General features: G+C 64.7%; 49 protein-coding genes, 6 tRNA genes and 1 pseudogene (1 of these 56 only partly in view). 19 read left to right on the top strand and 37 right to left on the bottom strand.

Going from position 1 to position 56,601, the window contains the following annotated elements:
- The 7 genes from AC1DSJ_RS24815 to AC1DSJ_RS24785 form a co-directional block, all read right to left on the bottom strand.
- Positions 1–100, bottom strand: partial view of a methyltransferase gene (locus AC1DSJ_RS24815; protein WP_054422588.1) — the 5' portion only. 1,034 nt of this gene lie to the left of the window's left edge; 100 of the gene's 1,134 nt are visible here — the first part of the coding sequence; it begins with the start codon at positions 98–100; its stop codon lies beyond the left edge, outside the window.
- Positions 101–240: 140 nt separating this feature from the next.
- Positions 241–1,908, bottom strand: coding sequence for an OFA family MFS transporter (locus AC1DSJ_RS24810; protein WP_054422587.1), 1,668 nt, complete (start codon positions 1,906–1,908; stop codon positions 241–243).
- A 126-nt stretch (positions 1,909–2,034) separates the two neighbouring features.
- Entirely contained in the window at positions 2,035–2,292 is a 258-nt protein-coding gene (locus AC1DSJ_RS24805; protein ID WP_054422586.1) for a formate dehydrogenase subunit delta, read from the bottom strand.
- Between the two features lie 18 nt (positions 2,293–2,310).
- On the bottom strand, positions 2,311–3,144 hold the full coding sequence (fdhD, locus tag AC1DSJ_RS24800) for a formate dehydrogenase accessory sulfurtransferase FdhD (protein WP_441372372.1): 834 nt from the start codon (positions 3,142–3,144) through the stop codon (positions 2,311–2,313).
- Between the two features lie 36 nt (positions 3,145–3,180).
- Entirely contained in the window at positions 3,181–6,057 is a 2,877-nt protein-coding gene (gene fdhF, locus AC1DSJ_RS24795; protein ID WP_476760406.1) for a formate dehydrogenase subunit alpha, read from the bottom strand.
- Positions 6,058–6,072: 15 nt separating this feature from the next.
- The gene (locus tag AC1DSJ_RS24790; RefSeq protein WP_441372339.1) at positions 6,073–7,653 is read right to left on the bottom strand and encodes a formate dehydrogenase beta subunit; all 1,581 of its coding nucleotides are present in this window, start codon (positions 7,651–7,653) and stop codon (positions 6,073–6,075) included.
- Positions 7,650–8,207, bottom strand: coding sequence for a formate dehydrogenase subunit gamma (locus tag AC1DSJ_RS24785; RefSeq protein WP_175170040.1), 558 nt, complete (start codon positions 8,205–8,207; stop codon positions 7,650–7,652). Before AC1DSJ_RS24785 ends, AC1DSJ_RS24790 begins: the two co-directional genes overlap by 4 nt.
- Positions 8,208–8,351: 144 nt before the next feature.
- Here AC1DSJ_RS24785 and AC1DSJ_RS24780 point away from each other — a divergent pair, with 144 nt between their 5' ends.
- The 3 genes from AC1DSJ_RS24780 to mobA all read left to right on the top strand — a co-directional run bounded on the left by AC1DSJ_RS24780 (position 8,352) and on the right by mobA (position 11,294).
- Complete coding sequence (locus AC1DSJ_RS24780) at positions 8,352–9,431, top strand: substrate-binding domain-containing protein (protein ID WP_054422581.1); 1,080 nt, start codon at positions 8,352–8,354, stop codon at positions 9,429–9,431.
- Positions 9,432–9,499: 68 nt separating this feature from the next.
- On the top strand, positions 9,500–10,615 hold the full coding sequence (gene moaA / locus AC1DSJ_RS24775) for a GTP 3',8-cyclase MoaA (RefSeq protein WP_346551065.1): 1,116 nt from the start codon (positions 9,500–9,502) through the stop codon (positions 10,613–10,615).
- On the top strand, positions 10,608–11,294 hold the full coding sequence (gene mobA, locus AC1DSJ_RS24770; protein WP_346551063.1) for a molybdenum cofactor guanylyltransferase MobA: 687 nt from the start codon (positions 10,608–10,610) through the stop codon (positions 11,292–11,294). Before moaA ends, mobA begins: the two co-directional genes overlap by 8 nt.
- Here mobA and AC1DSJ_RS24765 read toward each other — a convergent pair.
- Genes AC1DSJ_RS24765 through moaC form a run of 5 tightly spaced genes read right to left on the bottom strand, consistent with a single transcriptional unit; the run spans position 11,242 to position 14,177 of the window.
- Positions 11,242–12,447, bottom strand: coding sequence for a molybdopterin molybdotransferase MoeA (locus AC1DSJ_RS24765; protein WP_427952088.1), 1,206 nt, complete (start codon positions 12,445–12,447; stop codon positions 11,242–11,244). The genes mobA and AC1DSJ_RS24765 overlap by 53 nt on opposite strands.
- A 3-nt stretch (positions 12,448–12,450) precedes the next feature.
- Positions 12,451–12,972, bottom strand: a complete 522-nt coding sequence (moaB, locus tag AC1DSJ_RS24760) for a molybdenum cofactor biosynthesis protein B (protein ID WP_441372338.1) — start codon at positions 12,970–12,972, stop codon at positions 12,451–12,453.
- The gene (locus AC1DSJ_RS24755; protein ID WP_054423294.1) at positions 12,969–13,451 is read right to left on the bottom strand and encodes a molybdenum cofactor biosynthesis protein MoaE; all 483 of its coding nucleotides are present in this window, start codon (positions 13,449–13,451) and stop codon (positions 12,969–12,971) included. Before AC1DSJ_RS24755 ends, moaB begins: the two co-directional genes overlap by 4 nt.
- 5 nt (positions 13,452–13,456) lie before the next feature.
- Entirely contained in the window at positions 13,457–13,708 is a 252-nt protein-coding gene (locus AC1DSJ_RS24750; RefSeq protein ID WP_054422576.1) for a MoaD/ThiS family protein, read from the bottom strand.
- Positions 13,689–14,177 (bottom strand): cyclic pyranopterin monophosphate synthase MoaC, encoded by a 489-nt coding sequence (gene moaC, locus AC1DSJ_RS24745; protein ID WP_175170036.1) that lies wholly within the window; start codon positions 14,175–14,177, stop codon positions 13,689–13,691. Before moaC ends, AC1DSJ_RS24750 begins: the two co-directional genes overlap by 20 nt.
- Positions 14,178–14,313: 136 nt before the next feature.
- Here moaC and AC1DSJ_RS24740 point away from each other — a divergent pair, with 136 nt between their 5' ends.
- The gene (locus AC1DSJ_RS24740; protein WP_441372337.1) at positions 14,314–18,033 is read left to right on the top strand and encodes a DUF748 domain-containing protein; all 3,720 of its coding nucleotides are present in this window, start codon (positions 14,314–14,316) and stop codon (positions 18,031–18,033) included.
- 64 nt (positions 18,034–18,097) lie between these two features.
- On the top strand, positions 18,098–18,982 hold the full coding sequence (locus AC1DSJ_RS24735) for a dienelactone hydrolase family protein (protein WP_054422573.1): 885 nt from the start codon (positions 18,098–18,100) through the stop codon (positions 18,980–18,982).
- Positions 18,983–20,234: 1,252 nt separating this feature from the next.
- Here AC1DSJ_RS24735 and AC1DSJ_RS24730 read toward each other — a convergent pair.
- Positions 20,235–20,660 (bottom strand): hypothetical protein, encoded by a 426-nt coding sequence (locus AC1DSJ_RS24730; RefSeq protein ID WP_175171512.1) that lies wholly within the window; start codon positions 20,658–20,660, stop codon positions 20,235–20,237.
- Positions 20,661–20,925: 265 nt separating this feature from the next.
- Here AC1DSJ_RS24730 and AC1DSJ_RS24725 point away from each other — a divergent pair, with 265 nt between their 5' ends.
- Entirely contained in the window at positions 20,926–21,429 is a 504-nt protein-coding gene (locus tag AC1DSJ_RS24725) for a peroxiredoxin (RefSeq protein WP_054422572.1), read from the top strand.
- An 86-nt stretch (positions 21,430–21,515) separates the two neighbouring features.
- Complete coding sequence (locus tag AC1DSJ_RS24720) at positions 21,516–23,030, top strand: MFS transporter (protein ID WP_441372336.1); 1,515 nt, start codon at positions 21,516–21,518, stop codon at positions 23,028–23,030.
- A 10-nt stretch (positions 23,031–23,040) separates the two neighbouring features.
- Here AC1DSJ_RS24720 and AC1DSJ_RS24715 read toward each other — a convergent pair whose 3' ends face one another.
- The 9 genes from AC1DSJ_RS24715 to AC1DSJ_RS24675 form a co-directional block, all read right to left on the bottom strand.
- Entirely contained in the window at positions 23,041–24,021 is a 981-nt protein-coding gene (locus AC1DSJ_RS24715) for an EamA family transporter (RefSeq protein WP_441372371.1), read from the bottom strand.
- On the bottom strand, positions 24,018–25,127 hold the full coding sequence (gene bioB, locus AC1DSJ_RS24710) for a biotin synthase BioB (RefSeq protein ID WP_441372335.1): 1,110 nt from the start codon (positions 25,125–25,127) through the stop codon (positions 24,018–24,020). Before bioB ends, AC1DSJ_RS24715 begins: the two co-directional genes overlap by 4 nt.
- Positions 25,128–25,381: 254 nt before the next feature.
- Positions 25,382–26,875 (bottom strand): helix-turn-helix transcriptional regulator, encoded by a 1,494-nt coding sequence (locus AC1DSJ_RS24705; protein WP_441372334.1) that lies wholly within the window; start codon positions 26,873–26,875, stop codon positions 25,382–25,384.
- 301 nt (positions 26,876–27,176) lie between these two features.
- A tRNA-Asp gene (locus AC1DSJ_RS24700) sits at positions 27,177–27,253 on the bottom strand.
- 81 nt (positions 27,254–27,334) lie between these two features.
- A tRNA-Glu gene (locus AC1DSJ_RS24695) sits at positions 27,335–27,410 on the bottom strand.
- Positions 27,411–27,455: 45 nt separating this feature from the next.
- Positions 27,456–27,531 (bottom strand) — tRNA-Ala (locus AC1DSJ_RS24690).
- Between the two features lie 103 nt (positions 27,532–27,634).
- A tRNA-Asp gene (locus tag AC1DSJ_RS24685) sits at positions 27,635–27,711 on the bottom strand.
- 69 nt (positions 27,712–27,780) lie between these two features.
- Positions 27,781–27,856: transfer RNA gene (locus AC1DSJ_RS24680), tRNA-Glu, on the bottom strand.
- A 34-nt stretch (positions 27,857–27,890) separates the two neighbouring features.
- Positions 27,891–27,966: transfer RNA gene (locus tag AC1DSJ_RS24675), tRNA-Ala, on the bottom strand.
- A 361-nt stretch (positions 27,967–28,327) separates the two neighbouring features.
- On the opposite strand from AC1DSJ_RS24675, the gene AC1DSJ_RS24670 reads away from it, so the two are divergent.
- Positions 28,328–29,383, top strand: coding sequence for an aldo/keto reductase (locus AC1DSJ_RS24670; RefSeq protein WP_346551052.1), 1,056 nt, complete (start codon positions 28,328–28,330; stop codon positions 29,381–29,383).
- A gap of 71 nt (positions 29,384–29,454) precedes the next feature.
- Here AC1DSJ_RS24670 and lnt read toward each other — a convergent pair whose 3' ends face one another.
- The 5 genes from lnt to miaB all read right to left on the bottom strand — a co-directional run bounded on the left by lnt (position 29,455) and on the right by miaB (position 35,074).
- Positions 29,455–31,083, bottom strand: a complete 1,629-nt coding sequence (gene lnt, locus AC1DSJ_RS24665; protein ID WP_441372333.1) for an apolipoprotein N-acyltransferase — start codon at positions 31,081–31,083, stop codon at positions 29,455–29,457.
- Positions 31,080–31,970 carry an HlyC/CorC family transporter gene (locus tag AC1DSJ_RS24660; RefSeq protein ID WP_441372332.1) on the bottom strand — a complete coding sequence of 297 codons (891 nt, stop codon included), beginning with the start codon at positions 31,968–31,970 and terminating at the stop codon, positions 31,080–31,082. The genes lnt and AC1DSJ_RS24660 overlap by 4 nt, the downstream gene beginning before the upstream one ends.
- Before the next feature lie 149 nt (positions 31,971–32,119).
- Positions 32,120–32,596, bottom strand: a complete 477-nt coding sequence (ybeY, locus tag AC1DSJ_RS24655) for an rRNA maturation RNase YbeY (RefSeq protein WP_156336562.1) — start codon at positions 32,594–32,596, stop codon at positions 32,120–32,122.
- Entirely contained in the window at positions 32,586–33,611 is a 1,026-nt protein-coding gene (locus AC1DSJ_RS24650) for a PhoH family protein (protein WP_054422566.1), read from the bottom strand. The genes ybeY and AC1DSJ_RS24650 overlap by 11 nt, the downstream gene beginning before the upstream one ends.
- Positions 33,608–35,074 carry a tRNA (N6-isopentenyl adenosine(37)-C2)-methylthiotransferase MiaB gene (miaB, locus tag AC1DSJ_RS24645; RefSeq protein WP_441372331.1) on the bottom strand — a complete coding sequence of 489 codons (1,467 nt, stop codon included), beginning with the start codon at positions 35,072–35,074 and terminating at the stop codon, positions 33,608–33,610. The genes AC1DSJ_RS24650 and miaB overlap by 4 nt, the downstream gene beginning before the upstream one ends.
- 171 nt (positions 35,075–35,245) lie before the next feature.
- Here miaB and AC1DSJ_RS24640 point away from each other — a divergent pair, with 171 nt between their 5' ends.
- Positions 35,246–36,013 carry a phosphatase PAP2 family protein gene (locus AC1DSJ_RS24640; protein ID WP_082387013.1) on the top strand — a complete coding sequence of 256 codons (768 nt, stop codon included), beginning with the start codon at positions 35,246–35,248 and terminating at the stop codon, positions 36,011–36,013.
- 172 nt (positions 36,014–36,185) lie between these two features.
- Here AC1DSJ_RS24640 and AC1DSJ_RS24635 read toward each other — a convergent pair whose 3' ends face one another.
- The 7 genes from AC1DSJ_RS24635 to queA form a co-directional block, all read right to left on the bottom strand.
- Positions 36,186–36,905, bottom strand: a complete 720-nt coding sequence (locus AC1DSJ_RS24635) for an alanyl-tRNA editing protein (RefSeq protein WP_054422564.1) — start codon at positions 36,903–36,905, stop codon at positions 36,186–36,188.
- Positions 36,906–36,943: 38 nt separating this feature from the next.
- Positions 36,944–37,621: a VOC family protein gene (locus AC1DSJ_RS24630; RefSeq protein ID WP_346551044.1), complete on the bottom strand. Its 678-nt coding sequence runs from the start codon at positions 37,619–37,621 to the stop codon at positions 36,944–36,946.
- A 281-nt stretch (positions 37,622–37,902) separates the two neighbouring features.
- On the bottom strand, positions 37,903–38,838 hold the full coding sequence (gene secF, locus AC1DSJ_RS24625) for a protein translocase subunit SecF (protein WP_476760405.1): 936 nt from the start codon (positions 38,836–38,838) through the stop codon (positions 37,903–37,905).
- A gap of 54 nt (positions 38,839–38,892) precedes the next feature.
- Positions 38,893–40,773: a protein translocase subunit SecD gene (gene secD / locus AC1DSJ_RS24620; RefSeq protein WP_054422561.1), complete on the bottom strand. Its 1,881-nt coding sequence runs from the start codon at positions 40,771–40,773 to the stop codon at positions 38,893–38,895.
- 113 nt (positions 40,774–40,886) lie between these two features.
- Positions 40,887–41,231, bottom strand: a complete 345-nt coding sequence (yajC, locus tag AC1DSJ_RS24615) for a preprotein translocase subunit YajC (RefSeq protein ID WP_006221220.1) — start codon at positions 41,229–41,231, stop codon at positions 40,887–40,889.
- 249 nt (positions 41,232–41,480) lie between these two features.
- Positions 41,481–42,617, bottom strand: a complete 1,137-nt coding sequence (tgt, locus tag AC1DSJ_RS24610) for a tRNA guanosine(34) transglycosylase Tgt (protein WP_476760404.1) — start codon at positions 42,615–42,617, stop codon at positions 41,481–41,483.
- Positions 42,614–43,672: a tRNA preQ1(34) S-adenosylmethionine ribosyltransferase-isomerase QueA gene (gene queA / locus AC1DSJ_RS24605; RefSeq protein WP_441372329.1), complete on the bottom strand. Its 1,059-nt coding sequence runs from the start codon at positions 43,670–43,672 to the stop codon at positions 42,614–42,616. Before queA ends, tgt begins: the two co-directional genes overlap by 4 nt.
- Positions 43,673–43,898: 226 nt before the next feature.
- On the opposite strand from queA, the gene AC1DSJ_RS24600 reads away from it, so the two are divergent.
- The 3 genes from AC1DSJ_RS24600 to upp all read left to right on the top strand — a co-directional run bounded on the left by AC1DSJ_RS24600 (position 43,899) and on the right by upp (position 47,408).
- On the top strand, positions 43,899–45,053 hold the full coding sequence (locus AC1DSJ_RS24600) for an ABC transporter substrate-binding protein (RefSeq protein ID WP_054422558.1): 1,155 nt from the start codon (positions 43,899–43,901) through the stop codon (positions 45,051–45,053).
- A 111-nt stretch (positions 45,054–45,164) separates the two neighbouring features.
- Entirely contained in the window at positions 45,165–46,613 is a 1,449-nt protein-coding gene (gene dacB / locus AC1DSJ_RS24595) for a D-alanyl-D-alanine carboxypeptidase/D-alanyl-D-alanine endopeptidase (RefSeq protein ID WP_054422557.1), read from the top strand.
- A 156-nt stretch (positions 46,614–46,769) separates the two neighbouring features.
- Positions 46,770–47,408 carry a uracil phosphoribosyltransferase gene (gene upp, locus AC1DSJ_RS24590; protein WP_476760403.1) on the top strand — a complete coding sequence of 213 codons (639 nt, stop codon included), beginning with the start codon at positions 46,770–46,772 and terminating at the stop codon, positions 47,406–47,408.
- 60 nt (positions 47,409–47,468) lie between these two features.
- On the opposite strand, the gene cysG is transcribed toward upp, so the two are convergent.
- Positions 47,469–48,866, bottom strand: coding sequence for a siroheme synthase CysG (gene cysG, locus AC1DSJ_RS24585; RefSeq protein ID WP_441372328.1), 1,398 nt, complete (start codon positions 48,864–48,866; stop codon positions 47,469–47,471).
- Positions 48,867–49,105: 239 nt separating this feature from the next.
- On the opposite strand from cysG, the gene AC1DSJ_RS24580 reads away from it, so the two are divergent.
- From AC1DSJ_RS24580 to AC1DSJ_RS24565, 4 genes are all read left to right on the top strand, one after another.
- The gene (locus AC1DSJ_RS24580; protein WP_082387012.1) at positions 49,106–49,831 is read left to right on the top strand and encodes a hypothetical protein; all 726 of its coding nucleotides are present in this window, start codon (positions 49,106–49,108) and stop codon (positions 49,829–49,831) included.
- A gap of 83 nt (positions 49,832–49,914) precedes the next feature.
- Positions 49,915–50,232 carry an ElaB/YgaM/YqjD family protein gene (locus AC1DSJ_RS24575; RefSeq protein ID WP_006221213.1) on the top strand — a complete coding sequence of 106 codons (318 nt, stop codon included), beginning with the start codon at positions 49,915–49,917 and terminating at the stop codon, positions 50,230–50,232.
- Between the two features lie 69 nt (positions 50,233–50,301).
- Complete coding sequence (locus tag AC1DSJ_RS24570; protein ID WP_441372327.1) at positions 50,302–50,718, top strand: phage holin family protein; 417 nt, start codon at positions 50,302–50,304, stop codon at positions 50,716–50,718.
- Between the two features lie 3 nt (positions 50,719–50,721).
- Positions 50,722–51,072 (top strand): hypothetical protein, encoded by a 351-nt coding sequence (locus AC1DSJ_RS24565; protein WP_054422553.1) that lies wholly within the window; start codon positions 50,722–50,724, stop codon positions 51,070–51,072.
- Positions 51,073–51,155: 83 nt separating this feature from the next.
- Here the strand turns inward: AC1DSJ_RS24565 and ubiD are convergent, their stop codons facing one another.
- On the bottom strand, positions 51,156–52,700 hold the full coding sequence (gene ubiD, locus AC1DSJ_RS24560; RefSeq protein ID WP_054422552.1) for a 4-hydroxy-3-polyprenylbenzoate decarboxylase: 1,545 nt from the start codon (positions 52,698–52,700) through the stop codon (positions 51,156–51,158).
- An 82-nt stretch (positions 52,701–52,782) separates the two neighbouring features.
- Between ubiD and AC1DSJ_RS24555 the strand changes: the two genes are divergently transcribed.
- Positions 52,783–53,601: a lytic transglycosylase domain-containing protein gene (locus tag AC1DSJ_RS24555; protein WP_054422551.1), complete on the top strand. Its 819-nt coding sequence runs from the start codon at positions 52,783–52,785 to the stop codon at positions 53,599–53,601.
- 81 nt (positions 53,602–53,682) lie between these two features.
- Here AC1DSJ_RS24555 and AC1DSJ_RS24550 read toward each other — a convergent pair whose 3' ends face one another.
- Positions 53,683–54,843, bottom strand: a complete 1,161-nt coding sequence (locus AC1DSJ_RS24550) for a pyridoxal phosphate-dependent aminotransferase (protein WP_441372326.1) — start codon at positions 54,841–54,843, stop codon at positions 53,683–53,685.
- Between the two features lie 43 nt (positions 54,844–54,886).
- Between AC1DSJ_RS24550 and AC1DSJ_RS24545 the strand changes: the two genes are divergently transcribed.
- On the top strand, positions 54,887–55,777 hold the full coding sequence (locus tag AC1DSJ_RS24545; protein ID WP_441372325.1) for an FAD-binding protein: 891 nt from the start codon (positions 54,887–54,889) through the stop codon (positions 55,775–55,777).
- 136 nt (positions 55,778–55,913) lie between these two features.
- A pseudogene (locus AC1DSJ_RS24540) lies at positions 55,914–56,594 on the top strand (NADP-dependent malic enzyme); the annotation flags it as partial.
- Positions 56,595–56,601: the final 7 nt, after the last annotated feature.

Below are 56,601 nucleotides of genomic sequence, written 5' to 3'. Positions count from 1 at the left end.
CCACGACCACGCGCTTGGGCGGCGTGGCGCCGGTTTCAGAGAGCCAGCGGGCGGAGCGGGGGGCGTCTTGTTCTACCCAGTGCAGTTCAGGGGCGGTCAATGTGTCGCTCCAGCAAGGACGGGGGGACGGGGCAGGATCATGTAGGGGAGATAAAAAGAAAGGGCGCGGGCTGCCAATGTAGCAGTTTCGCGCCCCGGGGCGGTGCGCGGCGCGCCGGGCGCCGCGCGGATGTGCCGCTTTCAGTGGAACAGGACAACCGCCTTTTGCAGCGTGATCCAGATGCCCCAGGCTAGCGGAATCCCCACGCAGGCCCAGGCGAACAGCACCAGGGCGGCGGGCGTGCGGAAGGTCGAGCGCCCCACGCCGTGCGTTTCAGCGGCGGCTGCGCGTTCGTGCGCCAGGGCTTTTTCCTGCGCCAGTTCGGCGTCCGTCATGAAGTATTTGGGGTTGACCGGGCGAATTGCCAGATTGCACAGAAAGCCCAGCACCAGCATGCCGGCCAGGATGTACATGGTGATGTCGTACACCTGCGCGCGCGGCACGCCAATCGACAACTGGTATTCGCGGATGTAGTTCACCAGCACCGGGCCAAAGATGCCGGCCGCCGACCACGCCGTGAGCAGCCGGCCGTGGATGGCGCCCACCATCTGCGTGCCGAACAGGTCAGCCAGGTACGCCGGTACGGTCGCGAAGCCGCCGCCGTACATCGACAGGATCACGCAGAACGCGGCCACGAACAGGGCCAGCGCGCCCATGTGCGCCGTCCACGGAATGGCGGCGTACAGCACGAAGCCCAGCACGAAGAAAATCAGATAGGTCAGCTTGCGGCCCAGCTTGTCAGACAGGCTGGCCCAGAAGAACCGCCCGCCAATGTTGAACAGGCTGAGCAGGCCGGTAAAGCCCGCGGCAATGGCGGCAATGGCGGCCAGCTGATCCTTGTCCAATTGGGCGTAGCCCAGTTCCGGCTTGTTGATCAGGCCGCCGCCAAACACTTCCTGCAAAAGCGGGGACGCCATGCCCAGAATGCCGATGCCGGCCGTCACGTTCAGGCACAGCACCAGCCAGACGAGCCAGAATTGCGGCACGCCCCAGACGCGCTTCACGTGCACGTGACCCTTGGTGATCATCGCGTTGTTGGCATGCTTGGCAGGCGCCGTCCAGCCTTCCGGCTTCCAGCCCGTGGGGGGCACGCGGTAACCCAGCGCGCCCGACATCATGAAGATGAAGTACACGACGGCCATCGTCAGGAAGGTCTGCCAGACGCCGGGCGACGTGGGGGTGGCGAAGTGGCGCATCAGCAGGTCGGCCAGGGGCGCGCCTATCATTGCGCCGCCGCCAAAGCCCATGATGGCCATGCCGGTCGCCATGCCGCGGCGGTCGGGAAACCATTTGATCAGCGTGCTGACGGGCGAGATATACCCCAGCCCCAGCCCAATGCCGCCGATGACGCCCGACCCCAGCCACAGCATCCACATCTGATGCAGGTACACGCCGATGGCCGAAATGACTAGGCCGCCGCACCAGCACAGCGCTGACACCACGCCCGCCTTGCGCGGACCGGCGCGTTCCAGCCAGCCGCCCCAGAGCGCGGCGGAACACCCCAGCAGCACAAAGAACAGCGTGTACATCCACCCCATGGTGGAAATCTTCCAGTCGCAGCTGGTCGTGAAGAGTTCGGCGGCCAGGCTCATGTCGGCCGGGCAGGAGAGCGGCTTGGCGCCGCCCACCACCTTGGACAGGGGCAGCCAGAACACCGAGAAACCGTAGGCCATGCCGATGCAAAGATGGATGGCCAACGCGGCAGGAGGCACCAGCCAGCGTGAGAATCCAGGCCCGGCGATCGTGCGTTCTTTGTCAAAAAAACCCGGCTTTGAGCCGGGCAGGTCCAAGGTGGCGGTACTTTCCATGGGGTCTCCTCGTGGGGTGCGGCTTTATCGCTCGCGCCGACCGGAAATAGAACGGGGGCGCGGCCTCTTTTATTGAATCCGTCACTGCGTGCTGCGAACTGACTGCGGTAAAGCGGTGCCGCCTGGCTACCCCACTCGGGGCGCCGGGGTCAGGCGCTGGCGGTTCTGCGTGACCGCGTCCAGCACCAGCGGGTGCAACTGTTCATCGCCAGCGTCGCCATTGGGGCTGGCCGCCAGAAAACCCAGCAGCTCGTTGCGCATGCGGGGTTCCCAGAATTTGTGGATATGGTTGGCCACGCCTTCCAGGGCTTCGTGGCGGTCCGGCATGGCGTCAAAGAATTGGCCGATGCGGTTGGCCATGCGGATCAGATTGCCGATTTCCATTGCGTGTCAGGGTTCCGTTCAGGGGGTGAAGCGTTCGGGATGGGCGTACAGCGTGGCGTCGCCGCCGCGCAGAAAGCCCACCAGGCTGACGTTGGCGTCTTCTGCCAGGCGGATGGCCAGCGCCGTGGGGGCGGACACCGCCGCCAAGACCGCCACGCCGGCCGCCGCCGTTTTTTGCACCATTTCGAAACTGGCGCGGCTGGACACCAGCACGATGCCGCCGCCGGCATGCATGGCCTGGCGCGCCAGCGCACCGATGAGTTTGTCCAGCGCGTTGTGCCGGCCCACGTCTTCGCGCACCAGGGCGATGGCGCCGTCGGCGCCCGCCCAGCCCGCCGCGTGCGTCGCGCCCGTGATGTCGTGCAGCGCCTGACGTGCGCGCATGTCGCGCATGGCCGCCAAAACGGCCTGGATACGCAATGTCGACCCGTTGGTCACGGGCGCGACGGGGCGCAGCACTTCGGGCAGCGTTTCCACGCCGCACAGCCCGCAGCCCGTGCGGCCGGCCATGGCGCGGCGGCGGGTCTTTAACCGCACTTCGCAAGCGGTGGAGATCTCCAGCTGCACGACGATGCCGTCGCATTGCGGCAGCACGTCAATGCCGCGCACGTCGCTGACGCTGTCGATGATGCCTTCCGACAGCGAAAAGCCCACCGCAAAGTCTTCCAGGTCGGCGGGCGTGGCCAGCATGGTGGCGTGGCTGATGCCGTTGAACTCCAGCGCCACCGGCGTTTCCTCGGCCACGAAGTCGAGCTCGGGGGCGGGGGCGATGGCCCCGTCCCGCACGCGGGTGACCGGGGTCTGCGTGCAGTCGGGGCGAGTGGGCGAGGACGGGGGCGTAGACGGCGGCATAGTCATGGCATCCAGGGCGGTCGAGGCCGGCAGGGGTTATTTCCCGGTCAGCGTCGCTTCGTTTTCGCGCGATCGCTCGCGCAGCAGCTTGTGCTGGATGTCTTCAAAGCGCGACCATTGGCGCTGCCATTCCGAAGGCTGGGACACGCGCGTGACCTGCACGGCGGTGACCTTGTATTCGGGGCAGTTGGTCGCCCAGTCGGAGCTGTCCGTCGTAACGACGTTGGCGCCGGACTCGGGAAAGTGGAACGTGGTGTATACCACGCCCGGCTGCACCCGGTCGGTCAGCGTGGCGCGCAACACGGTCTCGCCTGCGCGGCTCTGGATGCCCACCCAATCGCCTTCGGCCACACCCCGATCTTCGGCGTCTTGCGGATGCAGTTCCAGCACGTCTTCGCCATGCCACATCACGTTGGGCGTGCGCCGGGTCTGCGCGCCCACGTTGTATTGCGACAGGATGCGGCCGGTGGTCAGCAGCAGCGGGAAGCGCCGCGTGCTGCGTTCGTCGGTCGGCACGTACTTGGTGATCATGAACTTGCCCTTGCCGCGCACGAAGGCGTCGATGTGCATGATGGGCGTGCCTTCCGGCGCGTCGTCATTGCACGGCCATTGCAGGCTGCCCAGCTTGTCCAGCTTCTCGTAGCTGACCCCCGCGAACGTGGGCGTCAGCCGCGCGATCTCTTCCATGATTTCGCGCGGGTGCGTGTAGGGCATGGGATAGCCCAGCGCGTTGGACAGCGCGACGGTCACTTCCCAGTCCGCCTTGCCGTTCTTGGGTTCCATCACCTTGCGCACGCGCGAGATGCGGCGTTCGGCATTGGTAAACGTGCCGTCTTTTTCCAGGAACGACGAGCCCGGCAGGAACACATGGGCGTACTTGGCGGTCTCGTTCAGGAACAAGTCCTGCACCACGATGCATTCCATTGCGGCAAGGGACGCCGCCACGTGCTGCGTGTTGGGGTCGGACTGCACGATGTCTTCGCCCTGGCAGTACAGGCCCTTGAACGTGCCGCCCAACGCCGCTTCGAACATATTGGGAATGCGCAGGCCGGGTTCGGGCTGCAAAGTCACGCCCCAATCCTGTTCGAATTGCGCGCGCACGACGTTGTCGGAAATGTGGCGGTAGCCGGGCAGTTCGTGCGGGAACGAACCCATGTCGCACGAGCCTTGCACGTTGTTCTGGCCACGCAGCGGGTTCACGCCCACGCCTTCGCGGCCGACGTTGCCGGTGGCCATGGCCAGGTTGGCAATCGCCATGACGGTGGTGGAGCCCTGGCTGTGTTCGGTGACACCCAGGCCGTAATAGATGGAGCCATTGCCGCCGGTGGCGAACAAGCGCGCCGCGCCGCGCACGGCTTGCGCCGGCACGCCGGTGATTTCCTCCATCGCTTCCGGTGAATTTTCCGGCAGCGAGACGAAGTCGCGCCATTCGTTGAAGGCCTTGGTGTCGCAGCGTTCGGCCACGTAGTCTTCGGCGATCAGGCCTTCGGTGGCGATCACATGCGCCAGCGACGACAGCAGCGCCGTGTTGGTGCCGGGCCGCACCTGCAAGTGGAAGTCAGCCTTGATGTGCGGCGAACTCACCAGTTCGATGCGGCGCGGGTCAATCACGATCAGACGCGCGCCTTGCCGCAGCCGCCGCTTCAGCCGCGATGCGAACACGGGGTGGCCGCTGCTGGGGTTGGCGCCCATCACAATGACCACGTCCGTGTGCATGACGGAATCGAACGTCTGCGTGCCGGCGGATTCGCCCAGCGTCTGCTTCAGTCCGTACCCTGTGGGCGAATGGCACACGCGGGCGCAGGTGTCGACGTTATTGGTGCCGAATGCCGCACGCACCAGCTTTTGCACCAGCCACGTTTCTTCGTTGGTGCAGCGTGACGACGTGATGCCGCCCACGGCGTCGCGGCCGTACTGGCTTTGGATGCGGCGGAACTCGGACGCCGCATAGTTGATGGCTTCGTCCCAGGACACTTCCTTCCAGGAATCGGTGATGTGCTTGCGGATCATGGGCTTCAACACGCGCTCTTTATGCGTGGTGTAGCCCCAGGCAAAGCGGCCCTTCACACAGGAATGCCCGCGGTTGGCCTGGCCGTCTTTCCACGGCACCATGCGCACGACTTCCTGGCCCTTCATCTCGGCCTTGAAGCCGCAGCCCACGCCGCAATACGCGCAGGTGGTCACGACCGAGTGTTCGGCCTGACCCATCATGATGACGGTCTTTTCTTGCAGCGTAGAGGTCGGACAGGCTTGCACGCAGGCGCCACAGGACACGCATTCGCTGTCCAGGAAAGGCTGGTCCTGCCCCGGCGATACGCGCGATTCGAAGCCTTTGCCCGAGATCGTCAGCGCGAASGTGCCTTGSGTTTCTTCGCAGGCGCGCACRCAGCGGTTGCACACGATGCACTTGGASGSGTCGTAGSTGAAGTASGGGTTGGAYTCGTCGGTCTTGGCGTCTAGGTGGTTGGCGCCATCGTAGCCGTAGCGCACGTTGCGCAGGCCCACCACGCCCGCCATGTCCTGCAATTCGCAATCGCCGTTGGCGGGGCAGGTCAGGCAGTCCAGCGGGTGGTCCGAGATGTACAGCTCCATCACGCCGCGGCGCAGTTCGTGCAGCTTGGGCGTCTCGGTAAAGACCACCATGCCGTTTTCAGCGGGCGTGGTGCATGACGCCGGATAACCGCGCCGGCCTTCGATCTGCACCAGGCACAGCCGGCACGAGCCAAAGGGTTCCAGGCTGTCTGTTGCGCACAGCTTCGGGATGTTGATGCCCGCTTCGGCGGCGGCGCGCATCAGCGAGGTGCCTTCGGCCACCTGGATTTCCTGGCCGTCGATGGTCAGGGTGATGGTTTTTTCAGAGACGCGCGCCGGCGTGCCCATGTCGCGGTCGCGCTTGATGACGGTTTCTAGCATGGTGGTCTCTCGGGTTCAGGCCGCGTGCGCGGCAGACTGCGGGGACTCGATGCCGAAGTCCTGCGGAAAATGGTTCAGCGCCGACAGCACGGGGTAGGGCGCCATGCCCCCCAATGCGCAGAGCGAACCGCCCATCATCGTGTCGCACAAGTCGCGCAGCAGATGCACCTGCTGTTCACGTTGTTTGGTGTCGGCCCCGCCTGCGGCGATCTTGTCGATGGTTTCGACGCCGCGCGTGGAGCCGATGCGGCACGGCGTGCATTTGCCACAGGATTCGATGGCGCAGAACTCCATCGCGTATCGCGCCATGCGCGCCATGTCGACGGTGTCATCAAACGCCACCAGCCCGCCGTGGCCGATCATGGCCGAGATCTGGATGTAGGCCTCGTAGTCCAGCGGCACGTCCCATTGCGATTCGGGCAGATACGCGCCCAAGGGGCCGCCTACCTGCACGGCGCGCAGGGGCCGCCCCGATGCGCTGCCGCCGCCAAACGTGTAGAGCAGATCGCGCAGGCTCAGGCCGAAGGCCTTTTCCACCAGGCCGCCTTGCTTCAGGTTGCCCGCCAGCTGAAACGGCAGCGTGCCGTGCGAGCGGCCCACGCCGTAGTCGCGGTAGTACGCCGCGCCCTTGGCCAGGATGATGGGCACCGTCGCCAGCGAGATCACGTTGTTGATCACGGTGGGCTTGCCGAACAGGCCCGATATCGCGGGCAGCGGCGGCTTGGCGCGCACCACGCCGCGCTTGCCTTCCAGGCTTTCCAGCAGGGATGTTTCTTCGCCGCAGATGTAGGCGCCCGCGCCCTTGCGCACTTCCAGGTCGAACTGGCGGCCGCTGCCGTGCACGTCGCGGCCCAGCCAGCCCACGCTGCGGGCGCGCGCGATGGCGGCTTCCAGCGTCTCGATGGCGTGCGGGTATTCGGAGCGCACATAGATGTAGCCATAGGTGGCGCCCACGGCCAGCCCGGCAATCGTCATGCCTTCGATCAGCACATAGGGGTCGCCTTCCATCAGCAGGCGGTCGGCGAAGGTGCCGGAATCGCCTTCGTCGGCGTTGCAGACGATGTATTTCTGATCGCTGGGCGAACCCGCCACCGTCTTCCATTTGATGCCTGTCGGAAACGCTGCGCCGCCGCGGCCGCGCAAGCCCGAGGTGACCATTTCGTCGATGATCTCGGCCGGCTGCATCGCCAGCGCCCGCTTCAGCCCGGCCAGGCCGCCATGCGCGGCGTAGTCCTGGATGGATAGCGGGTCGATCACGCCCACGCGGGCGAAGGTCAGGCGTTCCTGCTGTTTCAGGTAGGGGATGTCTTCGGTCAGCCCCAGCCGCAGCGCGTGCGCGTCACCGGTAAGCCAGCCCGCATCGAACAAGCCGGCCACGTCTTCGGGCGCTACCGGCCCGTAGGCGATGCGGCCTTCAGGCGTGGCGATTTCAACCAGCGGTTCCAGCCACAGCAGCCCGCGCGAGCCGTTGCGCACCACCTGCACGGACAGCCCGCGCTCGTCGGCAATGCGTTCAATGGCGTGCGCCACGGCGTCGGCGTCCATGGCCAGCGCCGCGGCGTCGCGCGGCACGTAGATGACGATGGGGGCGCTCATGACGTGGTCTCCAGCGTGCGGGTCAGCAAGCGGTCGAGCTTGTCGGGGGTGACGCGGGCATGCGGCTGGCCATCGATCATCACGGCGGGCGACTGCGCGCACAGCCCCAGGCAGTACACGGGCTCCAGCGTGAAATTGCCGTCAGACGTGCTGGCGTGGAAACCGCAACCCAGTTTGGCCTGCGCATGGGCGGCCAAATCGTCGCCGCCCATGGCCTGGCAGGATTCCGCGCGGCACACTTCCAGCGTATGGCGCGCGGCCGGCTGGCTGCGGAAATGGGGGTAGAAGGTGATGACGCCGTGGACTTCGGCGCGGGACAGGTTCAGGGCCTCGGCGATGGTTTGCACCGCCTCGGCCGGAATACAGCCCAATTCGTGTTGCACCTGGTGCAGCACCGGCAGCAAGGGGCCGGGCAGGTCTTTCAGGCTGGCCACGATGCGGGCGGTGGCCGCAATGGCGGGGGTGGCGGAATGCTGAGCGGCGTCCAGGGCCAGGGGGCCGCCCCGGGCGCCCCCGCTGGACGCCAGATCGGATTTTGCCTCGCGCTGATGCACGGTGGTCTCCTCCAGGTGAACTGGGTGTTGTTGTGGGCCGGAATACGTGGCGTTTAATATGTTTTTAAAAACATAATAAATGCCCGTCCGCCGCGTTATTTGTGTACTCTAACCACGTACTTGAACGCCTTCAATAAGAAATAAATGACATATAAGTTCCGAATCGGCCTGCGGCCGCAATGGACATTGGGGACAGACGACGATTCGGCGCCCGTGCCATTGCAGGACATGCTGGCCTTGCTGGCCGCCATCGACGCCACCGGCAACATCACGGGCGCGTGCCGCGCCTGCGGGTTGTCTTATCGGCACGCATGGGGCGTATTGCGCCGCTTCGAGACCATCTTCGGCACGCAATTGCTCATCACCAATCGCCGCCAAGGCACGCAGCTGGCGCCGTTTGCGCAGCGTCTGCTATGGGCCAACCGCCGCATCGAAGCGCGGCTGATGCCCACGCTGGACAGCATGGCGTCCGAATTGCAGGAAGAGCTGGAACGGCTGCTGCCCGAAAGCGGCCCGCACTTGCGGCTGCACGCCAGCCACGGTTTTGCGGTGGAATCGCTGATGCAGCACATGGGCGGCAGAAAGCCCGGGCTGGAACTGCGCTACCGCACGGCGATCGAGGCGCTGGCCTCGCTTGAGCGCCATGAATGCGATCTGGCGGGGTTTCAGGTGCCGCAGGGCGATTTCGAATCGCCCATCATGGAACGCTACGCGCAGTGGCTGCACGCAGATGAATACCTGCTGATCCACCTGGCTGTGCGCAACACGGGTCTGTTCGTGACGGCGGGCAACCCCAAGCAGATTCGCGGCATGGCCGACCTGGCGCGCCCCGATGTGCGCTTCGTGAACCGCCAGATCGGGTCCAGCACGCGTTACCTGGTGGGGCTGATGCTGCAACGCGCGGGCGTCTCCATCGGCGAGGTCCAGGGCTACGAAACCAACGAATTCACCCATATGGCGATTGCCGCGCACATTGCCAGCGGCATGGCGGACACGGGCGTGGGCGTTGAAACCGCCGCCTGCCGTTTCGGGCTGGACTTCATCCCGCTGGTGCGCGAGCGCTACTTTTTCGCCATCCGCAAATCGTCGCTGGAAACCCCGGCCATGCAGGATTTGCTGAGCATCATGCGTAGCGCCGATTACGTGGGGTACGTGGGGCAACTGGTTGGCTACGACGCCCGGGACACCGGGCGCTTACAAACGCTGGAAGAGGCCTTTGCCTGAAGGGCGATGCCCCTGCCTTCAGGATGACCTTGCGCCAGTGCAACGCGACGCCGAGATATGATCACCCCATGAGCAAAGTGATTTTCCTTGCCGACCGCCGGTCTGACCGCTCGGCCTGGCCCGCGCCCGGCGAACTGCCGCCGGCTGGCCAGCCCGCGCGGGATGCGCGCGTGCGTCCCTTGCGCGACTTGCGAATTTCGGTCACGGACCGCTGCAACTTCCGCTGCACGTACTGCATGCCGCGCGAAGTGTTCGACAGCAGCTACACCTTCATGCCGCATGCCGACCTGCTGTCGTTTGAAGAGATCAGCCGCCTGGCCGGTATCTTCACGCAGCTGGGTGTGGAAAAAATCCGCCTGACTGGCGGCGAGCCCTTGCTGCGCAAACACATCGAAAACCTGGTGGGCCAACTGGCCAGCTTGCGCACGCTGGAAGGCAATCCTCTGGACTTGACGCTGACGACCAACGGCAGCGTGCTGGCGCGCAAGGCCGCGGCGCTGAAAGCGGCCGGCCTCACGCGGGTCACCGTCAGCCTGGACGCGCTGGACGCCGCCATGTTCCAGGACATGAGCGACAGCGGCTTCACGCCCGATGACGTGCTGCGCGGCATCGATGCCGCTGCCGAAGCCGGGCTGGCGCCTGTGAAGGTCAACATGGTGGTGCGGCGCGGGTTGAACGACGCGCAAATCCTGCCGATGGCCGAACGCTTCCGTCACAGCGGCCACATCCTGCGCTTCATCGAATACATGGACGTGGGCAACACCAACGGCTGGAACCTGGCCGAAGTGGTGCCCAGCCAGGAAGTGCTGGACCGCATCGGCGCCGTTCATGCGCTGGAACCCGTGCAAACCACCGAGATGGGCCGCGTCGCCGAACGCTGGCGCTATGTGGATGGCGGCGGCGAAATCGGCGTCATCTCCAGCGTCACACATGCGTTTTGCGGCGGCTGTACGCGCGCGCGCCTGTCGCCGGAAGGCAAGCTCTTCCTGTGCCTGTTCGCGCACGAAGGCTACGACTTGCGCGCACCCTTGCGCGATGGCGCAAGCGACGCCGAATTGGCGGCCATCCTGGCGGGCATCTGGTCGGGGCGCAATGACCATTATTCAGAACTGCGCGGCCGCAACATGGCCGACCCCACGCCCGACCCCGGCCGCAAAGTTGAAATGAGCTACATCGGTGGCTGACCCCGCAACGCCGCACACGCGCATCGCCGGCCTGATCCTGGCGGGCGGGCAGGGGTCTCGGATGCAGCATCAGGACAAGGGGCTGGTCGAGTTGAACGGCGAGCCGATGGTGGCGCATGTGGCGCGCCGCCTGGCGCCACAGGTGGGGCGCGTGATCATCAGCGCCAACCGGCATCTGGACCGCTATGCGCAATACGGCCAGGTGGTGGCCGACGGGGAGCCCGAGCTGGGCGCGTTTCAAGGCCCGTTGGTGGGTATCGCGGCAGGGCTGACTGCGGCCGCCGCTGAACACGATGATTGGCTGGTGGTGACGCCGTGCGATACGCCCTTTCTACCTGATGATCTGGCGGCGCGGCTGATCGCTGCGGCGGCATCGGCCGATGCACCGCTGGCGCACGCCGTGGCCGGCGGCCAGCATCATTCGGCCTGCATGGCCTTACGCACGACGCTGCTGCCGGCCTTGCTTGAATATCTGCGGGCGGGCGACCGCAAGGTGGGCTTGTGGCAAGCCCGCATGGGCGGCGTCGAAGCGCGTTTTGACGACACGCCCGACGCCTTCATGAACGTCAACACGGCGGAGGAATTGGCTGCGGCGGCGCAATACGCCAGCCGTCACGCTACCGCCGCTACGCCAGCCAGTGGCGCAAGTCGTAGTACGGCACACGATCCTGATCGTTGACCAGTACATCGGCCGGCAAGCGCGCAAGCCCTGTCGCCCACGGCATTGAGCTGATCACGCCTGACCCCTGGTGGCCGTAAGGCACCAATTCACTGCCGCCATTCTCGGCCGTGCGGCACTGGACGCGCAGGAATTCTTCGCGGCCATCCTGACGCGGACGCTCGGTGCGCAAAGGCAGCAGGCTGACAGGCGGGAAGATGGTTTCGCGGCCCTGCATGCGGCGCACCAGCGGCGACACCAGCATCGCAAACACGGCATAGGCCGACACCGGATTGCCGGGCAGGCTGACGACGGGCGTGCCGCCAATCTTTGCCAGCGCGACCGGTTTGCCGGGCTTCATGCGCACCTTCCACAGCGACAGTTCACCGCCCAACGTGGCCAGCGCCGGCTTGACCAGGTCGCGCTCGCCGACGGACACGCCGCCCACGCTCAGCACCAGATCGCAATCGGCCAGCAAGGTCTTGAAGGCAGCAAGCAGATCGGCTTCCGTATCGCGCGCATGCAAGACGTGCACGGGCAGGGCGCCCAGGCCGCGCACCAGCGCGGCGAGCATCGGGCCGTTGGAGTTGTAGATCTGTTCCGGCGCGCGCGGCGTGCCGGGCGGCACGAGCTCATCGCCGGTGGTCAGGATGCCAACGCGCAACTGGCCCACCACCGGCACGCTGGCCAGCCCTTGCGACGCCAGCAGCGCCACGTGCGCCGCTTGCAGCAGCGTGCCTGCGGCCAGCAAGGGCGCGCCGGTCATCGTGTCTTCGCCACGGCGGCGAATGTGCTGGTTCGGCGCGGGCTGGCGTGTGATCTCGACCTGGTTGTCGGCTTCGACTGTGTCTTCCTGCATGACGACGGTGTCGGCGCCATCGGGAATCAGGCTGCCCGTGAACAGGCGGATGGCGTGGCCGGGCTTGAGCGGTTCGGGCACGTCGCCGGCATAGCAGCGTTGCTGGATGGGCAGGCGGGCCCCGGCTTGCCAATCGGCCACGCGCAGCGCATAGCCGTCCATGGCGCTGTTGTCGGCCGGCGGGATGTCCACGGTGGCTTCCAGGTCGGTCGCCAGCACGCGGCCCGCGGCGTCGTTCAGGGGGATGTCGTCGCGGCGTTGCAGCGGCCCTGCGGCATTGGCCAGCAGGGTCTGGGCTTGATCAAAATCCAGCATGGGTCAGTGGTCTTCTTCAGTGGGCTTGAAGTGCGAGGCGAAGTTGCACGGGCGGTGGCTGCTGTCGAACTGCTCGCGCAGGATCTGCGCCCAGGCGGTTTCGCAGGCATTGTTCGATCCGGGCAGGCAGAAAATCAGCGTCTGGTTGGCCGACCCGGCAAACGCGCGCGACTGGATGGTGGAGCTGCCGATCTCGGTGTAGGAAATCTGGCGGAACAGTTCACCAAAGCCAGGAATCTCGCGGTCCAGGAGCGGCAGGATGGCCGCCGGCGTATGGTCGCGATGCGAAAAGCCCGTGCCGCCTGTCGTCAGGATGATCTGCACGTCGGGGTCGGCGATCCAGTCGCTGATGACGCGGCGGATCTGGTAGATGTCGTCGCGCACGATATCGCGGCGCACACACTGGTGGCCCGCATGCGCCAGGTTATGGGCCAGCAGGTTGCCGGACGTGTCGTCACCCGCGCTGCGGGTATCGCTGACGGTCAGGACGGCGCAGGCCAGAGAGACGGGGAGGGCTTCGCTCATGGGCGTTCCTTCGAGGGGGCGGTGTCTTCATCCCAGGAGTCCGTGCGGTCCTGGTCGGATTGGCGTTGTTCGACCCAGAAGCTGCTGCCGCCCGCAAGCGTCTCGCGCTTCCAGAAGGGGGCGCGCGTCTTCAGCGCGTCGATGATGTATTCGCAGCCGCGAAAGGCGTCGCCGCGATGAGCGCTGGCGGCCGCCACGAACACAATCTGGGCATTGCGGTGCAACGCGCCCACCCGGTGCACGATCACGGTGCCGGCCAGCTTCCAGCGTTCGCGGGCGGTGGCGGCAATGGCTTCGAGCTCGCGCTCGCACATGCCGGGGTAGTGTTCAAGAAAGAGCGTGTCGGTGGGCGCATCGGGCGCGTAGTCGCGCACATAGCCCACGAAGGTGACGATGCCGCCCACGCCGGGGCCGGCGCTGTCACGCAGCGCGGCCGTCAGCGCGGCGCCGTCGAAATCGGCTTCCTGGACGCTGATCATGGCGTTCAACCTCCGGTGACGGGTTCGAACACGGCGACCTCATCGCCCGGGCGAATCGCGGCCGTCGGTTTGGAATGGGTCTGGTTGATGGCCAGCTTCAAACGGCTGGCAGGTTCCAGCTGGGGATAACGCGCGCCCAGCGCGGACAGCAGTTGCGCGCCCGTGGAGTCGCCATCGAGCGGCCAGCTTTCCGTGCGCTTGCCGACCAGCTCCGCCACGCGGGCGAAGTACAGGAGATTAATCGTTGCGCCATTCACCGCTTTTTCCTCCCGCCTTGTACTTAAGGCGAACTTGTTCAACCACGATGCCCTTGTCGGCCGCTTTGCACATGTCGTAGATGGTCAGCGCGGCCACGCTGCACGCCATCATGGCTTCCATTTCCACGCCCGTCTTGTAGCTGGTGCGGCACGTGGCCAGGATGTCGATGCGATGCGCGGCGTCGTCCAAAGAAAAGTCCACGCCGACGAACGCCAGCGGCAGGCTGTGGCACAGCGGGATCAGCTCGGCGCAGCGCTTGGCAGCCAGCACGGCGGCCACGCGCGCGGTGTTGAGCACTTCGCCCTTGCCTTGGCCCGGCTGCGTCAACAGCCCATAGGCCACGGCATTCATGCGGACGCTGGCGGTGGCAATCGCTACGCGCTCGGTGTCCGTCTTGGCGATGACGTCGACCATGCGGACCTGGCCGGCTTCATCCAGATGACTCAAAGTGGGGGTGGTCGGGGGCATGGGAATCGGGATCGAGAATTGTTAATGTTTGAAAAGTGCGGTCCCGGCTGGCCGGGCGGGCCGCTGTTGCGCCTATGATAGACGAGCGTTAACCAGGGCGCGATAATCGCCTTCAACTCGTATCAGGAGACTCTCGATGCCCGTGCGGATGCCAAAGCTTCGGCTCACCCGGCGCGCCGGCAAGATCCTGGTGGGCATCGTGGCGTTTGTGCTGATCCTGTTCGGCGTTGCCGCCTGGCAAGTCCCCAAGGTACTGCACAACGTCCTGACGGACGACGTATCCAAGATGATTGGCCGCGACGTTTCCGTCGGCAAGATCAGCTTCAATCCCTTCACGCTCACCCTCCGCGCCCGCGACCTGGCCGTTGCCCAGCCGGGTTCGCCGACACCGCTGCTGACGCTGGCCGAACTGGATGCCAGCGCCGCCTGGAGCTCGCTGTTCTGGTTTGCGCCCGTCGTTGATCGTCTGACGCTGCGCCAGCCTACCATCAGCGTCGTGCGCGAAGACGTCACGCGCTTCAACTTCTCTGATATTTCCCAACGCATCGAGGAATTGTCTGCCGCCAAGCCCGCAGAACCGCCCAAGCCTGATGAAGGCCTGCCGCGTTTTTCGCTGAACAACATGGTGATCGAGGGCGGCACCATCACGCTGGATGACAAAGTCACCGGCCGCAAGCAGGTGGTGGATGAGCTGGCCGTGGGCGTGCCGTTCATTTCCAACTTCGGTTACGCCACCGACATCGACGTGCAGCCCCGGCTGCACTTGCGCATCAACGGCAGCCCGTTCGACCTGACGGGCGTGGCCCGCCCGTTCGACAAGGTGCCGTCATCGACCCTGCGCGTGGCCTTCAACGGCCTGCAACTGGAAAAGTGGGCGGACGTGTGGCCGATGCCGCTGCCGTTCAAGCTGGACAGCGCGCTGCTGGATTCCAATCTTCAAGTTGTGTTCGAGCAGCCCAAGGACGCGCCGCCGAAAATCCGCGTGGTGGGTGATCTGGGCCTGCGCCGCTTTGATCTGCATGACACCGCTGGTGACCGCCTGGCCGCCTGGAGCGCGCTGACGGTCACGCGTCTTGAACTGGAGCCGATTGCACGCCAGCTTTATATCGGCGAAATCGGCCTGTGGGCGCCGCAGATTCATGTGCGCCGCTATACGAACGAACATCTGAATTGGCAGGACGTCGTCGCCAAGCTGAAGCAGCTGGGCGGCATTGCGCCGACTGAAACGCCGGTCGCAGACAAGCTCAAGCGCGACATGGGGCTGAAGGTGGAGCCCAAAGGGGCGGCGGCGAAGGCCGAGGCGGAAACGAAGGCCCAGGTCTCCCCGGAGGCCGGTGCGGCACAAACCCCAGCCACGCCTGACGCGGCCGCCGTGCCCAGCAAGCCCGGCGTACCCAGCACATCGAACACGCCGGCCTCGCCCGGCACACCCACCACACCGAACACGCCGGCCTCGCCCGGCACATCCACCACCCCGAACACGCCGCCCGCGCCCGGCACATCCCCCACACCGAACACGCCCGCCGCACCCGGCGCACCCGCTACCGCCGCCACCACGCCGCCAGCCCCCGCTCCCGCGGAATGGAAAGTGACGCTGGATGCCTTCAACCTGCACGAAGGCGAGCTCTACGTCACCGATGCGATCAGCAAGCTCGATTACGTCATGACCGGCATGGCCGTCACTGTGGAAGGCGTGGAGATCCCCGAGGTCAAGGACCAGCCTGTCAACCTCTGGCTGACTGTGGACAACAGCACCGACGGCGGCTGGATACGCGCCAAGGGGCCGCTGGAGCTGAAGCCGCTGTCGCTGGAATTGGGCGTACGGATGGGCAACATCGCCTTGGCGCCGCTTGCGCCCGCCGTGCGCAGCGTGGCGCCGATCCTGCTGCAAGATGGCCGCTTGGGCGCCTCTGCGCAGGTCCATGTCAAAGAAAAGGGCGGCGTGATTGATGCGTCCGCCACGGCCGTGCAAGCCGACCTGACGCAATTCAAGGCGCGCGACGAATCGCTCAAGCCCGCGCTGGATATCGCCCTGCAAACGCTGCACGTCACCGCCGACCGCCTGGCCATGGGCCCGGGGCAAAGCAACTTCACGGTGGCCGCCGCCGGCATCCAGGGCAACGGCAAGCTGGACTTGAAGGGCGCGTTCACCCCGCAGCCGCTGACGCTGAAGTCGTCGGTGGACTTGTCCGAGCTGAACGTGGCCGCGTTCGCGCCGTATGCCGCATCCAGCCTGAATGCGACGGTGCGTGCCATCACGTTGGGCGCCAAAGGCAACGTCGACTTCGCGGCCGCGGCCGGCAATGCGCCGATGAAGGTCAACTGGAAGGGCGGCGTCGAAGTCACCGGCGTCGACTTGCAGGACCGCGTCAACAACGACGACTTCCTGAACTGGAAGCGCCTGGGTTTCGTGGGCATGGACGTGTCGGTGGCGGGTGACAAGATCGCGGCCAAGCTGGGCGACATCGCGCTGGAAGACTTCTACGGCCGCATCCTGCTGAACGCGCAGGGCCGGCTGAACGTGATGGACCTGATCGCCGCGCCCGGGCAGGCAGGCGGCTCGATCACGCAAGACACGCAGACGCCGGGCCGGCAAGCGTCCCCGCCCGCTGCCGCGCCTGCCGCCGCAGCCAAGGGCAGCTCGGGCGGTGCAAGCGCGGGCATGCCGGACATTGCGGTCAACAGCGTCACGCTGACGCGTGGCCGCATGACGTTTACCGACCGCTTCGTCAAACCGAATTACGTGGCGGAGTTGTCCGCCATCGAAGGCGCAATCACGGCCGTGTCGTCTACCAATCCGCAGCCCGCCAAGGTCAAGGTGACGGGCCGCGTCTACACCACGGCGCCTTTGTCGATCAGCGGCATCGTGCAGCCCTTCGCCAAGTTCCTGACGCTGGACTTGAAGGCGTCGGCCAAGGGCGTGGACCTGCCGCGCTTCAACACTTATTCGGCCAAGTACGTCGGCTACCCGATCAAGCGCGGCAAGCTGTCGGTGGACTTGGAATACAAGATCAAGGACCGCGCGCTGCAAGCCTCGAACCACGTGGTGCTGAACCAGCTGACGTTCGGCGACAAGACCAACAGCCCCGACGCCACCAAGCTGCCGGTGCTGCTGGCCGTGGCGCTGTTGAAGGATTCGCGCGGCAATATCGATATCAACCTGCCGATCTCGGGTTCGCTGGACGACCCCGAGTTCTCGGTGGGCGGCATCGTGGTGCGCGTGCTGATGAACCTGGTGGTTAAAGCGGTGACGTCGCCGTTCAGCCTGCTGGCCTCTGCTTTCGGGGGCGGCGAAGAACTGTCTTACGTGGAGTTCGCGCCTGGCAGCGCGGCGCTGACGGAAGACACGCTCCAGCGTATCGACACGCTGACCAAGGCACTGACGGATCGCCCCGCATTGAAGATGGACATCAGCGGCCGCGCTGACCCAAAGACCGATCTGGAAGGCCTGCGCCAAGCTTGGGTCGACAACCAGATCCGCGCCGCCAAGGCCGCCGACACCACGCCGCGCGGCAAGAAGCCGAACGTGGCGGGCGTCAAGGTTTCGCCCGCTGAACGCGCGAAGTATCTGGAAGCCGTCTACGACGACGCCGACATCAAGGACAAGCCGCGCAACTTCATCGGCATGTCGAAGTCGGTGCCGCCGGACCAGATGGAAGCGATGTTGCGCAGCGTGGCGCCGGTGGGGGATGAGCAGTTACGCCAATTGGCGGATGCCCGCGCGCAGGCGGTGTATGAGAAGTTGCAAGCCCAGGAAGGACTCGCGGATCGTGTCTTCATCGTTGCGCCGCAGCTGGACGCGGACGGCATCAAGGACGAGGGGCAACCCTCGCGCGTGGACTTCTCCCTGAAGTGAAACCAGCCGGTCAATCGGGGGTGCGCATCGCGTCCCCCGGCCTACTTTTGCCAGGAGATTCTCGATGAAAGATCAGGACGCGCACTTCGACAGCCTGTTGCCGCCTTTGCGGCTGGACCGCCGGGGTTTCATCGCCACAACCGTCGCCGCCGGCTTTTCGCTGGCAGCCGGCCCCGCCGTGGCTCAGACCGCCATCGCCACGGACGCCAAGGGGCTGACGGCCGGCAAGATCGATATCCCCACGACTGACGGCAAGATGCCTGCGTATCGCGCCGCGCCACAGGGCAAGAAGAATCTGCCGACGGTGATTGTGGTGTCCGAGATTTTCGGGGTGCATGAATATGTCCAGGACGTCTGCCGCCGTCTGGCTCACCTGGGCTATCTGGCGATTGCCCCGGAGCTGTTCGCGCGCCAGGGCGATCCGTCGAAGTACACCGAGATTCCAAAGCTGCAAGCCGAGGTGATCGGCAAAGTGCCAGACATTCAAGTGCAGGGCGACCTGGATGCGACGGCGAAATGGGCGGCGGCGAATGGCGGCGACGCTGACAAGCTGGGCATCGTGGGCTTCTGCTGGGGTGGCCGCCAAGTGTGGCTGTACGCAGCCCACAACCCGAAACTGAAAGCCGGCGCGGCGTTCTACGGCCAATTGGCGGGCGAACCGAGCGAGCTGAAGCCGAAGTCGGTGTTGAGCCTGGTGAACGAGCTGAAGGCGCCGGTGCTGGGCGCGTACGGCGGCAAGGACGCAGGGATTCCGCAGACGGACGTGGATAAGATGCGGATCGAACTGGCGAAGGGGCCGGCTGCGGCCAAGGCGTCAAGGATCGATGTCTATCCGGATGCGCCGCATGCGTTTCATGCGGACTATCGGCCGTCTTATCGGAAGGCGGAGGCGGAGCAGGCTTGGACGCGGATGCTGGATTGGTTCAAGCAGAACGGGCTTGGAGTTTAGGGGGAGTTTTTTTTGCGGCGGTTGATGGTCTTCGTGGGGCGGTTGACGGTCTTCGTGGGGTGGTCGACGGTCTTCGTGGGGAGGTCGATGGTCTTCGTGGGACGGTTGACGGTCTTCGTAGGTCGCCCGTCGGCGCAGTGGCCCTGACTGCGCGCGCCCACGATTGCGGTCCGGAGCCTTCGCTCCGGACGTCCCCCTCGTCATCTTCGTCCAGGCCTTTGGCCTTCCCTTCAGATTCCCTCGGGCGCATCGAGGTTGCGCGCAGSCAGGGCCACCGCGCCGACGGGCTGCCGCYGTCTTGGCATGTCGAGCTGCTAGGGTGTGCCTTAGCCACGAGTGCTGCGGGGCCCGCCGAGTGGCGGCCGCGCGGGCGGCCTTACTCGGCATACGCGGCGGTGGGCGTTTGAGCAGTGTTCGCTTCGCGAGTTTGCGGAGCGGTTTTCTAATGGCCCGCCGCAGCTTTTTGGGGGGTAAAGGGTGGCGCGCGGCGCGCACTGTCTTGCGCATGGCAACCCGTTGCGCGCCACGCACTTGGGTTCAAGTGACGGGCATCATGCTTGGGTGAATGATAGGTTTCGGGTGACTTGCAGCAGCAATCGCGGCAAGCGATTCTTCCCACGAAGACAATCAACATCGTCAAGCGATTCTTCCCACGAAGACATTCAACACCGTCACGACGCAGCACATCACGATAGCCTCAACCCGGCCGCCCGGGCGGCCGGGTTGAGGCAAGCCCCGCAAGGCCACTTTCTGCAAGCGCACAGCGGCATCATCCCAACGTCAGACATCGCCAAGTCCCCGAGGCCGCCCGCGCGGCCGACAAGGGACGACCCCGCAAATTGCTTCAAACGGCCACCAGCGCCAAAAAGAACCGGCGCCCAGCAGCCATACGCGAAGCGAACTTCGTCACGACGCACCACAACGCGTAAGCCCCCCAAGGCCGCCCGCGCGGCCGGCCGGGGGCGGGCCCCGCAAGATCCTCCACCACCTCTCTTGGTGCAGCAGAACCCCAAGCACACCGTTCTTCCCCGGGGCCGCCAAGATTTAACCAGCGGAGTCCGACTGGCCGGTGCCTGGGGGTGGGCGGGGAGTCGATAAGCCCGAGGGAATCCGAAGGCAGCGGCCGCAGGCCGCAACGATGACGAAGGGAGCGTCCGGAGCGAAGGCTCCGGACCGCAATCGTTGACCCGCCCACCCCCAGGCACCGGCCCGTCGGGCGCCTTACGAACCAACAACCCCACGTCAAAAAAAGCTACTGCGCCTTCTCCCCCGGCAACCCATCACTAACCTCTGCCAACACCCCCTTCATCTCCTCGTATCCCATCACCCGCTCGTTCTGAAAGCTCCCCAGCACGCCCCGGCATCCATCCACGCCAGACCGCTTCATATCCTCCATCATCGTCTTCCCGTCTCCCAGGCCCTTCTGAAACAAGCCCTCGTATTCCTTAGACGAAAATCCATACTCCTCTGCGTACTGCATCAGGTTTTTCTTAGACGTCGCCTGATGCTGCGCCAAATCCGGTTCCGATGCGCCACAAGCACGGGCCGCGCCATTGGAGGCGCCTGCCGCGACCACGAAGGAATCGTATTGGGCCTGATCGGCCGCATCCGGGGCGGCCCAGGCCGGGGCCGTTGCGGTGGCCAGGACCCAAGCCAAGCCGGTCAAGATCTTTCGCATCATTGAATCTCCGCTCAATGCCCGCAGGGCTGGAAATAGCACTGAACACACAGGGGAACCCCAAGCGCCGCGGGCGTGGGTTACTACATCATTATGGCAAGCAGCCGTTTCCTTCCCATGTAGCCAGGGTATGGAGTCGTTTCAGACTGTGCGACTTTCTTTCCTTGCGCGGTCTCACGCAGCAAGTGAGCCATACAGGAACTATGATGGCGGATGTGAGGCGCTCCTGCCTCAATGCATCACCCCCTACATCCTGGAGATTTACATGACGATCAAAGTCGGCGACCGCGTGCCGGATGGCACCCTGACCGAATTCATCGAAACCGAAACCGCCGGCTGCTCGCTGGGCCCCAACGCGTTCCAGGTCGCTGACCTGACCCGCGGCAAGACCATCGCGCTGTTCGCCGTGCCGGGCGCTTTCACCCCGACCTGCTCCGCCAAGCATCTGCCTGGCTACGTGGAACAAGCCGACGCCTTGAAGGCCAAGGGCGTGGATGAAATCTGGTGCGTGTCCGTCAACGACGCCTTCGTCATGGGCGCCTGGGGCCGTGAACAGAAGACCGAAGGCAAGGTTCGAATGCTGGCCGACGGCTCGGCGCTGTGGACCAAGGAACTGGGTCTGGAACTGGACCTGATCGCGCGCGGCATGGGCGTGCGTTCGCAACGCTACTCGGCCCTGATCGTCGACGGCGTGGTCAAGCAACTGAACGTGGAAGCTGCTGGCAAGTTCGAAGTCAGCGACGCCGCCACGATGTTGTCGCAAGTCTGATCTAACGTAGTTCCTGTCTTACCGCTCAACGCGGCAGGTTGCCTTTGCAGCCTGCCGCGCTATTGCCAGCAGCGGTTGCCAACGCCATGCTCGCCACCATCTCCTCTTTCTCGTCGCTGTACTTCGCGACCTTGCTGATGCTTATCGGCACGGGTCTGTTCAACACCTATATGGGTCTTCGGCTGACGTCACAGTCCGTCAGCGAAGTGTGGATCGGCGCGTTGATCGCCGGCTACTACCTGGGCCTGGTGTGCGGGGCGCGGCTGGGGCACAAGCTCATCATCCGCGTGGGACATATCCGCGCGTTCGTTGCCTGTGCGGCCATCGCCACCAGCATGATCCTGGCCCAGACGCTGGTCGACTCCATGCCGCTGTGGCTGGTGTTCCGCGTGATTTCAGGCGTGGTGATGGTGACCGAATTCATGGTCATCGAGAGCTGGTTGAATGAGCAGACGGAAAACCATCAGCGCGGCCGGGTGTTCTCGGTGTACATGGTGGTGTCCGGGCTGGGCACGGTGCTGGGGCAACTGGCGCTGACCGCCTACGCCACGCTGGACCTGCGTCCCTTGACGCTCGTCGCGATGTGCCTGGTGCTGTGTCTGGTGCCTATTGCCGTCACCGCGCGTTCTCACCCGCCCACGCCGTTGCCTGCGCCGCTGGATATCCGCTTCTTCATGCGCCGCGTGCCGTTGTCGATGACGGTGTTGTTCGTGGCGGGCAATCTATCCGGCGCCTTCTATGGCCTGGCTGCCGTCTATGGCGCCAAGCATGGTTTGTCGACGTCGCAGGCGGCTATCTTTGTCGCGGCCGCCGTTACCGCCGGCCTGTTGTCGCAATGGCCGATGGGCTGGCTGTCTGACCGCATCAACCGCGCGGGCCTGATCCGTTTCAACGCCTTGCTACTGGTGCTGCTGCCCACGGTCATGTGGGGCTGGCTGACCTTGCCGTATTGGGCGATGGTGGCGCTGTCGTGCGTGTTCGGCATTTTGCAATTCACCCTGTATCCGCTGGGCGCGGCGTTCGCGAACGACCACGTTGAATCCGAGCGCCGCGTGAGCCTGTCCGCCGTGCTGCTCATGACCTACGGCGTGGGCGCGTGCATCGGCCCCATGGTGGCGGGTCTGCTGATGTCCTTGGCTGGCCCCAGCATGTACTACGTATTCATCTCGGCTTGCGCGTTGATCCTGGTTTGGCAGGTGCGCCCGACCCGCGTGACCGGCGCGCATCAGGTCGACGAAGCGCCAACGCATTTCGTGCCGATGCCCGACACGCTGCAAAGCTCGCCCGCCTCGGCGGTGCTGGACCCGCGTGTTGATCCTGAGAACGATATTGCAATGGAAATGGTGCAACCCGACCCGTCGGCCGCGCCGGCCCCGCCTGTGACGGATGTGGCGGGCGATGCTGGGGCAGCCCAGGCTGCGGCAGCCGATGCTGGGGTAGCAGAAGCTGGGGTAGCAGAAGCTGGGGCAGCCCATGGTGCGGCAGCCGATGCTGGTGGGCTCCCCGAAGCAGGAACCGTCGACGCTAGGGCAATCGGCGCCAGGACAGAAGCGGCAGCCGAGGCTGACGCATCCGAACCCGAGCGCCGCACCGGCACTTGACCCTGCGCCCTTACCAGGGCGCCATCAGCACGATCGCGGTCAGCGCCAGCACGATGCCCAGCGCATTGATGCGCGTCAGCGGCTCGCGGAACGCTAACGCGCCCACCAGCGTGCCCAGCGTAATCACGCCCATGTTCATCGATGCGAACACCAGCGCAGGATGTTCCGGCAGCGACTGGTGCGCGCGGATGTAGGTCAGGATATTGCCAAAGTTGGCGAGCCCCAGCGCCACGCCGGCCAGCAGATGGCGGCGCTCCCATCGCACCCGGCGGGCCAGCAGATAGGCCAGCATCAGCAGCCCTGCCAGCACAAACGCCAACAACAAACCGCCCGAGAAGGCCGTACCCGCGCGCGCCACTTGTTTGAACAGGATGTCGATGACGCCATAGCCTGCCCACACCACCAGCGGCCAGACCCACAGATTTCGGCCGTCCGGTGCCGCTGGGCCAGTAGACGAGCCGCCGGATGCCGGGTGGCCAGATGCCGGGTGGCCAGATGCCGGGCTGCCAGATGCCGGGCTGCCAGATGCCGGATGGCCGGGCATCGGGTTACGGTGTCCCGGGCGACCGGACCCCGCGCGTCGCAACAAGCACGCCAATGCCGTGAACGCCAGCAAAATCGCCGCCAGCTTGCGGCCGCTGACGGGTTCGCCGAACAGCACGAAGGCCGCCAACAGCGGGATGAACAGCGAGAGCCGCTGTGCCGCATCGCTGCGCACGATGCCCGCATGCCGCACCGCCGCCGCCATCGCCAGAAAAACGCTGGGCAACAGCACGCCCAGCGCCGCCAGCACGGCCCACGGTGTGTGCGGCGTCATCAACGTGGCCGTGTCGGGGCGCAGCACGGCCCAGCAGAGCAGGGCGGCCACCGCGTAGTTGACGGCGATGGCCTGCCGCACGTCGATGTCGTAGCGGCGCGCCAGCTTCAGCAGCACCGCAACGGTGACGCTGCACCCCACGCTGGCCAGCAGATACAGCACGCCCGGGGTCAGCGGCACGTCGCGCCTGCGCGTGGTTGCGTGTGGGGTTGCGTGTGCTGTTGCGGATGCTGCTGCGGATGCTGTTGCGGGTGTTGTTGCGCGTTCGGTTGCGCAGGCTGCTGGGCATGATGCTGCGTTGCATCGACCCGCATGCCCAGGCGTTCCAGCAGACGCTGGTCGGCCTCCATCTGCGGGTTGGCGGTGGTGAGCAGCGCGTCGCCGTAGAACATGGAATTGGCGCCGGCCATGAAGCACAAGGCCTGCAAGGCATCGTCCATGGTCTCGCGGCCTGCCGACAAGCGCACGGCGGCGCGCGGCATCGTGATGCGCGCCACCGCAATGGTGCGTACGAATTCGAATGGGTCCAGCGCATCCACATTCGCCAGCGGCGTGCCTTCCACCTGGACCAGGTTGTTGATCGGCACCGACTCGGGGTACGGCTCCATGCTGGCCAGCTGTGCGATCAACCCGGCGCGTTCGCGGCGCGATTCGCCCATGCCGACGATGCCGCCGCAGCACACGTTGATGCCGGCGTCGCGCACGCGGTCCAGCGTGTCCAGGCGGTCTTGGTACGTGCGGGTGGAGATGATCTTGCCGTAGAACTCGGGCGACGTATCCAGGTTGTGGTTGTAGTAGTCCAGGCCGGCTTCCTTCAACTGTTCGGCCTGGCCGTCGCGCAGCATGCCCAGCGTGACGCAGGTCTCCAGGCCCAGCGCCTTCACGGCGGTCACCATCTCGGCCACGGCTTGCAGGTGATGCGGCTTGGGGCTGCGCCACGCGGCGCCCATGCAGAAGCGCTGCGCGCCACCGGCTTGCGCCGCGCGGGCGGCGGCGACAACCTCGTCCAGCGGCATCAGTTTGTCGGCATCCAGCCCGGTGTCGTAATGCGAGGACTGCGGGCAATACGCGCAGTCTTCGGGACAGCCGCCGGTCTTGATCGACAGCAGGCTCGACAACTGAATGGCGTTCGGGTTGAAATGCGCGCGGTGCGTCTGCTGGGCGCGATGCACCAAGTCCATGAACGGCAGCTCGTAAAGCGCCATGATGTCCGCGGTGCTCCAGGCGGGGGCGGGCGTGTGCTTGGATGTTGTCGGGACGGGGATATAGGCGGTCTGCATGAACGGGCTCCTGTCGGTCTTACGGGGATCGCGCCGCTTGTCCGGAACGGGCAAGCACGGGATCGGCGGATCGTAAGAACCTGCGCAGGGTTTGCGCAATGCAGGCCGCAGGCGTGAAAATGCCGGCGGGTTGCCGGCATTTTTGGATCAAATAGGCGATTTAAGCAGGTGGCGTTGTCTAACGCGATGGCATCTTCGCCGACGCGAACACCCCGGATATTTTGATTCAAATTGTAAATACCCAGGCGCCAAGGTCAGTCTTTGGCGGGTTTGTCCTTCGCGCGCCCCGCTTCATGTCCCGTGATGCCCCGGTCGCGCGCCCACACAATGGCCGCGCTGCGCCGATGCACGCCGATCTTGCTGTAGATGGTGGCTACGTGGTTGCGCACCGTATTGCGCGACAAATTCAGGCTCTTGGCGATGCCATCATCGTCGTGGCCCTGGCACAGCAGGCCGAGCACTTCGCGTTCACGTGCCGTCAGTTGCGACAGCTCGGCGACGTCGCGAGAGGCGGGCGCCGGTTCGCGCAGTTGGGCCAGCTTTTCGATGATGCCGCGGCTGAACCACGACGTGTCCTGCATCACCGCTTCAATCGCAGTCAGCAGTTCGGTTTCAGAGCGTTTGCGTTCGGTGATGTCCTGCATCACGATCAGCAGGCGGCGCTGTCCGCCGATCATGACGGGCTCGGCAGACACCAGGCAGTTCAGCGTGTCGCCTTCCTGCGTGCGTAGCGTGGCCTCGCGGTTGCGCGCGCTGTCCCCGCGCTTCAGGCTCGTGGCCATGCCTTCGTAGGGCTGCAAGCCCACGTCGGTCAGCATTTCGCCCACGCTCGCTTCCGGCGAAGCGCCGGTCGCCGCCGCAAACGCGTCATTGATGTCCAGCACGCGCAGCGTGTCGCCTTCGCATACCGCCATTGGCACGGGCGCAAGCAGGAACGCTTTCGAGAAGCGCTCTTCACTTTCGCGCAACGCCAGCTCGGTGCGCTTGCGTGCTTCCAGGTCGATGAAGGTGAACAGCATGCAGGGCTCGTCCTGCATGTCGATGGGTTGGCCCGCCACCATCACGAACTTGGCGCCGCCATCGGCCAGCTTCACCACGCCTTCGCGTTGGGGAATGGTCTCGCCTTCGTTCAATTTGGCGACGGCCTCTTCTTTGTCTTCGCCGCCGTCCAGCACATCCAGTTCATAAGCCGACTTGCCCAGCACGGCGTCGCGCGTGTAGCCCGTCATTTCCAGAAAGCCCTGGTTCACTTTGACGTAGCGCAGGTCTGACAAGCGGCAGATAAGCGCGGGCGCGGGGTTTGCGCCGAAGGTGCGTTCAAAGCGCTGCTCGGCGTTGATTTGCTCGGTCTGGTCATGCAGGATCAGCACGCGGTAGTCGGCGCCGCTGTCTCCTTCCAGATTCAAGCCGCGTGCACGGACGTTGCGCAGGAAGTCTTCGTCGTCCTTGCGGCCAAGGTCCAGCAGCAAGTCATCGAACGCTTCGCCTGCGGCCAGACGGTCCAGCGGATACTGGCGCGCAGGCACGCGGTGATGGTTGCGATAGGTCAGTGTGTAGTGCTTGCGATAGCCGGCGGGCGTGTCGCCCAGTGCTTCCAACGATTCTGCGCCGTGCAACTCAAGTGCGCTGTCATTGGCCCAGGCAATGGAGCCGTCGGGTTCAAGCACGATGATGCCTTCATTCAAGCCTGCAATGATGCTTTGCAGGTGCTGGCGATGCGCGTGGGGGGCGGCGGCGTTTGCGGTCACGTAGTCCTCTTCGGGTTCGCATGGCATGAGCACACAGAATGCAGGCGCATGGCGATGCTGTCCAGAGGGCAAAACGAACGAGTCTTAGCGGCGGGGGGGAGGGTAGAGAGAGGCGCGGCGCTCGCGCATGAATCGCATGCGTGGCATGCACGAAAAAAGTGCAGGCGCTGAAAAAGAGAGGCGCATGAAAAAAAGCAGGCGCTGAAAAAAACAGGCGCTGAAAAGCAAAAAGCTCCGGAATCCGGAGCTCTAGGCGGGTACTGCGATTTGCATGCTGCGATGCTGACAAGCACAAAGTGCTTGGCGGAGCGGACGGGGCTCGAACCCGCGACCCCCGGCGTGACAGGCCGGTATTCTAACCAACTGAACTACCGCTCCGCAGCGGCTTAACTGAACTTCATTACTACACTGCGGTGTCAAGGCAGCTTGATATTACTAGGTACTGCATGCCAGAAAAGCTGGCGTCCCCTAGGGGATTCGAACCCCTGTACTCACCGTGAAAGGGTGATGTCCTAGGCCTCTAGACGAAGGGGACCTGAACTAACAGAACTGCAAACAACTTTACTACTGTACTGCTTACTGGTGGAGGTAAGCGGGATCGAACCGCTGACCTCTTGCATGCCATGCAAGCGCTCTCCCAGCTGAGCTATACCCCCCAGGGCACTTGATGTCTCACACTACAGACAACAAGGTCTCACACTCTATAAAAGCAAAAAGCCCCGAAGACGGAGCTCTTGAAAGACTCAGAGCGAGAGCTTTTGGCGGAGCGGACGGGGCTCGAACCCGCGACCCCCGGCGTGACAGGCCGGTATTCTAACCAACTGAACTACCGCTCCGCAGCGGCTTACTCAACTACTTTGTCACTTCAACTGCACTTATCTACTGCTTAACTGCTGCCAGTAAACTGGCGTCCCCTAGGGGATTCGAACCCCTGTACTCACCGTGAAAGGGTGATGTCCTAGGCCTCTAGACGAAGGGGACTTGGACTTGCTGTACCGCATTCTTCGCTGTTGACTGGTGGAGGTAAGCGGGATCGAACCGCTGACCTCTTGCATGCCATGCAAGCGCTCTCCCAGCTGAGCTATACCCCCGTTTCTCTAATCAATTCCTGCTACGTTTTACGAGTTGAACACACGTTTTATGGTGCGTTTTTCGTAGTTCGTTGCCGGTTTTGTTTAGTGCCGTTGGCGAAGAAACGAGATTATGCACGAACAAAATCGGGTGTGCAAGTCGATGTGGCGCAAAAAGCATAAAACTTCAAAAAAAATAGGGGCAGGACGCCTTTTTTTGCGCATTTCTTGAGCGATTTTTCGGCTGCGAGTGCCGGGCGATTGGTGCAGAATCCAGAAAAATCAAGGGCTTGTGACAGTGATATCGTGAAGGGAAATTTTTTTGTTCATCATGCGGCTTTCAAGCAAAAAAATAGCGCCGCTCCAACCTGAGACATCCGGCATGCGCACAAACACTTCTTTACCCACTCGGCCGCTGGGCCGCAGTGGCATGGACATTACGCGTATCGGACTGGGCGCGTGGGCAATCGGCGGCAATGGATGGGCAGTCGGCTGGGGGCAGCAGGACGACGCGGACTCGATTGCCGCGATACGTCTGGCGGTAGATCGCGGCATCAACTGGATCGATACCGCGGCGGTGTACGGGCTGGGGCATTCCGAAGAGATCGTGCGCCGCGCGCTGGCGCAGATGGCGCCCGCCGAACGGCCTTATGTCTTCACGAAATGCGGGTTGACGTGGTCCACGGAAAATCCGCAAGCGATGCCTCGCCGCACAGGGGCCCCCGCCAGCATTCGCCGAGAAGTCGAAGACTCGCTGCGCCGGTTGGGCATAGAGCGCATCGACCTCTACCAAATGCACTGGCCGGCGGGCGACGACACGCCCATCGAAACCTATTGGCAGACCTTGCTCGACTTGAAGCAGGAAGGCAAGGTCGCGGCGGTGGGTTTGTCGAACCACAACCTGGCGCAGTTGCAGGACGCGTGTGGGTTGGGGCAGGTGGATTCGTTGCAGCCGCCGTTTTCGGCCATTCAACGCGGCGCGGGCGCCGATTTGATTCCGTGGTGCGCGGAGCACGATGTGGGCGTCATCGTCTACAGCCCGATGCAGTCCGGTCTGTTGACCGGCGGCTTCTCGGCGGCGCGAGCGCGGGCGCTGCCAGCGGATGACTGGCGTTCACGCAACGCGGAATTTACGTCCCCGAATCTGGAGCGCAATCTGGCCTTGGCCGACGCGCTCAAACCCATTGCTGAACAGCATGGCACCACGGTGGCGGCGGTGGCGGCCGCCTGGACGCTGGCGTGGCCGGGGGTCACGGGCGCCATCGTGGGCGCGCGTAGCGCCGCGCAGGTCAATGGCCTGTTGGGGGCGGCGGAATTGGAGTTGGATAGTGACGATCTGGACATCATCGCCGAAGCGATTGAGCTGACGGGCGCGGGTTCGGGGCCGCTGCGTCCGCCGCAAGACAGCGGCAAACTGCCCGCCAACCTGTTCGCCTGATACGAAGACAGGGGCGGCCCCTGTTCGCTTGATTGGAGATCAGGGGCGGCGCCTGTTCGCTTGATACGGGATCAGGGCCGGCGGGATTTCCGGCCAGTACCGATGGCGGCGATCAGCGCCAAGCCCACCAGCGCCAACGCCAGCTTGTCGCCGAAGCGCGCATAGGGCGTCAACCCGGTCATGCCTTGCACCGACACCGGCAGCACGCCCGCTTGCAGCGGCGCGAGCTGAGCCGCAACGTGGCCCTTGGCGTCGATGGCGGCGGTGATGCCGGTATTGGTGGCGGTCAGCATGGGGCGCGCGGTTTCCATCGTGCGCAGGCGGCCAATTTGCAAGTGCTGGCGCAAGGCCCAGGAATCGCCAAACCACCCCAGGTTGCTGACGTTGACCAGGATGGTCGCGCCCGGTTCGCCGTTGTCGCCGGGTTGCAAGGCCGGCAGTAGATCGGGGCCGAACAGGTCTTCGTAGCAGATGTTGAACGCGATGTGCTGGCCACCCACCGCGAACGGCGTCTGGCGTTCGCCGCCGCGATCAAAGTCGCCCAGCGGAATGTTCAGCATGTCGACGAACCAGTGAAAGCCCGGCGGCACGTATTCGCCCCACGGCACCAGATGGCGTTTGTCGTAGCGCATGGCCGTGCTGCCGCCCACCAGTTGCTCGACCGGCGTGTTGCCGTCGAATCCGATCACGCTGTTGGTGTAGCGTTCGCGGCCGTTGATGCGGTCGTGCAGCGGCACGCCCATGGCAATGGTCATGTTGCCGCGCGCCGCCACGCCGCGCCAGGCGTCCCAAATGCGCGGATCAAGCTGGTCCTGAAATACGGGCAGCACGGTTTCCGGCAAGATAACCAGTTGCGGCGCCGGCACGCCAGCGGCGGGCGGCAAGGCCGTCATTTCCAGATGGCGCACCAGGCTTTGTTCCAGCAGCGCCGGGTCGAATTTTTGGGATTGCTCGATGTTGCCCTGGATCAGCCGCACATTCAGCGGGTCGCCGGTGGGCGATGACCAGTCCACGCGCGACAGCGGCCAGCCCGCGGCAGCCAGCGCCACCGCGATACCCGCCGCCATGGCCTGTCGCGAATCCATCGCTTTCTTGCGCGACGGTTGCCACAGGCTGGCGATGGCGGCGGCAACGAACGCCGCCACAAACGCCATGCCGTGCACGCCCAGCACTGGCGCCCAGCCCGCGATGGGGCTGTCCACATGGGCGTAGCCGATGTTCAGCCACGGAAAGCCCGTGAGCAGCACCGCGCGCAGCCATTCGAAACCCGCCCACATGGCGGCCCACGTCAACGTGGAGGCCAGGATGGCGGACGGTTTTGAGTCGGGCGCAAGCGGCGCAAAGCGGCGCGTGAGCGCACTGGCCGTGGCGGGAAACAACGCCAGGAAGGCAGACAAGGCCAGCACGCCGGCGACCGCCAGCGGCGCGGCAAGGTCGCCGTAGCGATGCATGCTGATGAACAGCCAATACAGGCCCACCGCGTACGTGGTGAAGCCAAACAGCCAGCCCCGCATCCAGGCCTGCTTGGCCGACGGTGCGGTCAAGGTGACCCGCGCGGCGATGGCCAGCGCCAGGATTTGCGTGATGGCCAACGCCCAGTCCGGCAAGGGGCCGGGCGCAAAAGTCAGGGCGTGCACGGCGCCCGCCAGCATCAGGCCGGCGGTGCCGCGCAGGAGTCGGCTGCGCGGGGTACGGCTCATGCGTCGTCGTTGGGGCGGGGGGGTTGGGTGGGGTTGTTGCGCTTGACGCGCAGCCAGATGGCGCGGCGCGCGTCACCGCGAGCCACTTCCATGCGCAGGCCGTCGAATTCGGCGATGTCGCCCCGGCGAGGAATGCGGCCCAACTGGCCGCCCATCCAACCGCCGACGCTGTCGTATTCGTCATCCGGCAGTTGGCAGCCGAACACCTCGTTGAAGTGCGAGATGTCGGTGGCCGCCAAGACGCGCCACTGGTTCTCGCCTTCGGGGAAGATCTCGTCTTCCTCGGTTTCGTCGAACTCGTCTTCGATGTCGCCGACGATCTGTTCCAGCACGTCTTCCATCGTGACCAGGCCCGAAATGCCGCCATGCTCATCGATGACGATGGCCTGGTGGTTACGGCTGGCGCGGAATTCGTGCAGCAGCACGTTCAGGCGCTTGGATTCGGGGATGAACACGGCGGGGCGGACCAGCGTGCGCACTTCAATGCCGGGTTCCAGCATGCAGCGCAGCAGATCCTTGGCCAGCAGGATGCCGATGATGTTGTCGCGATCGCCTTCGTAGACCGGGAACCGCGAGTGCGCGGTTTCGATCACCGAGGCCACCAGATACGGGATGGGCTGCGTGACGTCCAGCAGATCCATGCGCGAGCGCGGGACCATGATGTCGCCAACAGTGCCTTCGGACACGGCCAGCGCGCCCTTGATCATCTTGTAGGACTCCGCGTCCAGCAGGTGGCGGTCGTGGGCGGCTTCCAGAATGGCCTTGATGCCTTCGCGGTCCTCGGGCTCTCGGCGCACAAGGGAAAGCAGGCGGTCTAGAAGGGATTTGGTGGCGGGTTTGGCTGAGCGAGCAGAGGTCGCTTCGGGAGCAGGGTAAGGGTCAGACATCGTCCGGGAGGACAAGTTATGGAGGGGCCAGCATAACCGAAACTGGCTTCCCGTTTGTAACTGCGCCCCTGAAAATGGGTCCAAACGACGGCATCTGCGCCTTGCTGGCCGCCATTTTCCGCAATTTCTAGGGGTAGACCCGAACGCCGTTATTCCGTAATCAGGTACGGGTCCGTGATGCCCATCTGCGCCAGCGTGGCGGTTTCCAGGGCCTCCATGCGCTTGGCGTCGCGGGCTTTGATGTGGTCATAGCCCAGCGAATGCAGCACGCCGTGGATGGTCAGGTGGGCAGCGTGGTCCAGCAGGGCTTTGCGCTGTTCGCGGGCCTCGCGCACCAGCACGGGCACGCACATCACGATGTCGCCGCGCGCGACCCCCAGCGGGTCGACGCCGTACTCGAACGTCAGCACATTGGTTGCGTAGTCACGCTCGCGGAAATCGCGGTTCAGGCGGCGCCCCTCGGCCGTGCCGACCAGCCGCAGGCTGAGTTCGGCGGCCGAAAAATCGACCAGGCCGTCTTCGGCCGCGGCGGCCAGTGCGCGCTGCGCCCACCGGCGCAGGCGCCAGCGGGGCAGGCGGGCTTCTTCAACCCCGTACTGGACGGACAGGGACAGCTCAGGCGTCATTTTCAGAGGCGCGGTCATAGGCGTCGACGATGCGGGCGACCAGCGGGTGGCGCACAACATCGCGGCTGGTGAAACGGGTGGTGGCGATGCCCTGCACGTCTTCAAGCACCTTGACCGCATGGGCCAGGCCGCTGTCCTGGCCGCGCGGCAGGTCCACCTGCGACGGGTCGCCGGTGATGACGGCCTTGCTGCCAAAGCCGATCCGCGTGAGGAACATCTTCATCTGTTCCGGCGTGGTGTTCTGCGCTTCGTCCAGGATGACAAAGGCGTGGTTCAGCGTGCGGCCGCGCATGTAGGCCAGCGGGGCGATTTCGATGGTCTGCTTTTCGAACAGGCGCTGCACCTTTTCGAACCCCATCAAGTCGTACAGCGCGTCATACAGGGGGCGCAGATACGGGTCCACCTTCTGGGCCAGATCGCCGGGCAGAAAGCCCAGGCGCTCGCCGGCTTCAACCGCCGGGCGCGTCAGCACCAGGCGCTGCACGGTGTCGCGTTCCATCGCGTCGATGGCGCACGCCACGGCCAGCCAGGTCTTGCCGGTGCCGGCCGGGCCGACGCCAAACGTGATGTCGTGCTTCAGGATGTTGTTCAGGTAGTCGCGCTGGCGCGGCGTGCGCGGACGCAAGTCGCTGCGCTTGGTGCGTAGCGCGATGCTGTCGCTTTCGTCGTCCAGGGCCGGCAGCGGATCGGCTTCGCGAGCCTGTTCCGCCTCGGGCTTGTCTTCCTGCCGCCCCACGCCAATTTCCACCAGACCCAGCTGGATATCATCCACCGACAAGGCGCGGTGTACGGCCTGTTCGTGGAATCGGCGCAGTACGCGGCCGGCCAGCTCGGCCCGTTCGCCTTCAATGGTGACGCGGCTGCCACGGCGCGAGAGCGTGACGCCCATGCCGTCGGCAAGCTGCCGCAAATTTTCGTCCAGCGGGCCGCACAGATTGGCCAGGTGGGTGTTGTCGCCATCCAGACTGACGACGGCGGGCATGCTGCGACGGGCGCGGGAGCGGGGAGTGGTCATTCAGCCTCTTGGGAAACGCGGTCCACATCGGCCACCCGGGCGCGCAACGAATTCGTGTGCGCTTTGGTGATGATGACGTCGACCATTTGTCCGATAAGCCGCGCGGGCGCGGCGAAATTCACGATGCGGTTGTTCTCGGTGCGTCCCATCAGTTCGTTGGGATCGCGGCGCGAGGGGCCTTCCACCAGCAGACGCTGGCGCGTGCCGACCATGTTGCGGGCGATGGTGGCCGCCTGCTCGTTGATCAGGGCTTGTAGCCGCTGCAGACGGCGCAGCTTCACGTCTTGCGGCGTGTCGTCCGTCAGGTCGGCGGCGGGCGTGCCCGGGCGGCGGGAATAGACGAACGAGAACGACGTGTCGAAACCGACATCCTCGATCAGCTTCATCGTTTTTTCGAAGTCTTCTTCCGTTTCGCCGGGAAAGCCCACGATGAAGTCGGAAGATAGGGTCAGGTCCGGGCGGGCCGCGCGCAGGCGGCGCACGACCGACTTGAATTCCAGCGTGGTGTAGCCGCGCTTCATGCCGGCCAGCACGCGGTCGCTGCCGGCCTGTACGGGCAGGTGCAGGAACGACACCAGCTTGGGCAGGCGGGCGTAGGCGTCCACCATGCGCTGCGTCATTTCCTTGGGGTGCGAGGTCGTGTAGCGGATGCGCTCGATGCCGGGAATTTCGTGCACGTATTCCAGCAGCATGGCGAAGTCGGCGATTTCGTCCGTGCCTTCCATCTTGCCGCGATAGGCGTTCACGTTCTGGCCCAGCAGCGTCACTTCCTTCACGCCCTGGTCGGCCAGGTCAGCCACTTCAACGAGCACGTCTTCGAACGGGCGCGAGACTTCTTCGCCGCGCGTGTACGGCACGACGCAGAAGCTGCAGTACTTGCTACAGCCTTCCATGATCGACACAAACGCGGTCGCGCCATCGACGCGCGGGGGCGGCATGTTGTCGAATTTTTCGATTTCCGGGAAGCTGATGTCCACTTGCGACCGGCCTTCGGCGCGGCGGCGCGCGATCAGGTCGGGCAGGCGGTGCAGCGTCTGCGGGCCAAACACCACGTCCACGTAAGGCGCACGCTTGACGATGGCCTCGCCTTCCTGGCTGGCCACACAGCCGCCCACGCCGATCACGAGGTTCGGGTTGGTCTTTTTCAGGTGCTGCACGCGGCCCAGGTCCGAGAACACTTTTTCTTGCGCCTTTTCACGCACCGAACAGGTGTTGAACAGGATGACGTCGGCCTCTTCCGGGTTGTCGGTCAGTTCCAGGCCCTGGTCGTCGCGCAGCACGTCAGCCATCTTGTCCGAGTCGTACTCGTTCATTTGGCAGCCGAAGGTGCGGATGTACAGCTTGCGGGGGGAACCGGCTTCGGTAGCGGCCAGGACGTCGGCCAGGGCGTCGGAATTGGGGGCTGCGGCGGTGTCGCCATCGCGCGCGGGCGCGTTTTCACGCTTGAGGGAGGTTGCTTGCATGATGTTCGCCGTGACGGGTGTAGATCCCGGGGGCTGAAAGGGGTGGAAAGGCGGGATTTTAACCCTTGCGTGAAAATTGTTTCTTGGTCTGGCGCGCGGGCGCCGTTACGATAGCGAGCCGGCCGAATTTCAGCCCGCAGTAACATTTCTTATTCTCTTTGAGCGGTACCGATGAACTCCAACCCTCTCACGCCTCCGGTCGCCGCTCCTGCCGCTTCCGCCGCGCCTGGCCTGCCTGTGCAGGACGAGGTTCGCAACCCGTTTTCGCTGGCCGTCTGGCTGTTGTTGGGCGCCGGCCTGGCGCTGCTGGCGGGCGCGTGTGCGCGCTGGGTGGATTTGCCGCTGGCCATCTGGATCAAGCAGTCGGTGTCCGACGGCGTGAACGAGTCGTTCGAATGGGTCGGGCAGATGGGTGAAAGCGGCCCGTACATTGGCGTGGCGTTGGCGTTCTACGTGATCGGCCTGGTGGGCCTGGCGCGCGGCTGGCGCAACCCCTTGCGCATGAGCTATGCCAGCATGGCGCGCGGCAGCTTGCTGATGCTGTCCACCATGGCGGTGGGCGGGCTGATTGTGCTGGTGCTCAAGCGTTCGGTGGCGCGCGCCCGTCCTGAATTGTTTTTCGAGAAAGGCATCTACGGCCTGGGCGAGTCCTTTTCGCGCGTGCAGCAGTTCAATTCCTTTCCGTCCAGCCACACCTACGCGGCGTTCGCCGTAGCGGTGGTGCTGAGCATCCTGGCCCCGCGCTGGCGCGTGGCGTTTCTGCTGCTGGCCACGCTGGTGGCGATGAGCCGCCTGGTTAACCTGGACCACTATCTGTCGGATGTGATGACGGCGGCCGGCATCGCCGTGCTGGTCGGCCATGTGCTGGCGCCGCGCGTGTTGTGCAGCAAGTATCAATGGCCGTTGCGCGCGCCCTGGCGTTGGTGGAAAAAAGCGTGAAGGGGCTTGCTGGAGAAAAAAAGCCGCGATGTGAATCGCGGCTTTTTTTATCGCAACGTTCGGGGGCTTCACGGTAAAGCGTCACGGCGGAGCTTCACGGTAAAGCGTTACTGCGCAGCTTCTCGGTAAAGCGTTACGGCGCAGCTTCTCGGTAAAGCTTCACGGCAGGGTGTCAGGCGAAATTGACGACCACGCGGCGGTTCGTGCGGCTTTTCTTTTCGATCTTGGCAATCGCCACCGGGCCAATTTCACGGGTATTGCGCACATGGGTGCCGCCACAGGGCTGGCGGTCTACCCCCGGGATTTCAATGATGCGGATCTTGGCGGTGCCTGCCGGCGGGGCGGCGCCCACGGTGCGCACCAGGTCAGGCTGCGCGGCCAGTTCCTCAGGCGTGATGCCGTTCACGGTGACGTCGATGTCGCGGCTGATCAGTGCGTTCAGACGTTCGGTCAGTTCCACTTTTTCCAGCGTGGATTCGGGCAGGTCGAAATCGATGCGGGCGGAGTCGGCCGAGATGCTGCATCCCGTCACGGGTGCGGGCACCAGCGACCCCAGCAGGTGCAGGCAGGTATGCAGGCGCATCAGGCGATGGCGGCGCGCCCAGTCGATGGCGACGGTGACGCGGTCGCCCACTTGCGGGGGCGTGTCACCGTCCGCCAGCGTCAGCACGTGCAGGATGCGCTGGCGGTCGTCGGCGTAGACGGTGTCTGCCAGCGTCAGGACGCGTCCGTCGGCCAGGGTCAGCGTGCCGCTGTCGCCAGCTTGGCCTCCGCTGCGGGCATAGCAGATGGTCTCGTCCAGCTCGACGCCTTCGGGGTTGACGGCGATGACGGTGGCTTGGCACTGGTCCAGATAGGGCTCGTCGTCAAAGCGTTTGCGGGTGGCGGTCATGCGGAGTCTCCGGTTGGTTTTTTTTTGGGGGCCACGATCTACGCCAGGGTCTTCTGCCCGTGTGGCGTGTCGATCAGCGCAGTCAGGCGCGGCGGGCCGTCAGTTTGTTCCAGGTCGATCAGGGTATCGGCGCCCATCCAGGTCAGCCCTTGGCGCAGCAAGCCCGCCTGCGGGTGGTGACCGGTCAGCCGCAGCAGTTTCAGGGGCTGGCGGGGCAAGCTGACGCCGGGGTAAGCGTCCACATCCCATTGAATCAGCGTGGGCAGCAGGCCATCGCCGACCGTGTGGCCCGCTTCGCGCCAGACGGGCAGGCTGCCGTCGTCTGGCACCGTCAAGCGCCAGCGCAGGTCGCCACGCGTCATGGGGATGACGGGCGCTATGCGGTCGGGGTGCTCGGCCTGCATGTGGGTCAGATCCAGCGGCGCTTCCACCCGCGCGGCCCAATGCGCCAGGAAAGGCCCCTGTTCCAGCCGCGCGCGCATCGCGCCCTGATCCAGCCCAAACCAGCGTGGCCGCTCGGGGGCGGGCGCATCGGGATCAATGGCGATGACCTCCAGATACACGCCGTCGGCCATGCCCAGCACGCGGTTGTGGGTCCCCATGCGCGGGTGCGCGCCACCGCCTTGGGGCGCAATACCCAACAGGTCAGCGACATATTCCGTACCGCTGGCAAGATCCGCCGCGGCAATGACGAGATGATCAATGGTGAGTTTCATGGTGGCCTATGGTAGCGAATGCTGGCGGATTCGTACCCGTACACCCGCAGGCATGCCATCGGTACAGTGCGAATCAGGCCGTGACGATGATGCCCGCCGCGTCCGATTGCCGATATATTTCAATACGCCTTGCGGCGAGAACGGCAAAGGTAGACGCATCGGCCCCGTGCGGCTATTCGTAGAGACCGAGGTGTGCAGGGCCAGGAATCAAAGCAAGCAGAAAACAAAAAACCCGTCGCACAAGCGACGGGTTTTTGTCTGAAGCCTAAGTTAGCTGGGGATCAGGCGACTTCGCCTTCCTCGCCTTCCTTCTTGACCGGCTTGATCAGGTCTTCGCGTTTCACGCCCATCCACATGGCCAGCGCGGCGGCGACGAACACCGACGAGTAGATGCCGAACCAGATGCCGATGGTGAGGGCCATGGCGAAGTAGTGCAGGGTGGGGCCGCCGAAGAACAGCATGGCCAGCACCATCATCTGCGTCGAACCGTGGGTGATGATGGTCCGCGAAATGGTTTGCGTGATGGCGCTGTTGATGACTTCCTGCGTGTCCGCCTTGCGGTACTTGCGGAAGTTCTCGCGGATACGATCCATGATGACCACGGATTCGTTCACGGAGTAGCCCAGCACCGCCAGCACGCCCGCCAGCACCGACAGCGAGAATTCCCACTGGAAGAAGGCGAAGAAGCCCAGGATGATCACCACGTCGTGCAGGTTGGCGATCAYGCCGGCGACGGCGAACTTCCATTCAAAGCGGAAGCCCAGGTACACCATGATGCCGATGACCACGACCAGCAGCGCCATCAAGCCGTTGTGCAGCAGCTCCTGGCCGACTTGCGGGCCCACGAATTCCACGCGGCGCAGTTCGACGCCGGAGTCGGCCGTCTTCAGCGCGGCCATGACGGTTTCGCTTTGGGTCGCCGACGTTTGGCCTTCCTGCAGCGGCAGGCGGATCATGACGTCGTGCGAGGTGCCGAAGTTCTGCACCTGGAAGTCGGTGTAGCCCAGCTTGGACACCACGCCCCGCACGTTTTCCAACTGCGCCGTCTGGGCGTAGTTGACTTCCATGACCGTGCCGCCGGTGAACTCGATCGACAGGTGGAAGCCGCGCGTGAGGATGAAGAAGACCGCCAGGACGAACGTGACGAGACTGATGATGTTCAGCACCAACGCGTGGCGCATGAACGGGATGGTGCGGTGAATACGGAAAAATTCCATTTTTCGCCTTCGGTTCTTTTCTGTGGAGGGCGGCTTGCGCCGCCCGCCTTATTGTCAGTTAGCCTTCGGTTTCCAGACTTCGCCGATGGAAATCGTGGTGAGCTTCTTCTTGCGGCCGTAGTACAGATTGGCCAGCGCGCGCACACCCACCACCGACGAGAACATCGAGGTCAGGATGCCCAGGCAGTGCACCACCGCGAAGCCGCGGATCGGACCCGAACCGAAGGCCAAGAGCGCCAGACCGACGATGAGCGTCGTGAGGTTGGAGTCAAGAATGGTGCCCCAGGCGCGTTCGAAACCTTGGTGAATGGCCTGCTGCGGAGAAGCCCCCGCGCGCAATTCTTCCCGTATCCGCTCGTTGATCAGCACGTTCGAGTCAATGGCCATACCGAGCGTCAGCGCGATAGCGGCAATGCCAGGCAGCGTGAGCGTGGCTTGCAGCATGGACAACAGCGCCAGCAGCAGCAGCACGTTCAGCGTCAGGCCGACGGTGGAGAACACGCCGAACAAGTGGTAGTACAGGATGATGAAGGCGGCAATGGCCAGGAAACCGTACAGCGTCGAATGGAAACCCTTCGAGATGTTGTCGGCGCCCAGGCTCGGGCCGATGGTGCGTTCTTCGATGATGGACATCGGCGCGGCCAGCGCGCCGGCGCGCAGCAGCAGCGCGGTGTCGGCGGCTTCTTCGGAGCTCATGCTGCCCGAGATCTGCACTTGGCCGCCCGCGATTTCGCTGCGGATGACCGGCGCCGTGACCACTTCGCCCTTGCCGTTTTCAAACAGCAGGATGGCCATGCGCTTGCCGATGTTGTCGCGGGTGACGTCGCGGAAGATGCGGGCGCCCTTGGAATCCAGCGTCAGGTGGACGGCGGCTTGCTGGGTTTGCGAATCGCGGCCGGGCTGGGCGTCTTGCAGGTTTTCACCCGTCAGGACGACCTGGCGGCGAACCAGAATCGGACGGCCGTCGCGGTCGTTGTAGCGTTCCAGGCCGAACGGCACGGTGCCGCCCATCAGCGCGGCTTGCGCGGTGGGGGTGTCGTCAACCATGCGGATTTCCAGCGTGGCGGTGCGGCCCAGCAATTCCTTGGCCTTGGCCACGTCTTGCACGCCTGGCAGTTGCACCACGATGCGGTCCGAACCTTGTTGCTGGATGACCGGTTCGGCCACGCCCAGTTCGTTGATCCGGTTGTGCAGGGTGTTGATGTTCTGCTTCAGCGCCGAGTCTTGCACGCGCTGGACGGCGGCCGGGTTCAGGGCGCCCATCAGCAGCGGCTTGCCGCCTTCTTCGCGCTCGGTGAATTCCAGGTCGGGCAGGCGGGTGCGCAGCGTCGAGATGGCGCGGTCGCGGTCGTCGTTGTTGGCGAACGTGGCGGCCACTCCCATGCCCGAGCGTTCGACGCTGGCGACGTTGACCTTCTGGTCACGCAGCACCGAGCGCACGTCGGCCGACAGCGAGTCGTAGCGGGCGGTGAGCGCGCCCTGCATGTCGACTTGCAGCAGGAAGTGCACGCCACCGCGCAAGTCCAGGCCCAGGTACATGGGCTTGGGGGCGAACCAGCCCATCGCGCGCATCCAGGCGGGCGAGGCGGGCAGCAGGTTCAGCGCCACGGTGTAATGCGGGTCGCCTGCGACGGTATTCAGGGATTTGTCGATGAGATCGCGCGCCTGCAATTGCAGGTCGGTCGAGGAGAAGCGGGCGCGCACGGTGCCGAGCGTGCCGTTCTGTTCGTAGAACACCCCTTCGTTGGGGATTTTGGCGTCCGTCAGGATCTGATCGACCCGGCTCAGCATGGCCGCGTCGACCTTGATGGTGGCTTTGGCGCTGGACACCTGGACGGCAGGGGATTCGCCGTAGAAATTGGGAAGCGTGTACAGCAGGCCAATGATGACCGCGATCAGGACCGTAATGTACTTCCAGAGGGGATAGCGGTTCATTGCCGGCTACTTCATGTCAGGGTGATAAAAGGGCCGCCCGGGCGATGAACGCGGCGGGCGGCGGTGGGTCCCATCAAACGTAATTAAGAGCCCGATTGGGCTCTATTAGACGCTTAAAGGGCCTTGATGGTTCCTTTAGGAAGCACGGTCGAAACCGACGACTTCTGCATGATCACTTCGACGGGCTTGTCGGCCAGCTCGGAGACTTCAACGGTCACGTAGCTGTCGTTGACCTTGGTGACCTTGCCGAGCATGCCGCCGGCGGTGACCACTTCGTCACCCTTGGCCAGGGCGGCGATCAGGTTACGGTGCTCTTTCTGACGCTTCATCTGGGGACGGATCATCAGGAAATAGAGGATCACGAACATCAGGACGATGGGCAACATGCCCATCAACGCATTACCTTCAGGGGCGGCGGCTTGAGCCACGACGAGGCTTGCGGTATCGATAACGGACATTGAATTCTCCTGCGTTTAAGTCTGTTTGGGTTGTTTGTTGCTACGGCTGGCGATGCCCGGGTTCTCTGTGTAACCGTGGGTCAGCGTCAAACCTCTTAGCTGTCTTGTTATGCGCCCATCCCCGCGCGAGCCATGGATAGGGCAAGCCGACTATTGTATCTATCTTATTGCCAGCCTTTCACTAGGGAGGGAACCGAATCTATGGGGGCGATTTCCCGATAGAAAAGGCCTCCCTGGAAAAAGGCCGGTTTATTCGATGCCGCGCGCCCGGTCGGCGGCGAACTGCGCGCGCCATGCGTCGAAACGCCCGGCGGCGATCGCTTCGCGCATTTCCTTCATGATAGTCAGATAGAAATGCAGATTGTGCAGCGTGTTCAGGCGCGCGCCGGTGATCTCGTTGGCCCRCTGCAAATGATGCAGATAAGCGCGCGAAAAATTCCCGCAGGTGTGGCATGAGCAGCTGGGGTCCAGCGGGCGGGTGTCGTCGCGGTACTTGGCGTTGCGGATCTTGACGTCGCCAAAGCGGGTGAACAGCCAGCCGTTGCGCGCGTTGCGGGTGGGCATGACGCAGTCGAACATGTCTACGCCGCGGCTCACGCCTTCGACCAGGTCTTCCGGCGTGCCCACACCCATCAGGTAGCGGGGGGCTTGCTCCGGCAGCTTGGGCGTCACGTGCGCCAGGATGCGCATCATGTCTTCTTTGGGTTCCCCCACCGACAGGCCGCCGATGGCGTAACCGTGGAAACCGATGTCTTGCAGGCCCGCCAGCGATTCATCGCGCAGCGATTCGTACATGCCGCCCTGAACGATGCCAAAGAGCGCGTTCGGGTTGCCCAGGCGGTCGAATTCGTCGCGCGAGCGGCGCGCCCAGCGCAACGACATGCGCATCGAGCGGGCAGCTTCTTCCACCGTGGCCGGGCGGCCGTCGATTTCGTAAGGCGTGCATTCGTCGAACACCATGACGATGTCCGAATTCAGCGAACGCTGGATGCGCATGGATTCTTCGGGCGTCAGGAACAGGCGCGCGCCGTCGATCGGGGAGGCGAACTTCACGCCTTCCTCGGTGATCTTGCGCATGCCTTGCAGGCTGAACACCTGGAAGCCGCCCGAGTCGGTCAGGATGGGCTTGTCCCACTGCATGAAGCCGTGCAGGCCGCCGTGCTTCTCCATGATTTCCGTGCCCGGGCGCAGCCACAGGTGGAACGTGTTGCCCAGCACGATCTGCGAGCCGATCTCTTTCAGCTCGTGCGGCATCATGGCCTTCACGCTGCCATAGGTGCCCACAGGCATGAAGATGGGCGTCTCGACCACGCCGTGATTCAGCGTGATGCGGCCGCGGCGGGCGCCGCCGTCAGTGGCGAGCAGTTCGAAATTCAGTCCGGTCATGGGGCGGGGGACTCGATAAACATGGCGTCGCCATAGCTGAAGAAGCGGTAGCGCTGGGCCACGGCATGGGCGTAGGCGCGGCGGATCGGCTCGACGCCGGCCAGCGCCGACACCAGCATCAGCAGGGTCGACTGGGGTAAGTGGAAGTTGGTGACCAGCGCGTCCACCACACGGTACGTGTAGCCGGGGGTGATGAACAAGCGGGTGTCGCCTTGGGCGGCAGCCAGCGGCAGGCCGGGGGCCGTTCGGCCTTCGGTCTGTGCAGCGGCGGACTCCAGGGCGCGCACGCTGGTGGTGCCAACGGCGATGACGCGGCCACCCTTGGCGCGGGTGGCGGCGATGGCTTCCACGGTAGCCTGCGGCACCGTGAACCATTCGGCGTGCATGATGTGGTCGGCCAGATTGTCCACGCGCACCGGCTGGAACGTGCCTGCGCCGACGTGCAGCGTGACAAAAGCGCGCGCCACGCCCAGGCTGGCCAGGCGGTCGAGCGTGGGCTGGTCAAAGTGCAGGCCGGCCGTGGGCGCGGCCACCGCGCCGGGCTCGCGGGCGTAGACCGTTTGATAACGGTCATCGTCGCCCGCGTCGGCCGCGTGCGTGATGTAGGGCGGCAGCGGGGTCGCGCCATGGGCGTCCAGCAAGTCCAGCACGGGGCCAGGGAAGCGGATGTCGAAAAGCTCACCTTCGCGGCCCAGCACCGTGGCGTCAAACGCGTCGGCCAGGCGCAGCACCATGCCAGCGCCGGGCGACTTGCTGGCGCGCACATGGGCCAGCACGCGGTCAGGTTCGGTGATGCGTTCGACCAGGACTTCGATCTTGCCGCCCGTGATCTTGTGCCCGGCCAGGCGCGCCTTGATTACGCGCGTGTCGTTGAAGACCAGCAGGTCGTCCGGGCGCAGCAGGCCGGCAAGGTCGGCGAATTGGCGGTCGTGCAGCTGGCTTGCGGCGTCCAGATGCAGCAGCCGGCTGCCTGTGCGTTCGGCGGCGGGCGTCTGCGCGATCAGCTCGGGCGGCAGCTCGTAATTGAAATCGGAAACGGTCAGGGACTGGGTCACGCGGGAATCTGTCTGTCAGTGAGGGCCGGCGGCACAAAACGCAGGCCGCGACGGCCGGGCGAGCTCGGGGCAACCGGCTATTGTAAAGGGGACGGTTAATAGGGGCGGAACAGAGGGGATTCCGAGGGGGTTGCGCCGCGCCATTCCCGCCGTATAACTGCGTTCACCGCCGTAGCGGATCGGCGTCGTCCTTACAACGACATCCGCGCACCCAAGGAGACCGCGCATGACCCCTCGTAGCACCTTGATGGCCGCCGCCCTGGCGGCCTTGATGATGGCGGGCGGCTCGCCCGCGCTGGCGCAAGTAAAGATTGGCGCCACCCTGTCCACGACCGGCCCGCAGGCGTCGCTGGGCATCCCCGAACGCAACACCATCAGCCTGCTGCCCACCGAAATCGGCGGCATGAAGGTTGAATACATCGTCCTGGATGACGCTTCCGACACCACCCGGGCCGTCAGCAACTCCCACAAGCTGATCTCCGAGAACAAGGTGGACCTGATCATCGGTTCCACCACCACGCCCAACACGATGGCCATGCTGGATACGGTGGCAACCGGGGCCACGCCCGTGATCACGCTGGCCTCGTCGGCCCGGCTGATTGACCCGGTGGACGACAAACGGCGCTGGGTGTTCAAAACGCCACACTCCGATTCGCTGATGGCCGAGGGCATCGCCCGCCACGCCGCCGCCAATGGCGTGAAGAAGCTGGGCTTCATCGGATTCAACAACGCCCTGGGCGAGACCTTCTGGGTGGAAGTCGAGAAGGCGGCCAAGAAGCACGGGATCGAGGTGGTGGGCAGAGAAAGCTTCGCGCCGGCCGACACCTCGGCCGTCGCCCAGACCTTGAAATTGATCGGCGCGGCGCCCGACGCCGTGGTGGTGGGCGCGTCTGGCACGCCGGCCGCCATGCCCGCCCGGGCGCTGCGCGAACGCGGCTTCAAGGGCAAGATCTATTTCAACCATGGCGTGGCCAACAACGATTTCCTGCGCGTGTGCGGCACGGCCTGCGAGGGCGCCTGGGTGCCGGTCGGGCCGGTGATGGTGGCTGACCTGCTGCCCGCTGACAACCCGGTCAAGGCCACGGCGCAGGCGTTCGCGAAAAAGTACGAGGCCGCCAACGGGGCGGGCAGCGTGTCGCTCTTCGCGGCCTACACCTGGGACGTGGGCCTGCTGCTGCAACAGGCGATTCCCGTCGCGCTGAAAACGGCCAAGCCCGGCACGCCCGAGTTCCGGGCCGCGCTGCGCGACGCCCTGGAGAACGTCAAGAACCTGCCGACCGCGACGGGCGTGGTCAGCATGAGCCCCACCGATCACAACGGGCTGGACGAACGGGCGCTGGTCATGGCGACCGTGGCGTCCGGCAAGTGGCGCTTGCAGTAAACCGCCGGGCGCGGGGCGGGCGGGCGGTTTCCAGCAGGCCTGGCCGCCCGTAACCGTCTCAGGTTTTGTATGCTCTCGGGTTTGCAGGACTAGCAACCGGGTGGACAAGGCATGACGGGACAAGCGAATAAGCGGGTGGGCGGGCTGAAGCAATGGCTGGCCGGCGGGCTGCTGGCCCTGTCCGCAGGGGCCGCCTGCGCGCAGGTCCAGGGCTTGCCGCCCAACGTCGTCAACGCCTGGAAGGCCACCAAGCTGCCCGACAGCGCGCTGTCGCTGGTCGTGCAAGAGCTGGGCGGGCAGCGTCTGGTGGCGCTGAACGCGAAGGAGGCTCGCAACCCGGCCTCGGTGATGAAGCTGGTTACCACCTGGGCCGCGCTGTCCGAGCTTGGCCCCAACTATGTCTGGCGCACGGAATTCATGACGGCGCCGGGCGCGCGCCCCGACGCCAAGGGCGTGCTGGCCGGCCCCTTGTATCTGCGGGCGGGCGGCGACCCCCAATTTCTGATGCAAGACCTGTGGGCGCTGCTGCGCGAACTGCGACTGCGCGGGGTCAAGCAGATCAACGATCTGGTTATCGACCGCAGCATCTTCGGCCAGGTCGCAACCGACCCGGGCGCCTTCGATGGCGCCCCGGACCGCGCCTATAACGCCAGCCCCGACGCCCTGATGGTGGGTTTCGGCGCGCTGCGCCTGCTGTTCACGCCAGACGCCGCCGCCCATAAATGGGTGCCGCTGATCGATCCGCCGTTACCCGGCCTGAAGATCGAAGGCAGCGTGGAATGGAGCGACATCCGCTGCCCCGGCCCCCCGGTGGTGACGACCGAGCCGCTCATCACCCAACAAGGCGTGACGATCCGCGTGGGCGGCAAAGTGGCGGGTTCTTGCGGCGAATTCAGTTTGTACCGGCTGGCGTTGTCGCAACCCGACTACGCCACCGAAATCTTCCGCATGCTCTGGAAGGAGTTGGGCGGCACGTTCAAGGGGCAGGTCCGGGCGGGCATGGTGCCGGCTGACGCCGTGGTGCTGGCCTCGCATGATTCGCCGACGCTGGCCGAGGTAATCCGCCAGATCAACAAGCGCAGCAACAACGTCATGGCGCGCACGCTGCTGTTGACCTTGGGCGCCGAACGCGGCCGCCGGCCCGCTACGGTGGGCAGCAGCGAGGCCGTGGCCAAGGGGCTGCTGGTCAAGCAGGGGCTGGACATGCCGGAGCTGGTCATCGACAACGGCGCGGGTCTGTCGCGTGATGCGCGCGTGTCGGCTGACAGCCTGGCTTCGATGTTGACCGTGGCCTGGAATTCGCCGGTCATGCCGGAGTACATTTCGTCCTTCGCCATTGCGGGGGTGGACGGCACGGTGCGCCGCCGCCTGAAAGGCGATGGCACGCAGGGCATGGCCCACCTGAAGACGGGGTCGCTGCGCGACGTGCGCTCGATTGCCGGGTACGTGCTGGGCGCCAGCGGCAAGCGCTATGTGGTGGTCAGCATCGTCAACCATGAGCAGGCGGGCGCTGTCCGGGCGTTTGACGACGCGCTCATCGCCTGGCTTGCCGATCAATAGACCACAACAACAGGCCGCAACAACAGGCCACAACTTTCTTAAACCGATTACGATCCTCGGGTGTGGCTCGAAAACGGGCGACGCAAACGCGTTGCGCCGGTCTGGTTCCCCCGAGGCGATAACCCCTGTATTTCAATATTCTGGAGAGTTACGCACATGCCTGTGCACGAAATCCGCCATCCGCTGATCCGCCATAAGCTCGGGATCATGCGTCGCGCAGACCTCAGCACGAAGAGCTTCCGTGAGTTGTCGCAGGAAGTGGGCGCGCTGCTTACCTATGAGGCGTCCAAGGATCTGCCGCTGGCGCCGACCACCGTGGAAGGCTGGTGTGGCCAGGTTCAAGTCGAGAAAATTGCGGGCAAAAAGGTCACGGTTGTGCCGATTTTGCGCGCTGGTATCGGCATGCTGGACGGCGTGCTCAGCCTGATTCCGGGCGCCAAGGTCAGCGTGGTGGGCGTGGCCCGCAACGAAGAAACGCTGGAAGCGCACACGTACCTGGAACGCCTGGTGGGCGAACTGGACCAGCGCCTGGCGCTGATCGTCGACCCCATGCTGGCCACGGGCGGCTCCATGGTTGCTGCTATCGACCTGCTCAAGCGCGCCGGCTGCAAGGAAATCCGCGCGCTGGTGCTGGTGGCGGCACCGGTTGGTATCGACACCGTGCTGGCCAAGCACCCGGACGTGCATATTTATACGGCGTCCATCGATGACGGCTTGAACGAACACGGCTACATCMTGCCGGGCCTGGGTGATGCSGGCGACCGCATYTTCGGGACCACGCAAAAGACGGATTGAAAGGCAGGGCCGGGGTGACGTTGCGTCACCTTGCGTTCCCCCGGCCTTTTCCTCAGCCGGTCACCGCCCCTCCAGATGCTGCCCAAACCATTGGAGTTTCGGCGCCAGACCGGCGACCTCGCCCACGATCAACAATGCGGGCGAATGAATTCCATGTTCCGCCGCCAATCGGGGTAACGCCTCCAGCGTGCCGGACAGCACCCGCTGTTCCGGCCGGCTGCCGTTTTCAATCAACGCGAACGGGGTCTGGGCGGCGCGTCCGTGGCTCAGCAGCCTGCGAGTCAGCAGGTCCAACTGCCCCACACCCATATAGAGCGCCAGCGTCTGCTTTTCACGCGCCAGCGCGGGCCAATCCAGGTTGTCTTCATCTTCGCGGCAATGCGCCGTGATCAGGCGTACCGATTGCGCGTGCTCGCGGTGCGTGAGCGGAATGCCCGCATAGGCCGCACAGGCTAGTGCGGCGGTAATGCCCGGCACCACTTCATAGCGCACGCCGTGCGCGCGCAGATATTCCAGTTCTTCGCCGCCCCGGCCAAAAATAAACGCGTCGCCGCCTTTCAGCCGCACTACGCGGCGGCCCGCTTGCGCATGTTCCACCAGCAGCGCGTGGATGCGGGCCTGCGTGGCGTGGTGGTTTTCGCCGGGCAGCTTGCCTACGGGCACGCGGTCGGCATCGCGGCGCGCCAGCGACATGATGTCGTCGCTGACCAGGCGGTCGTACAGAATGACGTCTGCTTCGTTCAGCGCGCGCAATGCCTTCAAGGTCAGCAGGCCGGGGTCGCCAGGGCCGGCGCCCACCAGCACGACGCTGCCGTCGGCGGGCGCGATGGGCGTGTCCAGCGCGTCAGACAACGCGGCTTCGGCCTGTGCGGGTTGCTGCTGGCGCAGAAAGCCAGCGACGGGGCCGTCCAGCAGCCAGTCGTAGAAGCGGCGGCGCGCGCCCAGATCCGGGTGGCTTGCACGAATGCGCTTGCGGTACGTGGCGGCCAGCGCGGCCAATTGGCCCAGCGTGTGGTCGAACAGCGATTCGATGCGCTCGCGTACGCGGCGCGCCAGCACGGGCGCCACGCCCGACGATGAAATGGCCACGATGACGGGCGAGCGGTCAACGATGGACGGCACCTGAAAGGACGACAGTTCGGGGTCATCCACCACATTGGCAAAGATGCGGCGCGCGCTGGCCGCGTCCGATACGGTGGCATTGGCGCTGCGGTCGTCCGTGGCGGCCACCACCAGCCAGACGTCGTCCAGCCAGGCTGGGTCGAACCGGCCGGGCAAATAGCGAATGCGGCCGTCTGCGGCAAGCGCCGTCAGCGCAGGCGTGAGTTCCGGCGCGCCCACGACGACATCTGCGGCGGCTTCCAGCAGGGCAAGCGTCTTGCGCTCCGCCACCGCGCCGCCGCCCACCACCAGCACCCGCCGATTTTTCAGATCGGCAAAAATCGGGAAAAGCTTCATCTCTTAGCCGCCTCGGGTGTCCCCGGCAAAATATCACCCGATGATAGGGACGGGTTTACATCCCCACAACTTTTGATTTCATGAATCCATATTTCCAGAACTTATTTGACGGGGGCGCTCTGCGAACGCGCGTTTCGGACACGTTCCGACATACGCCGCCCGGTTTAACCGGTGTAGTATCAAACCGCCGTTCGCTCGGGCGGGCGGCGCTTTCCGGATATATGGAGTGGCTTGTGACGATGCGAAAAATGGCATCCCTGATTTTGGCGGCGGGCGCGCTGGGCGCGGCCGCCTCGGCGCAGGCCGGCGTTTGCGATGCGCAGTTCATGCATGACGGCGGCGCGGTGCAACTGACCGGCTCGGGCAACTTGTCCTTGGGCGCTGACCTGACCTTCGCCGAGGTTACAAAAAGCAATGGCGACAACTGCCGCGCACGCGTGCAAGGCGTCGCCACGTTCAGCTATGCAGGCCTGCCGCCGGGCAAGTCCAAGCTGGATTATTTGATGACGGTAAAGGGCGGCCAAGCCACCTTTTTGCGCTACGCCAATGCGGGTGAAGCCCCGCAACCTTCCGAAGGCCAGTTTGATTTGCGCATGCTGGGTTTGTTCGCGTACGACGGCAAGCTCAACCCGGGACAAAAACTGCCCGGCTCGTCGTTCCGTTTGAAGATCGGCAAGGAAGCGCCGGTGGGCGGCCAGCCCAGCACAACGGTGCGCATCGGCGAAAAATCGGTGGGCCAGAAGAAGGCGGTGAACACGGCGCTGGGCAACCAGTCGTGCCATCCCATCACGTATACGCGCAACTCGGACCCCACGATGGCGACCTTCCAAGGTTTGACCATTCCGATCCCCGGCATGAACACGACCGTCACCGATTGGTATTGCCCCGCGGTGAACCTGGTGATGAAGCAAGACATTGATCAAGGCGGTGTAAAGTCAGCCGTTGAAATTACGCAGATCAAGTAGCACACAGTATCAAGCGGGCCATGCTGCGGGCATGGCGGCTGGTATGATGTTTTCGTCATAGACACACAACAGGAGCTCAAAAAATGGCCACGAGAAAATCCGAAGAAGTCGCAAAAGAAAAACTCATCGACAGTGTCAAGACCAGTTTGAATGACGCCGAAAACCTGCTGCGCGAAGCGGCCGGCACCACCGGCGAAAAGGCAAACGAACTGCGTGACCGCGCCATGACCTCGCTCAAGCGCACGCGCGAAGCCCTATACGAAGCCCAAGACGCCGTGCTGGAGCGTGGCCGCAAAGCCGCTCGCGCCACCGACGACTACGTGCACGACAATCCCTGGCAAGCCATCGGGATCGCAGGCGTGACCGGCCTGCTGCTCGGCTTGCTGATCAGCCGCCGCTGATAAGGCTTGGACGTCCGGGCGGGCCGCGCCGGCATCTTGCCGCGCTGCCCGCCCGGTGTCCTTCATGCCATGGGTCTACGAAAATCTGTTTTCGGAGTTGCGTCCAGCCTGGTCGGGTTGGTACGCACGCGCCTCGAGTTGCTGGCGCTGGAAGCCGCCGACGAGAAATCGCGCTTGCTCAAACTGTTGGGCATGGCATTTGCCGCGTTGCTCTTCTTGACGTTGGCGGTGCTGGTGTTCACGGTGACTGTCGCCGTGCTGTTCTGGCCCACAGAAGACCGCTATCTGGCCCTGGGCCTGCTGGCTGCCTTCTACGGCATTGTCGGCGTGGCCTTGTTGCTGGTGGTGCGGCACGGCTTGGTCTACGGCGCGCCGCCTTTCGCGGCCACGCTCGAAGAACTGGGCCGTGATGCGGAATTGCTGGAACGCATCCGCGATGCGCAAGACGACGATCTCCCGCCCACGCGCCGACGCGAGGAGGACTGAACCATGTCGAAAAGGTCTCCTATCGTTGATCGCGCCGTGCGTATCGAATTGCTGCGCGCGCGCGCAGCCATCGAGCGCGAATCGCTGGCGCAGAATATCGTGTCGACGGGCCACAAGCTGGAACCCGCATCCATCATCCGGGGCTTGCTGCCCCGGTTGGCGGCGGGCGGGGCCTCGCGCTGGGCATTGCAGGCCATCACGATGGCGCGCCGTTATCCGCTGGTCAGCTCGTCGTTGTCCACGTTGTTCATGCGTGGCGGCAACCGGTCCAAGGTGCTCAAGATTGCCGGGGGCGCATTGGTCGGCTGGCAGTTGTACAAGCTCTGGCAAAGCTCGCGCGACGACACGCAATAGCGCGCGTCTTACCGCAAGCAATGCCAATAAAAAACCCCGCCTTGAATCTGGCGGGGTTTGTCTTTGGGGCGACGGAAGCGGGCTTACAGGCCCAATTGGCCCCAGATGTCGTCCACGCGTTTCTTGATGTCGGCGTCCATCGTGATGGGGGTACCCCATTCGCGATTCGTTTCGCCCGGCCATTTGTTGGTGGCGTCCAGGCCCATCTTGCCGCCCAGGCCGGAGACCGGGGATGCAAAGTCCAGATAGTCGATCGGCGTGTTTTCCACCAGCAGCGTGTCACGCACCGGGTCCATGCGGGTGGTCATCGCCCACACCACTTCCTTCCAGTCGCGCGGGTTGATGTCTTCGTCCACCACCACGATGAACTTGGTGTACATGAACTGGCGCAGGATGCTCCACAGGCCAAACATGACGCGCTTGGCGTGACCCGCGTACTGCTTGCGGATCGACACCACCGCCAGGCGGTAGCTGCACCCTTCGGGCGGCAGGTAGAAATCCACGATTTCCGGCAACTGACGGCGCAGCAGCGGCACGAACACTTCGTTCAGCGCCACGCCCAGCACGGCGGGCTCATCGGGCGGTTTGCCGGTGTAGGTGGAGTGATAGATGGGATTGCGCCGCATCGTGATCCGCTCGACCGTGAAGACGGGAAACCAATCTTGCTCGTTGTAGTAGCCGGTGTGGTCGCCGTAGGGGCCTTCCAGCGCCATTTCGTAGTCGCTGTTGGGCGGCGGGTTCACGCCTTCCGGCACCACGGGCTTGATGGCGCGCGGGTCGGAAGACGGCAGCAGATGGCCTTCCAGCACGATTTCGGCCCAGGCCGGCACCGACAAATTGCTGCCTAGCGCCTGCGCCACCTCGGTGCGCGAACCGCGCAGCAGACCGGCGAACTGGTATTCGGACAGGCTGTCGGGTACGGGGGTGACGGCGCCCAAGGTGGTGGCCGGGTCAGCGCCCAGCGCAACGGCGATGGGAAACGGCGTGCCCGGGTTGGCCAGGGCGTGGTCCCGGAAGTCCAGCGCGCCACCGCGGTGCGACAGCCAGCGCATGATCAGCTTGTTCGGCCCCAGCAATTGCTGGCGGTAGATGCCCAGGTTTTGGCGCTTGGCGTTGGGGCCGCGCGTAATCACCAGGCCCCACGTCAGAAGCGGCGCCACGTCGCCGGGCCAGCAGGTTTGAATCGGCAGGCGGGTCAGGTCCACGTCCTTGCCTTCCCAGACCACTTCCTGGCAGGCCGGGCTTTTGACGTTCTTGGGGCTCATGTCCCACAAGGCGGCCTTCAGCATCGACACCTTGGCCAGCGCATCGCGCAGGCCTTTGGGCGCTTCGGGTTCGCGCAGCGATGCCAGCAGCTCGCCGATGTCGCGCAGCGCGCTGACGTTGTCGGCGCCCATGCCGCGGGCCACACGCGACGGCGTTCCGAACAGATTCGTAAGCACCGGCATCTCGGCCGGCTTGCCGTCGTGCTGGGCTTTTTCGAACAGCAGGGCGGGGCCTTCGGCGCGCAGCACACGGTCGGAAATTTCCGTCATTTCCAGCCGGGTGGACACCGGCGCGCCGATGCGTTTGAGGTCGCCCATGCGTTCAAGTTGGGCGAGGAAGTCTCTAAGGTCGCGGTATTTCACTACAGATCCCAGCGATTTGGTTACATTTTACGGAGAAAGAGAGGTTAACATTGACTCCCTCTTTTTCACGCAGGAGGTTTTTATGCCCGATGCGTCAGTGGCCAACCTGTTCAGGAATATGGCCCAAGGAGTGCACGAATATCTTGCCGAGTCCTTGCGTATCTGCTCAGTCTATCTGGGCATCGCGGTGATTGTGACGGTAAGCATGGGATTTGCCCTGCCTGGTTTGCGCGATCAGGCATTGCAAGTGCACAAAGCCTTGTTGACCGCCCTAGCGCCTTCATCCATGCAATCCGGCACCGAATCCGATGTCGGCTCCGAGTTGGGTTCCGACACTGCGTCGGCGATTGCCATGGCCGTTCCAACCGCTCCCGCCAGCAATGCCACCGGCATGCTGGGGCCGGCTCGCGTCGCGCCGCCCGTACCGAAGAAGCCCGCCTTGGTGGCGACCGGTCCGCAAGCCGAAGCATTGCGCAACTATATCTCGCGCAAGTACAAGGTGGCCTATGACGCCACCGGTCCGCTGTTGAACACCGTGTATAAGGTCAGCCGTGAAAAGCAGCTGGACCCCTTGCTGGTGCTGGCGGTGATCGCCATCGAGTCCCGCTACAACCCGCTGGCCGAAAGCCATGTGGGCGCGCAGGGCCTGATGCAGGTCATGACCAGCGTGCACCAGGAGAAGTTCGACGCGGTCGGCAAGACGGCGCTGGACCCGATCGCCAATATTGGTGTCGGGGCCACAATCTTGCGCGACTGTATCAACCGGCGCGGGTCCGTCGATGGCGGCCTGGCCTGCTACGTGGGTTCCACCGGGCCAGACGACAACGGCTATGGCGCAAAGGTGCAGGCTGAACGCCGGCGCCTGGCGCTGGCCTCGGGTATTGCACTGGCTCGGGATTAAGTCCGGAAACCGGCACGTCGCCACGCCTGCCTGCAAGCCCGCAAGGCGCGCTCCATTGGAGCGCGCCTTGTGCTTTGGGGGTCAACGACCCAGGAATTTACCGATTCGCGCCACCGCCTCTTCCAGGCGGTCCAGGCCGGTGGCATACGAAAAGCGCATGGTGTGCGCGCCGTGGGCGGGGCCGAAGTCCACGCCCGGCACGGCCGCCACGCCCGCTTCCAGCAGCAGGCGCTGCGAGAACGTGTTGCTGTCCATGCCCTGGTTGCTGATGTCGGCGTAGATATAGAACGCGCCGTCCGGCTTGACCGGCACCTGGATGCCCAGGCGCTCGAATTCGGGCAGCAGGTAATCGCGGCGCTGCTTGAAGGCTTCGCGGCGGTGCTCAAACGTTTTCATGGCCTGTTCAGTAAAGCACGCCAGCGCGGCGTGCTGCGCCAGCGTGGGCGCGCAGATGGCCAGGCTGGCGGCAATCTTTTCTACCGGCGCCACCATGTCTTCAGGCACGATCATCCAGCCCAGGCGCCAGCCCGTCATGTGGAAGTACTTCGAGAAGCTGTTGATGACGATGATGTCGTCGTCCAGCGTCAGGGCCGAGCGCGGCTGGCCGTCATAAGACAGGCCCAGATAAATTTCGTCGACGATGGCGAAGCCGTCGCGGGCGCGCACTTGCGCCAACAACTCGGCCAGCTCGTCGTGGGCGATGCTGGTGCCAGTGGGGTTGCTGGGCGAGGCCACCATGACGCCTTGCGTGGCAGGCGTCCAGTGCTGGGCCACGTCCTGGGCCGACAGCTGGAAGCGCTTCTCGGCCGAACTTGGAATCAGGCGCGGCACGCCGCCCGCGGCCAGCACGAAATTGCTGTTGGCAGGGTAGGCCGGGTCCGGCATCAGGACTTCGCCGCCGCTATTGACCAGGGCCGCGCAGGCCAGCGTCAACGCGCCCGACGCGCCGGCGGTGACGATGACGCGGGCCGGATTGATCTTGGCGCCGAACTGGTCGTGGTAGAACTGCGCAATGGCTTCGCGCAATGGCGTAATACCTGCGGGCGGGCTGTAGCCGCTGAGCCCGGCGCGTGCGGCGCGCTCCAGCGCTTCCACCACTTTAGGGGGCGCGGTAAAGTCCGGTTCGCCAATGCCCAGGCTGATAATGTCCTTGCCCGCCGCTTGCAGCGCTTGCGCCTGCTTGAAGAGTTCGACCGCGTGAAAGGTCAGAAAATCATGAGTGCGAGTAGCTAAGCGGGGCATTGGATTCTCGAAAGCGTCTTGTAGCGAAAAAGGAATTGTAGTCATGCAGCCATCCCGGCGCGCCTTCCTGCTAGGCCGGCGGCCTGCCCAGACTCCGTGGGCAGCCTTCATGCAGCGTCTGAAGCTGCTTTGCCAAGGGCAGGTTCAAGACCTGGGCGAAGACGGCCCCGGCGGGGCGCAAGCCATTCTGACGCCGACGCGCGACGCTGATGTCGCGCATGCGCGCACGCTGTGCGCGGAGTACCGCATTGTGATGACGATGGAAGGGGCAACCGGGCCGTATGCGCTGTCTGCCCGCCCGCGGCTGCGCATCGACCCTTCCGCATTGACCGGGCTGGCCCGGTTGGCGGGTGAGCCGCCGCGCTGGCGGGCCCAGCCAGGCGTGCCGCTGGCTGCCTTGGCCCAAGCCGGGTTGCGGCAATTCGCGGATTTCCCCGGCGCCATGACCCTGGCCGAATGGCTGGCGGCGCCCGCGCCTTGGCCTGCCGGGCAGTGTGCGGCCTCGGGCGTGCTGGCGGTGGACGTGATGCTGGCAGATGGCATCGAAGAAACGCTTGGCCCCTTCGGCGAGGCCGACGTGCAGCCCCTGCGCTCGGCCACCGTGCAAAGCCTGGTGCCCGCGCTGTTCCAGCTGGCTTCGGGCGGCGATGCTTTCGCCACGCACGATGGCTATCACTGGCTGGGCCGCTACCGCCTGGATGCACTGAAACCCCTGGCCCCGGCCACCGTCAACCTGGCGCATCTGCTGCTCGGGCATGGCGGCACGCTGGCGTGGGTGCAAAGCGTGACGCTGACGGATGCGCCGGCCTGGAACGAGACCGACCCCGCGCCCGAAACCCCGGGGCTGGCGACCGTGCGGCTGGATGGCCGAGTGAAGACCTTGTTCGATCCGGATGGTCGTTTTCCCTTATTCCTGCCCCGCGCTACCGAATAGAAATTCAGCTTGCTGTAAGATTTCGCCGCTCGTCCCCAATTAAGAGGGTGGCTCGCCGCAGACGTATCGCGCTGGCCGTCATGGGAATAGAATTCCTCCCTCTCCGTGTCTCACTTATTAGCTAGTAGCCGCCCCTATGGATGCCAACCTTCGCAAAGCCGCCCTTGAATATCACGAGCATGGGCGCCCCGGCAAAATCTCGGTCACGCCGACCAAGCAACTGACGAACCAGCGCGATCTGGCGTTGGCGTATTCGCCCGGCGTGGCGGCGGCCTGTGAGGAAATCGTGGCCGACCCGGCCAACGTGTTCCGCTACACCGCGCGCGGCAACCTGGTGGGCGTGATCACCAACGGCACCGCCGTGCTGGGCCTGGGCAATATCGGCGCGCTGGCATCCAAACCGGTGATGGAAGGCAAGGCGGTGCTGTTCAAGAAGTTCGCCGGCCTGGATGTTTTTGACATCGAAATCAACGAAACCGACCCGGACAAGCTGGTCGAAATCATCGCCGGCCTGGAAGCCACGTTCGGCGGCATTAACCTGGAAGACATCAAGGCACCCGAATGCTTCACCGTTGAGCGCAAGCTCCGTGAACGCATGAAGATCCCGGTTTTCCATGACGACCAGCATGGCACCGCGATCTGTGTATCGGCCGCGTTCATCAACGGCTTGAAGGTCGTGGGTAAAGACATCAAGAAGGTCAAGGTTGTGACCTCGGGCGCGGGCGCCGCTGCCTTGGCTTGCCTGGACCTGATGGTGGACCTGGGTCTGCCGCTGGAAAACATCTGGGTGACGGACATCGAAGGCGTGGTCTATGAACTATGAA

Source organism: Achromobacter sp. 01N37, assembly GCF_056399725.1.
This window is presented reverse-complemented; position numbering and strand designations above follow the sequence as displayed.

Bases quoted from the DNA above. Each gene is read 5' to 3' on its own strand.
- AC1DSJ_RS24565 (WP_054422553.1), top strand. From the start codon at position 50,722: ATGTCGAAAAGGTCTCCTATCGTTGATCGCGCCGTGCGTATCGAATTG.
- AC1DSJ_RS24635 (WP_054422564.1), bottom strand. From the start codon at position 36,905: ATGACCGCCACCCGCAAACGCTTTGACGACGAGCCCTATCTGGACCAG.
- lnt (WP_441372333.1), bottom strand. From the start codon at position 31,083: ATGAGCCGTACCCCGCGCAGCCGACTCCTGCGCGGCACCGCCGGCCTG.
- AC1DSJ_RS24805 (WP_054422586.1), bottom strand. From the start codon at position 2,292: ATGGAAATCGGCAATCTGATCCGCATGGCCAACCGCATCGGCCAATTC.
- AC1DSJ_RS24790 (WP_441372339.1), bottom strand. From the start codon at position 7,653: ATGAGCGCCCCCATCGTCATCTACGTGCCGCGCGACGCCGCGGCGCTG.
- AC1DSJ_RS24735 (WP_054422573.1), top strand. From the start codon at position 18,098: ATGAAAGATCAGGACGCGCACTTCGACAGCCTGTTGCCGCCTTTGCGG.
- AC1DSJ_RS24580 (WP_082387012.1), top strand. From the start codon at position 49,106: ATGCGAAAAATGGCATCCCTGATTTTGGCGGCGGGCGCGCTGGGCGCG.
- AC1DSJ_RS24550 (WP_441372326.1), bottom strand. From the start codon at position 54,843: ATGCCCCGCTTAGCTACTCGCACTCATGATTTTCTGACCTTTCACGCG.
- AC1DSJ_RS24720 (WP_441372336.1), top strand. From the start codon at position 21,516: ATGCTCGCCACCATCTCCTCTTTCTCGTCGCTGTACTTCGCGACCTTG.
- cysG (WP_441372328.1), bottom strand. From the start codon at position 48,866: ATGAAGCTTTTCCCGATTTTTGCCGATCTGAAAAATCGGCGGGTGCTG.
- secD (WP_054422561.1), bottom strand. From the start codon at position 40,773: ATGAACCGCTATCCCCTCTGGAAGTACATTACGGTCCTGATCGCGGTC.
- AC1DSJ_RS24755 (WP_054423294.1), bottom strand. From the start codon at position 13,451: ATGATCAGCGTCCAGGAAGCCGATTTCGACGGCGCCGCGCTGACGGCC.
- moaA (WP_346551065.1), top strand. From the start codon at position 9,500: ATGAGCAAAGTGATTTTCCTTGCCGACCGCCGGTCTGACCGCTCGGCC.
- AC1DSJ_RS24555 (WP_054422551.1), top strand. From the start codon at position 52,783: ATGCCCGATGCGTCAGTGGCCAACCTGTTCAGGAATATGGCCCAAGGA.
- AC1DSJ_RS24600 (WP_054422558.1), top strand. From the start codon at position 43,899: ATGACCCCTCGTAGCACCTTGATGGCCGCCGCCCTGGCGGCCTTGATG.
- AC1DSJ_RS24575 (WP_006221213.1), top strand. From the start codon at position 49,915: ATGGCCACGAGAAAATCCGAAGAAGTCGCAAAAGAAAAACTCATCGAC.
- AC1DSJ_RS24630 (WP_346551044.1), bottom strand. From the start codon at position 37,621: ATGAAACTCACCATTGATCATCTCGTCATTGCCGCGGCGGATCTTGCC.
- AC1DSJ_RS24570 (WP_441372327.1), top strand. From the start codon at position 50,302: ATGGGTCTACGAAAATCTGTTTTCGGAGTTGCGTCCAGCCTGGTCGGG.
- miaB (WP_441372331.1), bottom strand. From the start codon at position 35,074: ATGCAAGCAACCTCCCTCAAGCGTGAAAACGCGCCCGCGCGCGATGGC.
- ybeY (WP_156336562.1), bottom strand. From the start codon at position 32,596: ATGACGCCTGAGCTGTCCCTGTCCGTCCAGTACGGGGTTGAAGAAGCC.
- AC1DSJ_RS24725 (WP_054422572.1), top strand. From the start codon at position 20,926: ATGACGATCAAAGTCGGCGACCGCGTGCCGGATGGCACCCTGACCGAA.
- AC1DSJ_RS24640 (WP_082387013.1), top strand. From the start codon at position 35,246: ATGAACTCCAACCCTCTCACGCCTCCGGTCGCCGCTCCTGCCGCTTCC.
- moaB (WP_441372338.1), bottom strand. From the start codon at position 12,972: ATGAGCGAAGCCCTCCCCGTCTCTCTGGCCTGCGCCGTCCTGACCGTC.
- yajC (WP_006221220.1), bottom strand. From the start codon at position 41,231: ATGTCCGTTATCGATACCGCAAGCCTCGTCGTGGCTCAAGCCGCCGCC.
- AC1DSJ_RS24545 (WP_441372325.1), top strand. From the start codon at position 54,887: ATGCAGCCATCCCGGCGCGCCTTCCTGCTAGGCCGGCGGCCTGCCCAG.
- AC1DSJ_RS24810 (WP_054422587.1), bottom strand. From the start codon at position 1,908: ATGGAAAGTACCGCCACCTTGGACCTGCCCGGCTCAAAGCCGGGTTTT.
- dacB (WP_054422557.1), top strand. From the start codon at position 45,165: ATGACGGGACAAGCGAATAAGCGGGTGGGCGGGCTGAAGCAATGGCTG.
- AC1DSJ_RS24650 (WP_054422566.1), bottom strand. From the start codon at position 33,611: ATGACCACTCCCCGCTCCCGCGCCCGTCGCAGCATGCCCGCCGTCGTC.
- fdhD (WP_441372372.1), bottom strand. From the start codon at position 3,144: ATGCCGCCGTCTACGCCCCCGTCCTCGCCCACTCGCCCCGACTGCACG.
- moaC (WP_175170036.1), bottom strand. From the start codon at position 14,177: ATGCCCCCGACCACCCCCACTTTGAGTCATCTGGATGAAGCCGGCCAG.
- AC1DSJ_RS24660 (WP_441372332.1), bottom strand. From the start codon at position 31,970: ATGTCTGACCCTTACCCTGCTCCCGAAGCGACCTCTGCTCGCTCAGCC.
- AC1DSJ_RS24780 (WP_054422581.1), top strand. From the start codon at position 8,352: ATGACATATAAGTTCCGAATCGGCCTGCGGCCGCAATGGACATTGGGG.
- AC1DSJ_RS24670 (WP_346551052.1), top strand. From the start codon at position 28,328: ATGCGCACAAACACTTCTTTACCCACTCGGCCGCTGGGCCGCAGTGGC.
- AC1DSJ_RS24730 (WP_175171512.1), bottom strand. From the start codon at position 20,660: ATGCGAAAGATCTTGACCGGCTTGGCTTGGGTCCTGGCCACCGCAACG.
- AC1DSJ_RS24740 (WP_441372337.1), top strand. From the start codon at position 14,314: ATGCCCGTGCGGATGCCAAAGCTTCGGCTCACCCGGCGCGCCGGCAAG.
- AC1DSJ_RS24765 (WP_427952088.1), bottom strand. From the start codon at position 12,447: ATGCTGGATTTTGATCAAGCCCAGACCCTGCTGGCCAATGCCGCAGGG.
- bioB (WP_441372335.1), bottom strand. From the start codon at position 25,127: ATGCAGACCGCCTATATCCCCGTCCCGACAACATCCAAGCACACGCCC.